The sequence below is a fragment of the Pseudoalteromonas sp. SR44-2 genome, assembly GCF_014163745.1.
Classification (GTDB): Bacteria; Pseudomonadota; Gammaproteobacteria; order Enterobacterales; family Alteromonadaceae; genus Pseudoalteromonas; species Pseudoalteromonas distincta.
The window spans coordinates 1-48,008 of the sequence record NZ_JACJDW010000029.1 but is presented as its reverse complement, the minus strand read 5'-3'; the positions used below and the strand labels follow the sequence as shown (position 1 = coordinate 48,008).

Below are 48,008 nucleotides of genomic sequence, written 5' to 3'. Positions count from 1 at the left end.
CAAAAATCCAAAAATATTCAGTACTTATAAAGATTCGATTTGCTAGCATAAATTTAATCATCCAACTTTATTAGGAGGATTTATGGCAAGTGGATGGGCACGAGACGGTGCAATTCAAGATCAAATTGATGCAAGTGTTAACGACGCCGTACAGTATGCAAGAAGCAATTTAATATCTGGTGCAAGTGCTGAGTTATGTGACGAGTGCGATGAAAAAATCCCACAAGCACGAAGGCTCGCGCTACCAGGAGTTCGCTACTGTGTTGCATGCCAAGCTGCAATAGAAGGTAATGGTGCTGGCGCTAAATCGTTTAATAGGCGTGGTAGTAAAGATAGTCAGTTGCGTTAAAAAAGGGTGCTCAAAGCACCTTTTATTTAATACCAATCTGCATAACCATATTGAACAATATATAAAATTAAACCCCTCCATAGTTATACCAACCAGCATAAATCGTTGATCAATTTAACTAATTAAATTGCACTATAACGTCGTTAAAAATTTTTTATTTAGAGCAACTAGATACAAAAATTTTTGCCTAGTTCTAGCGTAATTTTCTTAACGTTAAATAGAACCTAAATAAGCAGATTGGCATTAAGCATATTGTAATAACTTGAATTAGTTGTTAAGTAATTTAAAATTTACTCATGTCTTCTTTTTTCTGAATTAACTCAATTGCATAGCCATCAGGGTCTTTTACAAAAGCAATTTCAGTAGTACCGCCTTTTACAGGCCCTGGTTCACGGCTTACATTGCCACCGGCAGCTTTAATATCTGCACATGCTTTGTAAATATCATCAAACTCAATAGCAATATGACCATATCCATTACCTAGGTCGTAGCTATCTTCGTCCCAATTATAAGTTAGCTCCAATACTGTGTTATCTGCTTCGTCGCCATATCCAACAAAGGCAAGAGTGTATCTGTATTCACTGTTATCAGCTCTGCGTAATTCTTTCATACCTAATATTTCAGTATAAAAAGCAATTGATTTATCCAAATTGGCTACACGCAGCATAGTATGTAATAAACGCATTTTTAGTTCCTTTAGTTATTTATTCAAAGTTAAGGGTATTTTTAACTAAGCGCTATTATTGAGCGCATTTTAGGGGTTTTATATGTATTAGCCATATATGTAGGCACTACATATAAATCACAACCTTAATATGAGAGTGGGTTTAAAACAGTTTGAGTACGACCTTTATAAATTGACAATCAATGAATCATTTTATCAAATTTTGCATATTTAAATAACCAGTACTCAATTATTGGTCAACCTATTAGTATAAAAATAGTTACTGATTGTTCAACAAAAGTTAACCTTTGCTTAATTGTGTCATTGCTATATAACAATATGTTTTTGTTAGTTTTTAAGCTGCTTGCTGTGTAATTTGTAAAAATATGGCATTTGCTTGGTTAACTTATTGGTTGACAAAAAAGGCGTATGGTAATACAGTTTTTACATACCAATTGGTAAGTTGCTTGGTTTGAGTGAATACAATGTATTGGTAATTAATCAGAGTCACGTTTTGCATAGGTTAATTTATAAATAACTCAAGCTTAAAGTTACTCTACAAATTGAAACAAAAGACACAGCGTATTTATAGAGTAAATTTTACTTGTTCTTATAAAAGTATGCGCCACATATTTAGGAGTTATTCATGTCAAAACCAGTCATCGGTTTCATCGGCTTAGGCTTAATGGGCGGCAACATGGCCGAAAATTTACAAAACAAAGGCTATGAGCTAATTGTTATGGACCTTAGCAAAGATGCGGTTGCAGCATGTGTTGCTAGAGGCGCAAAAACAGCAAGCACTGCAAAAGAGCTAGCTGAAGGTTCAGATATTGTTATGTTTTGTCTTACAACGTCTGCCGTTGTAGAAAAAATTGTTTACGCAGAAGACGGTATCCTAGCGGGTATTAAAGAAGGTGCAGTATTAGTTGATTTTGGTACTTCTATTCCATCATCTACGAAAAAAATTGGTGCTGATTTAGCAGCTAAAGGCGCAGGCATGATCGACGCGCCACTAGGTCGTACACCAGCACATGCTAAAGATGGTCTATTAAACATTATGGCTTCAGGCGATATTGATACATTCAATAAAGTTAAACCAGTACTGGAAGATCAAGGCGAAAACGTTTTCCATCTTGGCGAGCTAGGTGCAGGTCATACAACTAAGCTTATCAACAACTTCATGGGCATGACGACAGTATGTGCTATGTCACAAGCATTTGCAGTGGCAGAGCTTGCTGGTGTTGACCGTCAACAACTTTTCGACATTATGTCGACTGGTCCATCTAACTCACCGTTTATGCAATTTTGTAAAAACTATGCAGTTGATAATGTTAGCGACCTTGGTTTTTCGATTGCTAATGCAAACAAAGATTTAGGCTACTTCCTACAAATGGTAGAAGACCTAGGTACTGAATCAAAAATCGCTGAAGGTTCATCAGCTAACCTACAAGCAGCGTTTGACGCTGGTATGGGTCAAGGTAACGTTCCTGAAATTTTTGATTACTTCAAAAAGTTAGAAAAGTAACACTTCTCGACCTTATTGAGCGCTTTGAGCTTTAACTTAAAGCGCTTTAACACACATGACACCAATTGACTAAAGTCTTTGTGCAATGTCAGCTTTTTTTAATTCTGATGAAGCACTACTTTCAGTCACAACGAAAAAGAGTTAACTATGCGTTTGATTAATACAATAAAGCTTAGTCTAGTTCTCATCGGTTGCATATCCACACAAGTAGCGGCCAAAGATTATTTTATAGAAAGTAAACAAGCTTTTAATGATATCGCAGCTAATCTAGTTGCTGGCGACAAAGTAGTACTTAAAAATGGTACTTGGTCTGACTTCGAAATTCTACTTGAAGGCCAAGGTACAAAAAACTCTCCTATTATATTAACCGCTGAAACTAACGGAAAAGTAATTCTATCAGGTCAATCTAACCTAAGACTTGCAGGTAAATACCTCGAAGTTTCCGGTTTAGTATTTAAAGACGGCTACACACCGAGCTCAGCTGTAATAGAATTTCGTAAAAATAAAAATGAATTAGCCTACAATTCACGAGTTACTCAAACAGTAATCGATAATTACAGTAATCCAGACAAACGAGAGTCTGATTATTGGATTGCCTTATATGGACAACATAACCGCTTTGATCATAGCCATTTAGTTGGCAAACGAAATAAAGGTGTGACAGTTGCTGTTCGTTTGAACACTAAAGCAAGCCAAGAAAACTATCATCGTATAGATAACAACTATTTTGGCTACCGTCCTACTTTTGGTTCTAACGGTGGTGAAACCCTGCGTATTGGCACAAGCCATTACTCACTAACTGATTCACATACATTGGTTGAAAATAATTACTTTGAACGTACCAATGGTGAAGTAGAAATTGTTTCGGTTAAATCAGGTAAAAACATCCTTCGTAATAACGTATTTTATGAAGCGCGCGGTACATTAACGCTGCGCCATGGTAATGGCAATCTTATAGAAGAAAATATCTTCATTGGTAATGGTGTTGATCACACAGGTGGTATCCGCGTTATCAATAAAGATCAAATTGTAAGAAATAACTACCTACAAGGCCTAACAGGCTATCGTTTTGGCAGTGGTTTTACTGTGATGAACGGCGTACCAAATTCATCTATTAATCGTTATCACCAAGTAGAAAATGCGACGATTGAAAACAACACATTTATAAATGTGCGTCATATTCAACTTGCTGCAGGTAGCGATGCTGAGCGTAGCGCAGCCCCAAAAAATAGCGTAATGAAAAACAACTTAATCATAAACCAAAATGGTGAACAGCCATTTACAACATTCGACGATGTAAGTGGGTTAGTATTAAGTAACAACATTGCAGATACAAAAGTGCTTTCTGAGCTAACGTACGGTGTAAAAAAAGATAAAATCACGCTGGAAAAAGCAAGTAATGGTCTACTTTACCCAACATCTAAAAGTTTAAATGTAGGTGCAAAGCGCGATTTAAAAGTACTTAAAAAAGAAGATACCGGTGTTAGTTGGTATGCAAAAGTAGCTGCTTTAGTTGATTTTGATTCTGGTAAGACACATTCTGTTAAAGCTGATGTAAGTGCATTACTAGATGCTATTGATAATGCAGAGTCGGGCGATGTTCTAGAACTAGCGTCTGGCCAGTATGATGTGTCTAAACTGGTTAAAATTGATAAAACGTTGACAATTAAAGCAAAGCAGAGCGCAAAGGCTAAACTTACTTTTCAACGCTCTACCTTGTTTGAAATACATGATGGCGGCAGCTTAAAACTAGATGGTTTATCAATTTCAGGTGAAAACGCGCCAGATGCAATAGGTAACAGCATTGTTCGTACGCAAAAATGGGGTATGGTTGATAATTACCGCTTTGTAATGATCAACTCAGAGTTAAATGCTTTAGATATTAATCATTCATTCCATTTCTTTATCACTGGTAAAGGTGCAATGGCTGACGAAATTATTGTTACAGGTAATACCTTTAATACAGTAACAGGTGACATTTTACGTCTAAATACTGAAATTGAAGACTTAGGTGTTTATAACGCGGAATACGTTATTGTCAATAATAATACATTTAATGATGTAGAAGGCGGTGTACTTAAGCTTTACCGTGGTGGCACTGATGAAAGCACATTTGGTCCTCATTTTGAAATGACAAATAATACGCTTAATAACGTTGGCCTTGGTAAGCGTAACAAAGAGCAAGCGAGCATTTATGTTCACGGTGTTCAGGTTACTAATATTAAAGATAATAAATTTGTTAAATCTGCTGCTATTGTTGTAGAGCACACAGTAGGCGAGCCTAAAACTGAAATCTCAGACAATACATTTGATGCAACTAAAGCACCAAGTGTTAAAGAACTAAGAGTTAAAGGCCCACATACAGCAGTATTAAAAAATAACAACATTTTAAATAAGGCAGGGTAAATACTATGTACTTATTAAAATGCCAAACACGTTTTAAAATAGCTGCTGTAGCTGCAATTACATTACTTACATCACTGGGGGCGCATGCAGCGCACCCAAACTTAGTGATTACTACTGATGATGTTAAGCAAATGCGCCAAGCAATTAGTAGCAACGGTAGCACAAAGTTTGCTACTGCGTTTGAGCTATTAAAAGCGCAAGTAGATGAACAAATTGCACAGCCTATCACTGTACCCGTTCCAAAAGATGGCGGTGGTGGTTATACACATGAACGCCACAAAAAAAATTACCAACTTATGTACAACGCGGGCATTATTTATCAATTAAGCCAAGATGATAAATACGCAAACTATGTACGTGATATGTTGCTTGAGTACGCAAAATTATACCCAACGCTTGGTCTGCATCCAAAACGTAAAATGGACTCGCAAAACCCAGGGAAATTCTTTTGGCAAAGCCTAAATGAAGCAATGTGGCTTGTGTACACAATACAAGCTTATGATCTAATTTATGACTCGTTAAATGCCGATAATATTAAAACAATCGAGAATGACTTACTCCGTCCTGTTTCGTTGTTCACATCTGTAGGCCAACCGTCTACATTTAATAAAGTACATAACCATGGAACATGGGCAACAGCGGGTGTTGGCATGGCAGGGTATGTATTAGGCGAACCTGAGTGGGTAGAAAAATCATTATACGATTTAGAAAAGTCGGGTAAGGGTGGCTTTATTAAGCAGCTAGAGATGCTGTTTTCACCACAAGGTTACTATAACGAAGGTCCTTACTATCAACGCTTTGCACTATTACCATTTGTAACGTTTGCTAAAGCGATTGAAAACAACGAACCACAAAGAAAAATCTTTGAATATCGCGATGGCATATTATTAAAAGCGATTGATACGACGATTCAACTTAGCTACAACGGTTTGTTTTTCCCAATTAACGATGCAATAAAAAGTAAAGGCATCGATACCATTGAGTTAGTAAATGGAGTAACGGCAGCGTATGGCTTAACCAACGATGTAGGTTATTTAGATATTGCTAAGCAACAAGACCAAATAATTCTCTCTGGTGATGGGCTAAAAGTAGCTCAAGCACTTGATAACAACATGGTAAAACCTTATTCGTTTAAATCTGTTGCCTTCGGTGATGGTAATGACGGAAAGCAAGGCGCTTTAGTTGTAATGAGAACGCAGGTAGGTGGCGATCAAGCACTGCTTTTTAAACCTGCTGCACAAGGTTTAGGCCATGGTCATTTTGATAAATTAACATGGCAGTTTTACGACCACGGAAATGAAATTGTATCTGATTATGGCGCAGCTCGTTTCTTAAATGTAGAAGCTAAATACGGCGGTCGTTATTTACCTGAAAACGAAACTTACGCTAAACACACTGTTGCGCACAATACGGTAGTGGTTGACGAAACAACGCATTTTAATGCAAATGTTGAAGTGGGAAATAGTAATTACCCTACACTTAACTTTTTCGAAACGAATGAATACGGCACGGTTTCAAGCGGCGAAATAAGCACAGCTTATAAAGGCGTTGATCTTGAGCGCACGCTTGCACTTATTAATTTACCTGAACTACAAAGCACAGTTGCACTTGATATATTTGATGTTGTTGCAAATAAAGCGCACCAGCTTGACTTGCCTTTGCATTATAGAGGTCAGCTTATCGATACCAGCTTTGAGTTAAAAGCAAATGCAACACAGCTGTCTGCGCTAAGTACTAAAAATGGCTACCAACATTTATGGCTTAAAGCTCAAGCGCAACCTCAAAGTGGTTTAGCTAAAGTAACGTGGCTAAACGAAAATGGTCGTTTTTATACGCAAACGAGCTTGGTTAAAGGTGATGAGTCTTTCTTGTTTACTCAAATAGGCGCAAACGACCCTGATTTTAATTTACGCAACGAAAACGGTTTTATTCGTCGCGTTGAGGGTCAAAAGCAGCATAAATTTATATCAGTATTAGAGCCACATGGTGAGTACAACCCAAGTAAAGAATATACCTTAGAAGCTGTAAGTCGAGTGACAAAGCTTGAATATAGTCAGCAGGGCGATTTAACACTTGTTGAACTTGATATTAAAGGCAACTCATATTTAGTGGCAATTAATAAAGCACCAACATCAGCTAAAAACACATTCAATTATCAAAATAAAGAGTTCACTTTAAATGGCCGATTAGGCGTTTATATGATGAACAATAATCAGGAGTAAATAGGATGCAAAAGCAAAGCGCAAACTTTTCATTTGGTAACGAGACCGAAATTGAAGATTTAGGAAATGGTCTAAAACGTCAAATGCTAGGTTATAACGAAGAGCTAATGGCTGTTAAAATTTGGTTTGAGAAAGGGGCTATTGGTTATAACCATGCTCACAGACATTCTCAAGTAACGTATGTTGTTGAAGGTGAATTTCACTTTAACATTGATGGCGTAACTAAAATCTTAAAACCGGGTGACAGCTGCTTAATCCCACCATTTGCTGATCATGGAGCTACCTGCCCGACAGGCGGAATCCTGATTGATACTTTTAGCCCAGCGCGTGAAGACTTTCTTGAGGATTAATTATGCAACTTAAAGGCTTACGTTGGTGGGTTATAGCGCTAATAGCGCTAGCTACCATTATTAACTATATCGACCGCCAAGCACTTAGTGTGCTTTGGCCGGACATTGTTGAAGATTTATTTCCTGATGAATCAGCGCTAGAACGCAAACAAATATACGCTAATATTTCTATTGTGTTTGTATTTGCTTATGCATTTGGTCAGGCAATCTTTGGTAAAATATTTGACTGGGTGGGCACACGCTTCGGTTTTGTACTATCAATAGGTGTTTGGTCTATTGCAACCGTTGCGCATGCATTTGCACAAGGTGTACTTAGTCTTAGTATTTTTCGCGCAATCTTAGGTGTAGCAGAAGCCGGTAACTGGCCTGGTGCAGCTAAAGGTAACGCAGAATGGTTCCCTACTAAAGAACGTGCTTTAGCACAGGGTATTTTTAACTCTGGCGCCGCAATTGGTGGCATTATTGCTATTCCTTTAATTGCTTATTTAACTATCTACTTTAGCTGGCAAATGGTGTTTGTTTTTGTTGGTGCATTAGGTTTCCTTTGGTTAGTTCCATGGTTAATTTTAGTTAAAGCACCGCCTAGCTCACATCCTTGGCTGACTGCCGAAGAACGTGAATATATCTTAACGGGTCAAAGACGTGTTGATGACAACGGTGATGTAACTGGTGAAGACGAAGAGGAATATAACCCTACAACTGCTGAGTTACTTTCTCGTAAGCAAAGCTGGGGTGTAATCATTGCCTCTGCCGCAATTGACCCAATTTGGTGGTTATTTGTATTTTGGATCCCTATTTACCTAAATGAAGTATACGGTATGGATGTTAAATCTATTGGTATATACGGTTGGGTACCTTATGTTGGCGCTATGTTTGGTGCTTGGTTTGGTGGCTTATTGGCTCAAAACCGACTCAAAGCAGGTTGGAATACAGATAAAACACGTAAGCTTACTATTACGCTGGGTTGTTTAATTATGTTACCAGCGCTACTTGCAATGGCAAATCCAGGCGGACCAACAACAGCGGTACTAATTATGGCTGTTATCTTATTTGGTTTTCAAACTGCAATTGGTAACGTGCAAACACTACCAAGTGATTTGTTAGGTAAAAAAGCAGTGGGTACATTATCAGGTTTTTCTGGTATGGCGGCAAAGCTTGGTGCTGTAGGTCTTACATCGCTAGTACCTTTTCTTACTGCTGATGGTAACTACACACCAGCATTTGTAATTGGTGCTTCTTTAGCCATCATTGCAATGGCAGCTGTTTGGATTTTAATTCCAAAAATAGAACCTCTTAAAAAGCCTCAATAATCTAGATAATAACTGCTATGCCAACATATTTTGTATATGTGCATAGCAGTTAACTACATAGGGTAACTTCCAAGATGAAAAATATTTACTTTATCGGTGAATGCATGGTCGAGCTTAGAGCTATGAGCGCGGCAACACTGCACCAATCATTTGCAGGCGATGTTTATAATTCTGCAGTGTATTTAAAACGTTGCTTCCCGCAGGTTACTACTTCGGTTGTTACGGCTTTAGGTCAAGATAATTTAAGTAAAAAAATGCTAGAACGCTTTGAGAGTGAACAAATAAATACGCAACTTGTATTTGCTCACGACACCAAAGTACCTGGTATGTACTACATAGAAACTGATGAGCATGGTGAGCGTAGCTTTATTTATTGGCGCAATGATTCTGCAGCTAAAAAGGTTGTTGATTTTTTAGATGCTGATGCACTCGAGCAGCTTAGCCAAGGTGATATGTTTTTCTTTTCAGGAATTTCATTAGCAATAATTGAAGAAAGTGCACGTGAAGACTTTTGGAAAGTTGTAAAGCAGCTTAAAGATGCTGGGGTTAAAATCGTTTTTGATCCTAACTACAGAGCACGTTTGTGGAATAGTGTAGAGGAAACAAAAGAGCAGTATCATTTAGCCTTTACGTTTGCAGATATTACCCTACCAGGCGTTGAAGATTTAACAACACTTTATGACGTTCATAGCGTAGAAGCAGTTGTTGAATATTTAAAGCCTTACCAAATTGAAGAAATTGTTGTTAAAAATGGCCCTGAATCGGTAGTGACAAAAGAGGGCGATACGCTTCAAAGCCACACCATAATACCGGTAACAAATGTTGTAGATACGACATCCGCAGGCGATGCCTTTAACGGTGTTTACTTAGGTGCACGTTTATCTGATAAATCAATTTCAAGTGCTGTACAACTTGCTGCAAAAGCGGCAGGGACTGTTATACAGCAACCAGGTGCTATTGCTCCAAAAGATATATTTCAGCTAGCAATGGCTGAAGCTGGGATTTGATACCAATTTTATTAAAAACATGATCACCTTAGCGTATTAAATAACTCACTAACTACGTTAAAAATTATTTATATAGAGCAACTATTTATCATAATTTTAGCCTTGTTATTGAGCTATTTTCTTGTCGCTATAATAGCTCATTAATTTAATGCAATTGGTATAACAAAATAATTAACCTGAACTCTGGTTAAGAGATTTACTAACATATTGAATCATGGTGATATTTAAAATTATTTTCTCTAGCTAGAGATTTTCAGTGAAAACAAGGCGGATTTACGCGTCAATAGCGGGCCTATTGCAAGTAAATTCAACACAGTTAGCGCTGAAAATAGCTGCTTGAGATAGATTTATTATCTAGAGTTCAGGTTAAACAAACATTAAAGGCCGCCATACCTCGGCCGCATTACTTTTTATAAAGGAACAACGTTATGACTCGCTTTTCTGAACTTATGTCAGGACAAACACTGCTACCTATAATTCAAGCAGATACACCAGAGCAAGGTGTTCAAATAGCGAAAGCTATGGCCAATGCTGGGCTTACTTTAGTTGAAGTAGTGCTAAGAACAGAGGCATCAATAGAGGCATTAAAAGCTATTAAAGCACAGGTGCCAGAACTAAAAGTAGGTGCAGGGACAGTCATCAATACTGATATTTTGGAGCAAGCACTTGAAGCGGGTTCTGATTTTATTGTAACCCCAGCGGTGTCTCCTACGTTACTTGAAGCACTTGCTAAATGTAATGTGCCGGTACTTCCTGGTGTATCAAACACCGGTGATATTTTAATGGCGCTTGAATATGGCTTTGAAGAGCAAAAATTATTCCCAGCATCGCTTGCTGGTGGCGCTCCTTTTGTGTCAGCTGTGTCGTCAGTATTTAGAGCAGTCAGCTTTTGTCCTACAGGTGGCGTTAGCGAAAGTAACAAAATGGACTATCTTTCTTTAAATAATGTATTCGCCGTTGGCGGTACTTGGATAGCGAAAAAAGAATGGGTTGAACAAGAAAATTGGCAAGCAATTACTGATTCTTGTATCCAGGCTTTAAAATAGAAAGGATTTCATAAATGAATTATTTAGCCCCAACAATACTACCAGGCGTAATCGTTGGCGACGAAGTAAGTACTGTGTACGAGCATGCACGTACACATCAATATGCGTTGCCAGCGGTAAATGTTGTTAGTACAACATCTATTAATGCGACGCTAGAAGCTGCTAAAAAGAAAAACTCGCCCGTTATTATTCAGCTTTCTAATGGTGGAGCACAATTTTTTTGTGGTAAAAGCTTATCTTTACCAGAGCAACAATCAGCTGTGCTTGGGGCGGTAAGTGCTGCAAGATATGTACATTCAGTGGCAGCACATTATGAAGTAGCAGTGATGCTTCACACTGATCACGCAGCTAAAAAGCTACTACCTTGGATTGATGGTTTGCTTGATGAAGGTGAAAGACACTTTGAACTGACTGGCAAGCCATTGTTTAGCTCACATATGATTGATCTGTCAGAAGAGCCTTTAGAAGAAAATATCGAAATTTGTGAACGTTACTTAACGCGTATGGCAAAAATAGGTATGACGCTTGAAATTGAGCTTGGTTGCACGGGTGGCGAAGAAGACGGTGTTGATAACTCACACTTAGATAGTTCTGCTTTATACACTCAACCTGAAGATGTTGCATTTGCTTACGAACGCTTAAGTCGTATTAGCCCTAACTTTATAATTGCAGCCTCTTTTGGCAATGTTCATGGTGTATATAAACCGGGTAACGTTGTTCTTACGCCAACTATTTTAAAAGATTCACAAGCTTACGTATCAGAAAAATTTAATCTACCAAGCAACTCAATTAACTTTGTTTTTCATGGTGGTAGTGGTTCTGAGTACAGTAAAATTGCAGAGTCTTTAACGTATGGCGTAGTGAAGATGAATATTGATACCGATACGCAGTGGGCGTGTTGGACAGGTATTTTAGATTACTACAAAGACAAGCAAGCATACCTACAGGGGCAAATTGGTAACCCTGAAGGGGATGATAAGCCAAACAAGAAATACTATGACCCTCGTGTATGGTTGCGTCATTCAGAGCAAAGTATGGTTGCAAGGCTAGAGCAATGCTTTGACGATCTAAATTGTGTAAACAGGTATAGCGCATGAAAAGATTAAATACAGTATTGAAAGAAGACGGTGTAGATACCGATCTTATTTTACTTATTCGCACAATTTTAGCGACCAGTAAAGAAATTGCTTTTCGAGTAAGCCAAGGTGAATTAGCCGGTGTTTTAGGCTCAACTTTGAATGAAAACGTTCAAGGTGAAGTTCAAAAAAAGCTTGATGTAATCGCAAACCAACTACTTAAAGACATCCTACTTGATGATAGCTGTGTACGATCTGTTGCATCAGAGGAAGAAGATCATGCGGTAGGTGGCCACCCTGAAGGTAAGTTTATTGTTGCTTTTGACCCGTTAGATGGCTCTTCTAATATTGATGTTAATGGGCAAATAGGCACTATATTTACTATTTACTTAGCCCGTGATGATGTTCCTTTTGATAGCGACGAGCAATTTAGTCAGCCCGGTGTAAATCAAGTATGTGCAGGCTATGTGTTATACGGCCCTTCATCATTACTTGTAATGAGTACTGGCGGTCCTACGCGTTGTTATACGTTAGACTCAACACATGGCGGTTACTTACTGACAAATAAGCAGTTAAGTGTGCCAGAACAAAGTCGTGAATTTGCCGTTAATATGGCTAACTACCGTTACTGGGACGAACCAACACAAGTGTATTTTGATAAATTGCTATACACCTGTGAAAGCTTTGAAAAAAGCTCAATGCGTTGGAATGCAGCGATGGTAGGCGACGTTCATCGTATTTTATGCCGAGGCGGGTTATTTTTGTATCCACAAGATAAACGCAGTGGTAACGATAACGGAAAGATAAGACTGCTTTATGAAGCAAACCCGTTAGCACTTTTAGTTGAAAACGCAGGTGGTAAAGCAACCTCTAGAGGAACGCGAATTTTAGATATTGCGCCAACTAGCTTGCACCAGCGTGTGCCTGTTGCTTTGGGTTCAAATGAGCCTGTAGAGTTTTATAATAACGCCATGTTATAAAACAGCACTCAAAAAAAGGGGTAAGAAAATTGCCCCTTGTTTTACCCTTAATTTTAATTCTCTTTGTAAATCATCCTCTTTATACAAACTCACTTCTTTTCTTATTGTCTTCAAATAAGAATACTTCACATATATTTAATAATATTACTTACTAAACCCTATATAAAACTAAGTTTTTACTATAACGCTATGTATCTTCAACGTTATTTTTCACAATTGAATTCAATTTTCAACCAAAAATAAAAGCCCAAGGTTAACTTGGTGTTTGTTTATTGTTATTTAATTAGGTGGGGATAGTGGAAAAACTTATTTTATTGTGGTTATATTACCAAGTTGGTTAACAATTTACTTGCAATTTAAATAAATTTGGTAATAAACACATGATTTATTTGGTAACACACACAATAGATGGCCAAATATTAAAACTATAAATTTGGAGAATAGAGCCACCATGAAATTCAAACATTTTGCGCTATGCGCTATTGCAGCTGCAATCGTTGGTTGTGACACAAACTCAAACAACAATGACAACAACTTGGGCTCTATTGCTCTTAGTGGAACTGTTACAAGCGGACAAACATTAACAGCTGAAGTTAGTGACCCTGATGGTATCTCAGGTGACGTGACTTACTACTGGTATGCAGATGGTGAGGCAATTGCTGGTGCAAATAGCGCTTCATTTACATTGACTGACGATCAGATAGGGTTACCAATTACAGTTCAAGGGCTTTATACCGATGATGGCGGTATTAATGAATCGCATATTACAGAACCAACCGCAGATGTTGCCGCAATCGCATTTCCTGCAAGTTTAACTATTACAGGTGACGCACTAGTTGGTTCGCAACTAACTGCTAATGTAGCTGACGACAATGGCTTTGATGGCGATACAGTAACTTATAAATGGTTTGCAGATGACGTAGAAATTGCTGATGAAGCACTTTCAACGCTCACGTTAACAGACGCACAGTTTGGTACAGTTATTACAGTTAGTGCATCTTTTGAAGATAGCCGTGGGTTTAACGAGTCTGTAACTTCAGCCGGTACAGAGGTTGTCGCACGAACAAACTCAGAAGGTGAAGTTACAATTAGCGGCACGCCAACTGTTGGAAATACATTAACAGCAGAAATTAATGATACCGATGGGGCGACAGGAGATATTACTTATCAATGGCTTGCTGACGCACAAGAGATAGATGGCGCAATAGAGAGCACCTTTACAGTTGATGCATCACTTTTAGGTCAAAAGATAAGTGTTCAGGTTGCTTATACAGATGATAATGGGTTTATCGAGGATAATACATCAGAGGAAACAATTGCTGTTTCTGCTGTTGCGGTTGATGAAGCCGGTAGCGTAGCCATTATGGGTGTAGTGCCTTATTTAACAAATGGCGAGTTAACCGCTGAGATAACTGATAACAACGGCGTTGAAGAGGCTAACGTTACTTATACTTGGTCTGCTGATGGTGTTGAAATAGCAGGGAGCAATAGTAAAACATTTACGCCTTCTGATTACGCTGGCTCAATAATGTCAGTAAAAGCCACGTATACAGATAATGATGGCTTTGCGAGTGAGGTTACAAACTCACTTGATACACTGGTTTACACTCAATTAGTTAGTAACCCTGAAGCACTCCTTGGTGCTATAAGTGGCGGTTTAGCTGACGGTGATGTTATTGGTTTAAACACCGGTGTTTATGCTGATATGGACGCAATTGTATTAACCAGTGCAGTAACGCTTCGCGCTGTAGAAGGTCAAACTCCTGTACTTAGTGGTGAAGTATGTGTGCATGTAGCTGCTGGAGTAGATGGCGCTGGGTTAACAGGGCTTACCTTTAAGAATATAGATACTAAAGCGGGTGCATTTTGTGAAACCGAAGAAGGTGCTGTTATTTACTCAGAAGGGGATAACTTTACTTTTTCGCAAAACACGATGGATGGAGAAGAAGCGACACTCAATAACTCTGAATACCATTGGCTGATGATAAAAGGTCAAAGTGCGTTGGTTGAGCGAAATACATTCTCTAATCGAAATGTAGCAGAAAAAGGGTCTGTGATAAAAATATCATCATCAAGCTCTGATCACGTTATTCAATATAATTTATTTAGTGACAGTGATAATCCAAACTTTGATCAATCAAGTCTATACTTAATCAATGCAGGTAGTACAACGGGTAGTGGTGCAGCTGATAACGCAAACTTTACTATTCAGTATAACCGCGTAGAAAACTTTGTAACGGGTCGTCGTTTAATGCGTGTACAAACTTCTGGCGCAACCATCAAAGGCAATACAATCGTAAATCCTAATGGTGGTATTTCATTAGAAGATGGTGGATTTAATAGTGTTACAGACAACATTATTATTCGTACTACAGATATTGCAAGCTCAAGCGACAGACCTGCTGGGGTATTGATCACACCACTTGGTCACACCGTTAGTAACAACTACATTGCAGGTATTCGTTCTGGTAATAAAGAAGCGGGCGGTATTGTATTTACAGCTAACCCATTTTCACAAGCTGATGGCGGTGTGCCAAACTCAGGTAACCAAGCTGTACTTGATAGCGCTGGCGACTTTACACTAAATGTAACAAACAATACGGTTTTGAACTCACAGCAACCTATTGTATTTAGTACGGAAATAGGCCCTAAAGCACCAACAAGTGATTGCGATGAGTTAACCGCAGCGAATGCACCGGTACTATACGGGCTGACCAAAAATGCGTTTGTTATAAACTTTAATGGAAATTTAATTGCAAACGGTTTAGGCGATCAAACAGACGCAGATACAATAAACAGCAGTGCCACAACTCAAGGCCTATTTTACCCAAATACACTTGAAAGTGACCATGCTTTTGAATATGACTGTGACTTAATTAATCATGATAGTTCGGTGCTAAGTAATAACTTTGGTTATATGGATAGTCGAGTATCAGGCGATGCAAGCGGTGACTGGGTTGAAATTAGAAAACTAAATGGTAATGGCGCATTCGATACTGATGGTGCAATTGACCAAGACCCAGCAACTAACGGTAAAGAAGTGCTTGAGTACGTTACAGCAGCAAGTACGTTATTAGAAACTGACCCTGCAGGCCTTCAGGCAGAGGCGGGTGCTAAAGGTCTTCATTATATTCAATCATCTGAAGTAGGTGTTGGATCTACATGGAAAATACAAAACGATTAAGTAACCAATTAATCAGTTAACTTTTAAAAGCCCCAAATTTGGGGCTTTTTTATTATTTATACTTTTCACCACGCTTTTTTAGCCTCCATAACTCATTTATGGACTAGTTTAGAGCTATTTATATTCTAGCAAAAACCTGCCTGACCTACTGGTAATGCCGTTAAGTTAAAATTGGTATACCTTATGGTAATATTAAAACGTCAAATTGGTTGATCATCATGCTGGGTTTAAGTATATTAATACCAAAGGTCACATAAAATATACATCAGCATAACAAGCTAACACACTAAAATCACACAACAACAACCAGCGGAGAATTCAAATGTCGTTGAAGTCACGAGATAACAATAATTCTACAACAGGGCAGTTTGCAATGCGCCCAGTTGCAAAATGGGTAAGAACAGCGGTCATCGCAGGTATGGCAAGTTCTTGCGTATTTACAGCAAGCGCACAGGAAGATCAGGGAAAAGCGACAGAAGTTGAAGAAGACGTTGAAATAATTAGTGTTACAGGTACACGTAGAACGATACAAGATCAAATAGCAATTAAACGTGAAGCAACAACGGTAGTTGATGGCCTGTCATCTGAAGATATTGGTGATTTACCAGCACTGTCTATCGGTGAAGCACTAGAATCAATTACAGGTGCTGCATCTCACCGTGAAAACGGTGGTGCTACAGAAATCACTATCCGTGGTCTTGGTCCATTTTTAAGTGCAACACACATTAATGGTCGTGAAGCGACAAATGGTAGTGGTGACCGCTCAGTTAACTTTTCGCAGTTTCCTTCTGAACTTGTAAAAAAAGTAGCGATATATAAAACGCAAGATGCCTCAATGATTGAAGGTGGTGTTGCAGGTGTTATTGCACTTGAAACTATAACTCCACTTGATTTTGGCAAACAGCGCGTATCAGCTGAGGTTAAATTAAACTATAACCCAGATGAAGGTAATGTAGATAACTCGCTGCAAAGTGACGCGGGTTACCGTGGCACGTTTAGTTATGTTGATCAGTTTGAATTTGATAACGGCCAAGCCGTTGGTGTGTCTTTTGGTGTGCAGCGCCAAGAAATTAGTCAACCAGAAGCTGAATACAGAAGCTCTAGCCCTTCAGGTTCTTCATTATGGGCGTGTTTAAACGATCCTAATAATACCAATGAAGGTTTTTATCGTAGCAGCGCAGGCGACTGTGAAGACCAAGTTAATGGCAGTAAAAACCAAGGCTACGATACAGAAATCGATCCAGAAACAGGTAAAGCAGTAAGTGATGGGACTCCTTATGCTTGGACTGGCAGTAGCCGAAGCTTTCGCCAAAATGAAACATCAGATGAACGTGATGCAGTATTTTTTGCACTGCAATACCAACCGTCAGCTGATTGGGATGTTAACTTTGATGCACAAATTTCAGATAGAACACAACAAGAAGCACGCCACGATTTAATTTTTTTACAAAAACGTGCTACACCAGGTGTAACCGGTCCAACACTTGTCACTAACGATGTAGGCGGTATTTTACATTGGGAAGGTGAAGAGCGCATTGAATCAGCGGGTGAGCAATTCTCTCGTGAAGAAAACTACCAAGGTTACGGCATAAATATAGAGCATACAGTTACCGATAGATTAACTGTTGATTTAGATTTAGCGTACTCAAAAACAGAACGCGAAGAACTTCAAATATCTAACCGTGGTAGAACCTCAAGCCAAACTTTCTTTTCTTGGGATATGGGCGATGAAATCCCTCATTTCACATTAACAGACTTTGACGTAACAGATATTTCAAACTTTACAGATAGCCTAAGAACACGACTTGACCGTGAAAATGTTCGTGAAAACGAAGTTATCTCAGCGCGACTAGATTTTGACTATGCGCTAGATGGCAATGTTTTTACCAGTGTCCAAGGTGGTATTAGAACATCTGAAATGACTTTCCTACAGTATGGTGGTGGCCAAGGTAACGGTTCAAGAAACGAATTTACACTAGACTCTGGTACTGAAGCGCTTGACGTATTACAAGGTTGTCAAATCGATTTCCCTGAATCAGGCTTTTTATCGAGTGTATCTGATGGCGATATTGTAACAAATGTTGATAGCGACGGTAACGTTGTAGCTAGCGGTACAGGTTCATCATGGGCTACATACGACAACGTATGTTTCTCACAAGCTGTAGCTGGTTCTAACGTTGATGGTGTGTTTGCTTACCCAGAAGTGGAATATGAAAATACGGGTACAATTGATGTAACAGAAAAAACAACATCAGTGTACTTAATGGCTAACTACGATACTGAAATGTTTGGCAAATTCATTCGCGGTAACTTTGGTCTTCGTATTGTAGACACAGAAGTAACTTCGATTGGTTTTAGAAATAGCTTTGACGTAGTAACAAGTGACACAGGTGTACTTTCTCTGCGTGAGTCTGATAACGGTTCACTGGATAAAATAAAAAGCGGTGGTGACTACACGAAGTACTTACCAAGCTTTAACCTAGTTATTGATTACAGCGAAGATATTTTATTCCGTGCAGGTATATACCGTGGTATGTCGCGTGCAGATCCATCTGATTTAGGATACAGCCGTACGTTCGAAGAAGATAAAGATGGTACAGCAACTTCAATCAGCGATTTATTAGTGGGTGTAAATGGTTCTGGTAACCCGGACACTCAACCGCTTATGTCGTGGAACTACGACGCTGCGTTTGAATGGTACCCTAACGAAGATTCAATCTTAGCGTTAAGCTTATACTACAAACAGTTCAACGGTGGTTTTCAACAACAAACAGTAATTGAAGATTTTACTGTTGCCGGTGAAACAGTTTCACTACCAATCACTAACTCTGTTACATCAGACGAGGACAGTGAAATACTAGGCCTTGAAGCTTCATTTTCTTACCGCTGGGATAATGGCATCGGTATGAAATTTGGTTACAACTATGCAGACACTGACTTTGAGTTCCAAGATAGCTTATACGGCGATACGTTTGAGACTGACGTAGATGGTAATACTACACAGTTAACTGACGGTATTATTGAGTCGGCTTCAGTACCTGGCTTTTCAAAGCATGTATTTAGCAGCCAGCTGTACTACCAAATTGGTGGGTTTGATACTGCCGTTATTTACAAATATCGTAGTGAGTATTTCCAACCATATACTACAAATGGTACTCGACTTCGTTATGTTGATGGCGTAGGCGTATGGGAAATGCGCGCATCATACAAAATTGATGAGCACTTTAGAGTTAAAGCAGAAGCAATTAACTTGTTCAGCGCACCTAAATCACAAGATTTCTTTGTTGAAGGAAACTTAGGTGAAGTGAATGACTACGGCCCACGCTTATTCTTAGGTTTAAGCTACAAGCTGTAATAATAGTTAAAATATTATAAACATTAAAAAGGCGGTTTTACCGCCTTTTTTCATGTTTATAATTCAAGTTAGATTAGTTATGTAGACTGGTATGTGCCAGTGTAGGACGGATAAGCGAAGCGGCATCCGACACAGTAAAATACCTTGCCAATTATCATCAACATTTTATGTTGTCGAGTGGCTGAACTCACAGCCCAAAGGAAACAAAAAATCTAGCCCGTTTGATCTTCAAACTCACACAAACCTTCAATGTTACTGCGGCAATGTCTTGCGACACTGCCACCAGCAATTATTATCGAGATAGTATTAAACCAATACCTTTATTTTTTAACCTTTCCCTTAAGAACATAAATTTCACCGTCAAAACTGCCTTGAATCGTCAGTCCTTGGCTTGCCAACTCTTGCAAATATTCAACATGATCATCAGTGATATGCTGGCCTGGGACTAAAAGCGGTATGCCCGGTGGATATGGAGTAACTAAACCTGCACAAATGCGGTTGTTACTTTTGCTAATAGGCACAGATTCGCGGTCGCCATAAAAAGCATCGCTTGGAAGACACGCCAAGTCTATGGCTGGTAAATTTTCAGGTAAGCGAGCTCTACGCGTCGATTTCGATAGTTTTACTTTACCGCTGTCTAGCTTTTTCAATGCATTGTACAAACGAATTATTTTTGAGCGCGTGCCGCCAAGCGTCAGTAAAACCAAAATGGTGCTGTGTGTGTATTTTTCTATCTCTAGCCCAATTTCATCCAGTAGATATTTATGAATATCTTTTAATGAGTAAGGTAGCTCACTAATATCAATAAGGATCTTTAATGGGTCGTGACCCATGTTATCACCACTAAAATGCGGGAATATTTCCATAAAGTCTTGCTTAGCTAATACTTTAATTTGCTTAAGCGAGGCCATCTGTTGTTTAAACTCCTCAACATGATTTAGCAGCGCATTGAGCAGCTTATAGCCTTCCATCTCTAATTGCTTTTGGCACACGTCAAGCGATGCAATAAGCTGATATTTTGGCGATGTACTAGCGTAGATACTATAAATCTCTCGAAAGAAATCGGCATCAAAATCGGGGTCGTTAATATGAATATAAGACGCTTGAGAAAACGCCGATACTACTTTATGCGCCGAATGCGTAATGTAGTCAGCCCCTGCATGTATCGCAGAATAATGACGAAAGCTAGGATGAAACAAAGAGTATGCAAACCAAGCTTCATCTATAAATACCTTGATACCATATTGATGAGCATAATCTACGACTTGTTTCAGGTCGCTAAGTAGGCCATCGTAAGTACAACCGGTAAGCACTAGTAATTTAGCATCAGTATTGTTTTCAATTGCTAACTTGATGTCGGCCAACGATGGTGGCGCGAAAATGCCATATTTTGGATTTAAAATACTCGCCAAATAAATAGGGTAACTGGCTGATTGCAAGATGCCATAGTGTACTGATTTATGGCAATTACGGTCGACAATTACTTTATCTCCCTTGCGCAGCAGTGTCTGCAAGATGATTTTATTTGAGGTAGATGAACCATTTGTAACAAAGTAGGTGTGTTTAACTTCAAACGTCGCCGCTGCTGATTCTTGGGCGCGACCAATAGTATTAGTGCTGTCTGATAATGAACCTAGCGAGTCTACCGAAACCGACAGGTCGCCAACAAATACATTGCGGCCATAAAACTGATAAAAATCTTTAATATAAGGAGAGTTTCTAAAGCTAGAGCCACCGCTATGACCCGGTGTGTGCCATGAATCGTTTGACTCGCCCACATAACGACGATACGCCGTCCAAAATGGCGTTTCCGAACGGTCGTCAAAATCGTTGATCATATAACCTAAAATAGCTTCTGGGTCAGAAATTACCTCATCTTTAAAAAAGAAGGATTCGATTTCTTCCGATTCGTTAACGATCTCTAGTCCTTTAGTGTCGTCGCCGATAACATAAACCGGCAACTCAAGACGAATTGCCTTTAAATCTTCAATAAAGCGGCTATACATCCGCTCACCCACTTTGTTGTGCATATCCCAGCTTAGAACCACGGCTTGAATATCACCATCTTCCTCTACACATTCCAGCGCGTGTTTAAGCTCGAGGCATTCAATAATATCGATATGAATATCGTCTCGCTCAAAGTTAGGAATGGTCTTTGACAGATTCGTTGAAAGCCCTTGTAAAGTGGCTGGGTCTTGCTCAATTATCAAGATACGAAGTAGAGGTAGCATAGAGGGTTTCGCAATATAATTTTATAATGCTCACTAGCATAACCAAAGGAGTGTAACTTGTGAAATTAATACTTTGATAATGTTCTAATAATTGTTCTATTTCATTGGCTACTACAAATAAGAGGCGCAATGAAATTCATGTGTTTTCTGTTTGCATCGTAAGCATAAAGATTTTGATCATTATCAACGACAATATACTTCCCTTAAAGTTTTATACCACTAAAGTATAAAAATCATACTTATTTGATGGGCAGTTTTGTGCCAGTGTAGGTCGAATAAGCGAAGCGCCATCCGACACAGTAAAATACCTTACCAATTATTATCAGCATTTTATGTTGTCGAGTGGCTGGAGAGTGCCATGAGCAGACGGTGGTAACGCCCCAAGCAGGGGATTTTAAGAGCGTTTTTCAGCGAGTAAAATTCCCGCTGACTTGGCTTGTTAGGTTGCAGGTCTACAACAAACACTATTGAGCCTCGACGCTGTGATAATCAGCTGATGTTTCATAACAATTGACACACACAACTGACATTTTATTAAAGGCCCGAAACTTCTCAGTCATACCATCTTCTTCATCAAACAAGGCTTCACATTTGGAACACCACGCTTGAAGGTCATTAGGTTCGCTAGAGTTTTCAATAAAGCCTACAGGTACACCTTCTGGTTTCAACAAATGGCAACAGACGACGGCTGCAACTCGCTTACCATGTTCGCCACAATCAACATACATTGGTTCAATCTCAGTGCTCATATGCAACCTAACAACTCTATCAGAGGACACTTTCCCTTTTTTAGCGCGAAAACGTCCTTATTGTATGAGTTTCTATTAATAGCAAATAGTGTAAGTTATTGCCAGCCCTCCAAAATGACTGGCTATCGCTCAAGGCTGCCTATAGTTACTCTGTTTTATCTTTAAACTCACACAAGTCTTCAATAATACAGCTGCCACACTTTGGTTTACGCGCTACGCAGGTGTAGCGCCCGTGTAGTATTAGCCAATGGTGAACGTCTACATTAAATTCTTTTGGTACAACCTTTTCAAGCTTTTGTTCTACAGCGACAACATCTTTACCCATGGCAAGCTTTGTACGGTTAGATACACGAAATATATGTGTATCTACGGCTATTACAGGCCAGCCGAAAGATAATTATGGTAGATATAAAGCATGTCTAATCGCACAAGGCTAGTTTGTGGCAGTAGCACATAGTCAGTAACGTGATGTATAAAGTTTAAGTTTGCTCAGTGTTAAATTAAGTGACGTAAGTTGGGTTGAGTATATCGAAACCCAACAAAACAATACCCAACCAATTAGCACCAATATTTAGCATTATCGGTTGTCTCAAATAAGCTCAGATCAGCTGGTCAGTAATATGGTGCCTGAAGACAATATTTGATCCCTTTGACTTTTGCTGTTACTGATTTAAATAATGTTTTCCTGGTAAATTGAACTAAATATCGTTTCAATTATTGAGAGTATGGTAGATTGAAATACCTTATTAAGAATACTTTTTAAGCTAGGGAAATGAATTTACCTACATTAGATTGAGAGTGAAAAATGCGTTTAAATAAAATTTATATTTCAGGCTTTAAGAGTATTTCAAATGCATCACCGCAAACGTTGATGTTGGATTCTTCGTTGACTACTCTCATTGGTCATAATGGCACAGGTAAAAGCACTGCATTAGAGGCTTTAAATAAATTATTTTCTACTGATTCTAACCTTAGAGGGCTATCTAAAAATGATTTTAATGTCCCCTCTGTTGAACAAGCTGACACTTCTAAACATTTGGTGATTGAGGCTTGGTTTGATTTTCCTAAGCTCAATAAAGATAATGCAGAAATACCTTATTTATTAAATCAAATGGTGGCTACTGATGATTCTGGAAGCCTATTATTTAGAGTTAGACTTGAAGGTTCACTAACTTTTGATTACAACCCTACAGGTGAAGTTGAAGAAGATATCTGGACAGTTAGCAGTACAAAAAAAATACTTGATGACGAAGATAAAAATCGCTTATCTGGAGCAATTAGAAGTGCGATACAAGTTAATTATATCCCTGCCAACAGAGATCCTTTAATTCAATTGAAATATTCTTCAAAAGCAATTCTTGGGCGTTTATTAAAAGCGATACGTTGGACAGGCGTTGAAAAAGAAAGCTTTGAAAAAAAAGCTTCTGATTTAAATACCGTTGCTAAAAAATCACCTGCTTTGAAGCAACTCTCAGAAGCAATTGATACAAATTGGAAGTCGATATATAAGGGGCGGTATTTAAAAGATGCAGATTTGAATTTCCCTCTTAGCAATATTGATGAAGTGCTTAAGTTATTACAATTACATTTTAATTCTGATGAATCTGGAAATAAAATGGATACATCACTTTTAAGTGATGGTCAAAAATCACTTGCATATTTTGCACTAACCAAAGCCTTATTCGACATAGATAAATCAATTCAATCAGCTTCAATATCTGGTAAAGAAACTCATTTTGATGCGGAAAAAATGAAATTACCTATTTTCAGTTTAATATCTCTTGAAGAACCTGAGAATCATCTATCACCTCATTATTTAGGGCGCATTATAAAGTTAATTTTAGAATACACAGAAGATGGTAATTGTCAGGCAATAATATCAACACATTCGGCTTCAATAGTTGGTCGTATTGAACCATCACAGATAAGACATTTTAGTTTAAATTCGGAAACTAAAAGCACTGCAATAACTAAGTTAGAATTACCGAAGAAAGAAGATGAAAAATCAAAGTACATTAGTGAAGCTATAAAAGCATATCCAGAAATTTACTTTGCAAAATTAGTTATTTTAGGGGAAGGGGATAGTGAGCAAGTCGTTTTACCTAAAATACTTGAAGCTTTTTCAACAGAAATTGATACTCATTCGATTTCAATAGTTCCCCTAGGTGGAAGACATGTAAATCACTTTTGGCGTTTGTTAGAGTCTATAAATATTCCATATATTACATTGTTGGATTTAGATTTAGACCGGAATGGCGGTGGATTTGGGCGATTAAATTATGCGATAAAACAATTATATACCCATAAAAATGTGACTTACTTCCATGAAGAAATTTTGCCACTTTTACCTGAATGGAATGATGCATCTCATCCTAAAGATTTTAGTATTAACTATACGGACGTTGGGCTAATAAATATTATGGATGAGTTAGAAAAAAATAATGTGTTTTTTTCGAGTCCATTAGATATTGATTATTCGATGATAATGTCATTCCCAGATATATTTTGTTCTAAGGATGAAGTGCATGGTGAAAGAGGACCGAAAGGGGAAGCTGAAAATGAAAGTGAAAGTGCGGTAGATAAAGCTTCAAGAGAAAAATCCTTAATCAATGCTGTTCTTAAAGAAAGCAATGAAGGAGCTACCCATTACTCTGATGACTATCTAAATAATTTTTTGTGGTATAAATATAGATTTTTAGGTACTAAGAGTAAACCTGCTTCACATGTTCGCCTATTTTCAAAATTGGAAGACACGTATACCCCTGAAAAAATAAAAGAAATGTTACCGAAAGAATTAAAAAGACTTGCGTTGAAAACGCAAAAAATTCTTGAGGGTACTATCGAATGATTGTAGATAACTGGCTTCCAACTGAGGGTATTGAAGCAACACAGCAGTTGATGAATATTATTAAATTCGATGAATGCTCTTTGTCTATTTTAGCTGGTGCAGGATCAGGAAAAACAGAATTGTTAGCTCAGAAATCTAACTACCTTTTGGAGACTAATAAATGTAATTGGCCTAAACGCATATTATGTTTATCTTTTAAAACTGAGGCACAGGTAAATATTGGGAAAAGGGTAAAAAAGCGTTGTGGATCAAAAGCTGAGCGTTTCGATTCATTCACATTCCATGCCTTTAGTAAAAGTATTGTTGATCGGTTCAAGAATGTTTTGCCCGAAAATGAAAGACCTTCTGAACGTTATGACATAGTTATAAAAAATTATCAGTCCAATGGTAAAAATAAAATTTGGATTGGATCTTTAATTAAAATGGCTTTAAGAATCGTAACGCTTAATGCTGATGTTAAATCTCTTTTTAATTTATCCTACCCTTATGTTTTCATAGATGAATTTCAAGATACCAGTTACGAGCAGTACAATTTAATACGCTGTTTGTTCATGGGTACTGATACCAAATTACTTTGTGTAGGTGATTTAAATCAAAGCATTATGCTATTTGCAAATGCTAATCCAACAGTTTTTGATGAATTTCAAAATGATTTTTGTTATGCCAATATAAAGAGAATGTTGCTAACAAAAAATTATAGAGCAACTGAAGAAATTCAAGGCGTACTTAACAAGTTTTTAGAGTATGTAGAAGATGAAAATAATGTTCTTCAGCCTTTAACTAAGCCTTTATCTAACTGCAAAATTAAATATTTCCCTGATGAATTCAAAGAGTCCTCTTTTCTTGTGGAATATATTGCATCGCTAGTTGAGTCGGGAGTTAAAGAAGAGGAAATATGTGTTTTGACAAAGCAGCATTCTTCCAAGTATACGGCTGTATTGAGATCTGGACTTTCTAATAAAAGCATTAGAAATCTAGATATGACAGATTTACAAGACACTTTGAAAGAACCATTAGGTAGACTGTTCACTTTTATACTTAAAATATACACGTTGAAAGATGCTCAAAATTGGAGTGAATTTTGTGAGTTTTGTTTATCGCTGAATAATATAAGTAATGATGAAGAGGTGGAGTTCATTAATAAGCTAAGTCATCATGTTCACATCAATCAAAAATCATTTATTGGTACAGATCCAGTTAATTCTTTACTGAACCTAATTAAAGCAACATTTGAGTTTATTGGAATAAGCAAAATAAAAGCAAGATGGGCGCAGTACAAATCATTAGAGTATTTTGAGTTAATATGGAAGCATCTTGAGTTGCATTTAAGAGATACTATTAATGTTACTTCCACCTTAGAAGAAGCATCATTAATGTTTAATGCAGAAAATTCAGTTCAATTAATGAATGTTCATAAGTGTAAAGGACTTGAATATCAATGTGTTATATTTATGGGGATGGAAGATGAAGCATTTTGGAATCATACTGATAACAACTTTGAAAGTAAATGTTTGATGTTTGTAGCTCTTTCCAGAGCTAAAGAAAGTATTTTAGTTACATTAGCTGGCGACAGAGAGCATAGAGGAAATCAAGATCGGTACTCAAATTTCAATAAAGTGGATCTGTTGTTTCAAACTCTTACTGGAAAATGTGGATTTAATTATGAAATCTGTAGTTAACAAAAAGTGAATTATGAGTTCGTCTTGTTGCTTCTTATAGCAACAAGACTTACGCGCCTCTATAAATTGTCAAACTAGTTGTAGCGATCACTACGTTATTTACTTACGATTTCACGTTCACGATTTACGTACTTTTTCTGGTAAATCCCAATTGCGGATGTCACAACTCCAAAACTAAAGAGAAACCAAAGGGGTTAAACCTTAACCCCAGACATCATAATCATTAACTGTCCGCAATTTTATCAAAGTAGACTAAAGATTATTCAGTTTTATCTTTAAACTCACACAAGTCTTCAATAATACAGCTGCCACACTTAGGTTTACGTGCTACGCAGGTGTAACGCCCGTGCAGTATTAGCCAATGATGCACGTCCACTTTAAATTCTGCAGGTACTACTTTTTCAAGCTTTTGTTCAACAGCAACTACGTCTTTACCCATGGCAAGCTTGGTACGGTTAGATACACGAAATATGTGTGTATCTACGGCTATTACAGGCCAGCCAAAGGCTGTGTTGAGTACAACATTAGCGGTTTTACGGCCAACGCCTGGTAGGGCTTCGAGGGCTTCACGATTTTCTGGCACGATGCTGTCATGTTCATCCACCAAAATTTGGCACATTTTATAAACGTTGGCAGCTTTAGAATTAAATAAGCCGATGGTTTTTATATAATCACGCAGTGTATCGTGACCTAAATCTAAAATGGCTTGTGGTGTATTAGCAACAGGGAACAACTTTCGAGTGGCTTTATTAACGCCTACATCAGTTGCTTGTGCTGAAAGAGTTACTGCTACTAGTAACTCAAATGGGCTTGAATATTCAAGCTCTGTAACTGGGTGCGGGTTATCGTCGCGCAGGCGCGACAGTATTTGGTGACGTTTTTCTTTATTCATGCAACTTAAAACGTATTAGTGCAAATTGTTGCTCTAATACGTTTTCCCCTTAAGTTAAGCTAGTAACACGTGCTCGAGGGCCTTTTTCAGCCTCTGGCGGTGCAACTTGTTTTGATTTTATTTGTGCGTCAATTACGTTTTTTGCAGCAATAAGCAGCCCAAGCCCTAGAAAGGCACCCGGTGGTAAAATTGCCAGTAAAAATTGGTTATCAAAGTTAAATACTTCTATACGCAAGCTCTGTGCCCATGGGCCAAGTAATAAATCGGCTCCGTCAAACAGCGTACCTTGGCCAATTAATTCACGCATAGCCCCTAATACTAACAATACAGCCATAAAGCCTAAGCCCATCATTAAGCCGTCAAATGCTGATAAATGAACAGGATTTTTAGAGGCGTATGCTTCGGCGCGGCCAATAATGGCGCAGTTAGTTACAATCAACGGGATAAAAATTCCCAATGATTGATATAAACCAAAGGTATAAGCGTTCATAAGTAATTGAACTATTGTTACAAAGCCCGCGATGATCATTACAAATACAGGTATACGAATATCTTTTGGCACCCAGTTACGCACAATTGATACGGTAACATTTGAGCCTATTAGTACGAGTAAAGTTGCTAAGCCTAAACCTAAGGCATTTGTTACAGTTGAGGTAACGGCAAGCAGTGGACATAAACCTAAAAGCTGTACAAGGGCAGGGTTATTTACCCATACACCTTCTTTGTATAATGTTTTTAACTCACTCATTTAGCTACCTCCATACATTCGGCATTAGGTGCTGCAAAAATATCACCAAAATTAGTTTGTGCGAACAATACGGCATTTTTAACAGAGCCCACAACAGCACGTGGCGTTATGGTCGCGCCTGTAAATTGATCAAACTGGCCGCCATCTTTTTTAACAGCCCAGCGAGCGTCTTCTTCGCCTTCAACCGTTAAGCTTTTAAATGTTGTGATCCAAAGTGATTTTTTAACTTCTACTTTGTCGCCTAAACCAGGGGTTTCTTCGTGTTTAGTCGTACGCACGCCAGCAATAGTGCCATCGCTCAATACAGCTGTTAATAAGTTAATATCGCCACTGTAGCCGTTTGGCGTAACATGCCTAATAACAACAGCGACTGGTTTATTATTTTTACGAGCACGATAAATTACTTGATTTGCGTATGGGCCTAGTTTTTCGTCAGTAATAACTACGCAATCTTGTGATAATTGATTGTCGTACGATTTTGGGTCGAGCACTTCTTGTAGCTGCGCAATAAGTTGCAGTTGTTCTTGCTCTGCAATTTTATCGGCAGTAAGCGCGTTGATAGAGGCAACTAAGCCCGTTGTTGCTAACGCAAACGCAGTTAAAATAGCACCATTTTTAGCCATTGACGAAATGATCATTTTACTGCTCCATGGCCATAAGTACGTGGCTGTGTGTAGTAGTCTATTAGCGGGACTGCAATATTAATCAGTAATACGCTAAATGCGATAGCATCAGGAAAACCACCAAAGGTACGAATTAAATAAATTAGTAAGCCAATTAGTGCGCCATAAATTAAGCGCCCTTTGTTAGTTGTTGCTGCAGATACCGGATCGGTCGCTATAAAAAAGGCTCCCATCATAGTGGCACCACTTAATAAGTGAAATAGGGTGCCCGGCTCTGTACCAGGTGATGCGATATATCCAATAGCACTACATACAGCTAAAGTTGCGATAAAACTGACAGGAATATGCCAGTTAATTATTTTTGCTTTTAGTAAGTATAAACCACCCACTAAATAGCCTAAATTAACCCATGCCCAACCAAGGCCAGCCCATTCGTTAAATATTGGCTTTTGCATACTTTCGGTAACGGTTAAACCGTGGGCTATGTCTGTTTTAACAGTATCCAGCGGGGTTGCCATTGTTAGGCCATCAACCCCTGCGCGCACTTGATCTAGGCTAAACCCAGAGGCCGTAAAATCGGTAAATATTAGCCTTAGCTGATCTGCAAAGCCTATTGGCGTATTTATTAAATCAGTGACAGGCAACCATGCGGTCATTTGCACCGGAAACGAAACTAATAGCAGTACATAAGCCGCCATTGCTGGATTGAATAAGTTAAACCCAAGGCCGCCATAAAGCTGTTTAACTATAACGATAGAAAATAAACAGCCAATAACGATTATCCACCAAGGGGCAAGTGGAGGGATACTCAATGCCAATAACACGGCAGTAAGCCACGCACTGCCATCACTTAATGCAGGCCAAACAGGGCGCTTTCGTATTAGCATTATTGCAGCTTCAAATACGCTTACAGCAACAAGCGCTAGTACCAGTTGAATAAGGACACCTGTTCCAAAAAAGAAAACTTGAGCAATTAGCCCAGGAATACACGCAGCAATAACGCTAAGCATTAATCGCGTTAACGATTTATGGCTGTGATTATGCGGCGAACTGGCCATGGTTAATTTCATGACTGATTATTTCCTTCTTTTTGTAACTTTTTAGCTTTTGCTCTCGCAATTGCAGCAGCCACGGCGGCTTTTTTCTTATCGTCGGCTGATTTAGGTTTATCTACGTTAATAAGATCTGATGAGTCATCGGTGTTACTTTCTGCACTCTTAGGTGCTGCGCTATCAACTTGTAGCTGAGTTTGTTCGGTATCTTCTAGTGCTTTAGCTGATTTTTTAGCTTTAGCACGAGCTATGGCCGCCGCTACCGCTGCTTTTTTATCATCAACAGGGGCATCACTTTGTGGCTCTTCACTCACGGTTTGCTCAGCGTTTTCTAATGCTTTAGCTGCTTTTTTAGCTTTAGCACGAGCTATGGCTGCAGCTACTGCTGATTTTTTGTCATCAACGGGGGCCTTGCTTTGTGGCTCTTCACTCACTGTTTGCTCAGCTTCTTCTAATGCTTTAGCCGCTTTTTTAGCTTTAGCACGCGCAATAGCTGCAGCTACGGCTGCTTTTTTATCATCAACAGGGGCATCACTTTGTGGCTCTTCATTTGTTGCTTGTTCAGCGTTATCTAATGCTTGTGCTGCTTTTTTAGCTTTAGCGCGCGCAATGGCTGCAGCTACTGCTGATTTTTTATCATCAACGGTTGCCTCGCTTTGTGGCTCTTCACTTGTTGTTTGTTCAGCGTTATCTAATGCTTGTGCTGCTTTTTTAGCTTTAGCGCGAGCAATGGCTGCAGCGACTGCTGATTTTTTATCATCAACGGGTGCAGTCTCGGCCGATTCATCTGTTTGAGATTTTTGCTCTTTATATTTACGCGCTTGTTCTTTACGTAGTGCGCGTTCTTTTGCTACTTCGCTGTTATCTGGCTCTAGTTCTTCGCCTTGTTGCTTTTTAGCTTTAGCGCGTGCAATAGCGGCAGCAACAGCTGATTTTTCATCGCCGTTATCTGATTTATTTTTAACACGGGCTAGTGCCTCAGCTACTTTTTGCTTTTCGTCAGCAGATTTAGCCGCAGGTTTACGTTTATGGCGGTTTTGGCGTTCTTCTTGCTCACGCTCTAAACGTTCTTTTCGGGCATCAAAACGCTCTTTTGCTCTGTCGGCTTTAATTTTATCAGCTTGTTGTTCTTTAATTTCAACTTTGGCTATACGGTAGTACTGTACAAGAGGGATTTCGCTTGGGCACACATAGGCACAAGCACCACATTCAATACAATCAAATAAATTGTGCTCTTGTAGTTTGTCGTACTCTTTTGATTTAGCAAACCACTGCAATTGTTGTGGCAATAAAGAAGCAGGGCAGGCATCGGCACAGGCGCTACAACGTATACAGGCTTTTTCAGGGCCGGGTTCCGCTAGCTCTTTATGATCAGGCGCTAAAATACAGTTGGTTGTTTTAACTATGCCAATACGTACTGTGGGTAGCGTAAAGCCCATCATTGGGCCGCCCATCACAACACTTTGTTGAGGTACAGGCGAGAACCCTTGGCAATCTAGTAAATGCTTTATTTCAGTACCAAGCAGTGCCCATACATTTCCAGGTTTATGAATAGTGTTGCCTGTTACTGTAACTATACGCTCAATTAGCGGTTTGCCTTCATAAACGGCTTGTTGTACGGCAAACAAAGTACCCGTGTTATGCACTAAAATACCAATATCGGCAGGAATACCAATGCTAGGAACTTCACGGTTAGTAAGTAATTTAATTAATTGCTTTTCACCGCCAGATGGATAAATAGTTGGCACCGTTTGAATAATAATTTTTGAGTTATGCTCAGCTGCTTGCTTCATTGCTGCAATAGCTTCAGGCTTGTTATCTTCTATACCCACAATGCACAGCGTTGGATTTAAAAGTTGCTGCATTATTTCAATGCCTTGGATAACTTCTTTAGCGTGTTCGCGCATTAAAACGTCATCGGCAGTAATATAAGGTTCGCACTCAACAGCATTTACAATCAAAAATTCGATAGGTTGCTTGGTATCTGCTTTTACATATGTAGGAAAACCAGCACCACCCATACCGCTAATACCGGCTTGGTGAATAATATTTATAAGCTCATCATGGCTAAGCTCAACAGGATTTTTATTTTTATTTAGAGCTACCCATTCGTCTTTGCCGTCTGGTTCAATAATAACACTTAGTTCTGGCAGGGCCGATGGATGTGCTGATGGCATAGGTGCAATATCAGTAACCACACCAGAGCTTGGCGCATGCACAGGTACCGACCAGTTAGCAGCAGGCTCTGTTAGTGGTTGGCCTTTTAAGACGTGTTGGCCTTTTTCTACAAGTAACTTACCGTTTGCGCCTATGTGTTGCTTAAGCGCAATAATGAGTTTATCGGGCAAAGGTAGGCGAGTGATACTCGCACTATTAGAGAGTGATTTTTGTTGTGGTGGGTGAATGCCGCCAGGAAATGCCCACACGGTGCCTTTTTTTATTTGTTCAAGTAACTTGTCCACTCAAACCTCTAATCTATTTGTGTAACAGGAATAGCGTCTAGCTGCCATTTCCAGTTTTGTTTAGTTTCGGCTACAGGTAGCATATCAATGCAATCCACAGGGCAAGGCTCAACACATAAATCACAGCCAGTACATTCATCAATTAACACGGTATGCATTTGACGAGTTGCGCCTAAAATAGCGTCAACTGGGCAGGCTTGAATACATTTGGTACAGCCAATACATTCATCTTCACGAATATAAGCCACTGTTTTTACAGGTTCTGCTTGCTCGCCACCGGCAAGTGGTTTTTCATCAACCCCCATTAAGCCGGCAAGCTTTTTCATGGTTGATTCGCCGCCTGGTGGGCATTTATTTATTTCATCGCCATTAGCTATGGCTTCGGCGTAAGGGCGACAACCCGGGTAGCCACATTGTCCGCATTGAGTTTGCGGCAAAATAGTATCAATTTGCTCAACAATAGGGTTACCTTCAACGCGAAAGCGAATTGCTGCAAACCCTAAAATAAGTCCAAAAATGAGTGCTAGCGAACCAATCGCTATCAAGGCATAAAACAAGGTCATATTAAAACTTCACTAATCCAGTAAAACCCATAAACGCCATCGACATTAAGCCTGCAGTGATCATTGCAATAGAGGCGCCTTTAAAAGGCGTAGGAACGTCAGCAGCTGCTAAACGCTCTCGTAGTGCTGCAAACAATACAAGCACTAAAGAAAAACCAACCGCAGCACCAAAACCATATACCGCAGATTGTAAAAACGAATGATCTTCTTTGATATTTAATAAAGCCACACCTAATACCGCACAGTTAGTGGTGATCAGCGGTAAAAATATGCCTAATAAACGATATAGAGTAGGGCTGGTTTTACGCACAACCATTTCGGTAAATTGCACTACAACGGCAATCACTAAAATAAAGCTCATGGTGCGTAAAAAGGCGATATCCAGAGGGATTAAAATATATTGATTAACTAAATAGCTAGTTACAGAGGCAAGGGTAAGCACAAACGTGGTTGCCAAAGACATACCAATCGCCGTATCAAGCTTACCTGATACGCCCATAAACGGACATAAGCCTAAAAATTGTACTAATACAAAGTTATTAACCAGAACGGTTCCAATCAATAACAAGACATATTCTGTCATGTGTGCCTCACGCTATAATAAACGTGGGTATTATCCTTTTTTCTTTATCGATTAACAACACATGAGAAGCAAATAAACGGCTCAATCAGTAATGATATTAAAGCGACTTAAGATTTCAGGTGTAATTAGAATAGGATCAATATTATACGGCTTTAAAATATCTTTAAATTGATCGTGTTCTTGGTATAAATCTAATAGTGCTTTATTAAATAGGGCAATTTGTTCAGAAGATAATTGAATTTTATTAAACCCAATAAAATAGGGGGATTCGCTTTGTAAAAAGGCCAAATTAACATGATGTAAGTTAAATTGTTTTAGCCTAGCGCGTGCTTGTAAAGTATTTGCGAAATATCCATCTATACGGTTGTTTTCTATCATTTTTACACCCGTACCATTGGCATCAGTGAGTAAAACAATATCAAATTCTCTCAATCCGTCTTTAATCATTTGTTGCTGTATTTTGATTAGTTGAAAAGATGCATTTGAAGGGCCAAAAACAGCAATTTGCATTTTTTGTAGATCATTGAGGCTTTTAATGGTTTTTTTAGCACCTTCAGGTTGAAAAAAACCATATTGCATTTTCATAAGCGGAATCGAAAAGTAAAGCCATTCGTTGCGGTCAATATTCCAGCCCATAGGAAAGTTTCCTTGAGCTTGCAGGTTTTTTAACATCAGCTTAGAGCGACGATTTGGTACGCTAATAAACTCACATTTATAATTGAGGCGTTTACACGCTAAGGTAAGTATATCAACAAAGGGGCCAGTGGCATTATTGCTTTCATCAACAAATGAAAATGGAGGATAGTTGTGAGTGCTAAAAACTAATTCTTTTTGCGGGGCGCTTGCGTACAAACTCAAAGGCATAATAAAAAGTATAATAAAGGTAACCACTCTTTTCATGATGCCTCCAATAGACTATATGTCTTTAGGTTTTTCTATGTAATAACCCTGAACGCCATCTAAACACAACGTTTCTATAATGTGTTTCTCTTCTTGGCTCTCAACGCCTTCAGCAAATACGCTAACACCAATGCGGTGGGCTAAATCGACCATTAAGCGCATAAAGTACTGATTATTTTTATCATCTTCTAGGCCGCGAGTATAACTTGCATCCATTTTAATAAAATCAGGTTTTAAATCGCGGAAAAACTTAAATGAAGTTAAGCCAACACCAAAACGTTCAACAGTTACGCGTGCGCCAACACGGTGAACCATGTCGATAAAGCGCTTACTAGCCTTGATGTTTTGCTGTAAACCAAACTCGCTTACCTCAAATACTAGTTTAGATGCAATATGCGTATCTTTCAATAATCGGCGCTCTAGCCAAATTACAAACTGATCGTTGTGTGCACTAGAAGCTGTTACGTTTAAACCAAAAAACTTTTCAGATAAATTACGGCTTTTAACCTTTTCAAGAGAAGAGTCGATGATTAAGCGATCAATTTCTATTGCCATATCAAGTTTTTCGGCCATTGCTAAAAAAGAAGCGGTAGGCAGTACTTGATTGTCTTCTGTTTTAAATCGAACTTGTACTTCAGCGTAGGCTTTTATGCTTTTACCAAGCGGCATAATGTTTTGCATCACTAAATGCACACGCTTAGATTCAATAACTTCCTTAATAACCTTACGCCAGTTTTGATTACCAAACCCCGCACTTACGTTATTAACTAAATCGGTTTCGCGTTGTACATGCCATGCATTCACTTGTTTTGACTGCGCCATGCTCATCGCGTTATCAACAACAGAAAGCAGTTCGCCTAACGGTTTACCTTTTTCGTAACCCACAATACCCGTATTAGCTACCGAGCTTAACTCTTGGTTTTGTTGGTACTGCGTGAAGCGCGATTGCAGGTTTTCACCAAAGCGCTCAGCTTCTTTTAAAGGAATGTGGGGGAGTACTACCGCAAAATCAGAGCTGTTTAATCTAAATACTTGGCTACCCGTGTAAGTGCCACTTATGTGCTTAATAATATCGGCAACGCCTTTAACGTACTCGTCACCTTTTTGATAACCACGGCTTTGGTTTATAGCTTGTAGTTCGCTACAACGAACCATAGCTAAAGAGCCAAATGTACTTTGCTCAGTGTTTTCAATATTTTTTTCGTAGTACTCAACAAACATATTACGATTACCAAGCGAGGTAATTACATCTTTGTACGCTTCATGCTTGATAGTCATAGCAGCGCTTTGTATGTTTTCGTTTTTGTTTTTTAAAAAATGTGATAACCGATTAAAACTAGGTACTAAATCTTTTCCCATTTTTTTCAATCGAGTGCCATCTAATGCTGTTTCTAAATCATTATCAACTTGGTTTTGATTGATATAAATATCGATAATGTCAGCAACTGTTGTACTTATATTTTTATTTAAATGATAAAAAATAGATTTCATTAGAATTATTGGAATAATAACTAAAATGGCAGAAATCAAAATAACAATAAAAAGGGAAGTTTGTAGCTGCGATGCTAAATGCTCAATGTTAAGTACAAATTCAACTTTTATATCTGCGGCATCGTTTACAGCAAACTGTGGGCGTACAGAGTTAAAGTTAGAGAGTACAAAATCAGCAAACATTGGTAATTGAGTAGGGGGGTTAATGCTAAATACTTCAGCACCTTGGTAATCTCTTAGAGTAAAGCTTGAAAACGTATTACCATCTGCAATTGATTGTTTTAAATTTTGAGCAGAAATATCGTCTAAAGAAAGGTCATTAATATACTTAGTAACAGTTGTTTGTGCATTTTTTTGTGCATCACTTACCGCAGTATCAAAGCTTATAGATATGAAGTAGCTTCCTGCTGCAACACACAATAACCAAGAGATAATTTGTATAAAAATAAGTTTTTTAAATCCAGCCATGTTTTCAGTCTTTTAATAATCAAAAGGGAAGGAATCAAGTCCTTGATTAATAAACTAAGTACAGCGCATTAAAGAATTAAACTAATGCTTTAGTTATATAAGGAAGAGTAGTGGAAATAGCTTGGAATGTCTATGAAATTCTTAGAATTGGCTCCCCCTCCCCGACTCGAACGGGGGACCTGCGGATTAACAGTCCGTCGCTCTAACCAACTGAGCTAAGGGGGAACTAAAGTACTGATATTATTATGATGATTTGGCTCCCCCTCCCCGACTCGAACGGGGGACCTGCGGATTAACAGTCCGTCGCTCTAACCAACTGAGCTAAGGGGGAACTACATCATAAACATAAACTTGGCTCCCCCTCCCCGACTCGAACGGGGGACCTGCGGATTAACAGTCCGTCGCTCTAACCAACTGAGCTAAGGGGGAAACGTTTATGGTTGAAAAACTTGGCTCCCCCTCCCCGACTCGAACGGGGGACCTGCGGATTAACAGTCCGTCGCTCTAACCAACTGAGCTAAGGGGGAAGCGTCTTGCCTTTCAACGGGGCGAAATATTAATGATGGAGCCGCAAAGTGTCAACATATAAAAGTCATAAATTGAAAAAAGAGGTTTATTCGTTGTTTTTGTGTTCGATCTGCGTGATTTATAGCTCTATTAAAGCTGTTTTTTTAAGAATTTAAGAATACTAATGCGAGTTTTATTATTGTTGAGTCTTTAAATTGGTTAAATTAAACACGCCATTAAAGCCACTTGTAATTAAAAAACAACTCAAAAACATAAAATTTCATTTTTTACTTTCGGGTATTCTTCGTATTTATTTACTTTTTTATTTTAATTTTCTAAAAATATACCTACACGAATAGTCATAAAAGTATTTTCCCTCTTAATAGTGATCCAATTTTGATCTATAAATTGAGCAATTATTATCTTCGCTCAAAAATAGAACAATCAATAACTTAACTTTGTATTAAACGTTTTTTATTTATTAACGTATAACTATGTTAAGAAGAAAAATTGGCAAGCTTGCGTTTTTAGTGTGAGTTTATAAAAATGCCACAATTAGCAAATCAACAATTGGTTGGACCTCAGTGAAAATTGCGAGTCTCTCAAGGCCTTTATAAATGCGGCTTTGAATGAGTTATCCACGGTTTCTGTGGATAACTCTGTTTATGAAACTTTAAGAACATCATCGGCACCAATGTTTTAGGGTGCTACAACGATTTCAAGCTTTTAAATCACTATTTTTTATTCATTGTAAAACAGTAGGTTATGTTTTGGTGGCTGATAGATGCAACTCCATGAATGAATTTTTTCGTAACGATAAACCAAGTAGTTGCTTTGTGTAAAAAAGCATCAGATAACACAAGGTGTTTGTAATAAAAGTTATAAAAATGTGTTTTAATTGTTTTTTGGCGTGTTTAGGCTCTATTTTAACAAAAAGATGTAAAAATCAAGTTTTACTATTTTTAGAATATTTACTTCCGTAATTACATCAATTGTAGTGATAAATCCGTGGCTTGAACTGCCTCGATGCTTTAAAATGATTCGTTCAGTAAAAAGAGGCCTATTTATTTCATGCGCGCAATTTCAAAATCTCAGACTCGCCCAGATTTACTAAACGATCCTATCTTGCCTACATTAAAGACGATGACCATACCGATGATATTCGGCATGATCACACTAATGATGTTCAATATTGTAGACACCTTTTTTATAAGCTTACTTGGCACCGAACCACTAGCTGCCGTGAGCTTTACATTTCCGGTTACTTTTACCGTTATCAGCTTAGCAATAGGGCTGGGGATCGGTACATCAGCAGTAATAGCGAAAGCGCTCGGCAGTAATAAAATTGATGAAGCACGTTTTGATGCCAGTATTTCTTTAATGGTTGGTGTGGTTTTGGTTATTGTGTTGTCATCTGTTGGATATTTACTGATTGACCCCATATTTACTTTGCTAGGAGCGGGCGCGCAAGTATTGCCGTTAATACACGAATACATGAATGTATGGTTTATCGGTAGCGTATTTTTAATAACCCCAATGATTGGTAATTCGGTACTGCGTGCCAGCGGTGATACCAAAACGCCAAGTATAGTAATGGGCGGAGCCGGGCTGATAAACGCCGTACTTGACCCAATACTTATATTTGGCTTTGGGCCGGTACCCGCGTTAGGAATTCAAGGCGCTGCCATAGCAAGTGTTGTTGCATGGTCGGTCGCTGTGGTTATTATTTTATATATATTAGCGGTTAAAAAACGTTTGTTGAGTCTCAAAGCGGGCAAGCAAACTGTAACTGGCGCTATTCGTAAAATATTAAAAATTGGTTTACCTGCTGCAGGTGCAAACATGCTTACACCCGTTGCAATGGCCGTAATGACCGCCTTAGTAGCGCATCATGGGCCAGAAGCCGTGGCCGCATTTGGAGTAGGAAGCCGGATAGAATCTATTGCAAGTATAATAGTGCTTGCGCTATCGATGACATTACCGCCATTTGTGAGTCAAAACTTTGGGGCTGGCAAATTATGCCGTGTTAAAGAAGCGTATACCGGCACACTAAAATTTGTGATGGTATGGCAATTTGCCATCTACGTATTACTAATTGCATTTTCAGGTGTTATAAGTCAATTATTTGGTAAAGAACAAGCCGTAATAGATGTAATTAAGCTCTTTATTTATACCATCCCACTAAGCTATGGCTTACAAGGGGTGATCATATTATCAAACTCATCGTTTAATGCTTTACACAAACCAATGAACGCATTGGTACTAAGCGTTATTCGTTTATTCATATTTTATGTACCATTTGCTTATATCGGCAACGAAATAGCCGGATTATTAGGGTTATTTATAGGCGCTGCCATAGGTAATTTATTTACAGCAATAGTGGCATATAAATGGTTTATGAAAAAACTAGAAGCGCTGAGCGGCGAATCGTTACAGGAGTGCAATAATTGAGCGACCATTTTCAGTTAAAATCACATTTCAAACCAGCAGGCGATCAGCCTACCGCCATTAAACAGCTATGCGAAGGGTTAGAAGCAGGGCTTGCACACCAAACGTTATTAGGTGCCACCGGTACAGGTAAAACCTTTACTATGGCCAATATTATTAGCGATTTAAACCGTCCAACAATAATAATGGCGCACAATAAAACATTGGCTGCGCAGCTATACGGCGAGATGAAAGAGTTTTTTCCTAAAAACGCGGTTGAATACTTTGTATCGTATTACGATTACTACCAGCCAGAAGCCTATGTTGTATCTAGCGACACATTTATTGAAAAAGATGCTTCGATAAATGAGCACATAGAGCAAATGCGTTTAAGTGCGACCAAAGCATTGCTTGAGCGTCGCGACACCATTATTGTGGCATCGGTATCCGCTATTTATGGTTTGGGTGACCCTAAATCGTACATGAAAATGATGCTGCTTTTAAAAGTGGGCGAAAAAGTAGATCAACGCGACATGCTACGCCGCCTTGCTGAAATACAATATACCCGCAATGATATAGATTTTAGCCGAGGTACATACCGCGTACGTGGCGAAGTAGTTGACATATTCCCAGCTGAGTCAGACACTTTTGCTGTACGTGTAGAAATGTTTGATGATGAAATAGAACGCCTAAGTATTTTTGACCCGCTTACCGGTGCAATTGAAAAGCACATAGTGCGCGCTACTATTTATCCTAAAACGCACTATGTTACCCCGCGTGAAAAAATACTTGGCGCTATCGAAAAAATAAAAGAAGAACTAAAAGAGCGACGCGCCCAGTTACTCAGTGCAAACAAATTAGTAGAAGAGCAACGTGTAGCACAGCGAACGCAATACGATATAGAAATGATGACCGAGCTAGGTTATTGCTCGGGTATAGAAAACTACAGCCGTTATTTATCTGGGCGTACGCCAGGCGATCCGCCGCCAACATTGCTTGATTACCTACCTGATGACGCATTAATGATTATTGATGAATCGCACGTAACCGTATCGCAAATTGGCGCCATGTATAAAGGCGACAGAAGCCGTAAAGAAAACCTTGTTGAGTATGGTTTTAGAATGCCCTCAGCAATGGATAATAGGCCACTGCGTTTTGAAGAGTTTGAAGCCATAGCACCTCAAACTATTTATGTATCAGCAACGCCTGGCGACTTTGAGTTAGAGCGCTGCGCGGGTGAAATAGCAGAGCAAGTAATTCGCCCAACAGGGCTGCTCGACCCACTTATAGAAGTACGTCCTGTGGGCGATCAGGTTGATGATTTACTCTCAGAAATATACAAAAGTGTGGAGAAGGGCGAACGCGTACTGGTAACTACACTTACTAAACGTATGTCTGAGGATTTAACAGACTACCTAAGCGAGCATAATGTAAAAGTACGTTACTTACATTCAGACATTGATACCGTTGAGCGCGTAGAAATAATTCGTGACTTACGAGCAGGCGTGTTTGATGTGTTAGTGGGCATTAACTTACTGCGAGAAGGCCTTGATATGCCAGAGGTGGCACTTGTTGCCATACTTGATGCTGACAAAGAGGGCTTTTTACGCTCGGCTCGCTCGCTGATACAAACTATTGGCCGTGCTGCTCGTCACTTAGATGGCCGCGCTATTTTATATGGCGACAGAATTACAAAATCAATGGCAAAAGCCATGGACGAAACAGCACGCAGGCGCGAAATTCAGCATGCATACAACGTTGAGCACGGCATAGAGCCTCATGCTCTGGCTAAAAAAATACTTGATGTAATGGATGTAGGCGAGGAAGCGGCTCCTAAAGACAACCTTAAACTTATTCGTAAAGAGTCTAAAAAGGTTCTTAGTGCGAAAGAAATTGCCGTGCAAATTAAGCAGCTTGAAACCAAAATGCATGCATACGCAAGCGACCTAGAATTTGAAAAAGCGGGCTCTGTTCGCGATGAAATACATGAACTACAACAACAGTTGATTAATTAAAAATGACAGCAAACTTTACACCTCTTATTACTGCGCTTGAAAATGCGCCAATTTTAAAAAATGAACTGTGTCGTGTTTTTCATGGCCGAGGCCATAGCGTCGAAGCATTAAGCCATATTAATTTAGACTTTTACCCGCCCAGTTTATTTTTGGTTTCGTACGATGAAATTGACGAGCAAACACTAAGCGAGCTCACCAATGTTGTGTGGCAGTGGGCACAAAAAAATCAGCCAGAGCTTATTACGTCACTTGTGTACCAGCAACGTGCTGGCGTACAAAGCCAAAACACCGTGGTTTATGGGCAATTACCTAACCCACATGTTGTAACCGAAAATGGCATTCGTTTTTTGGTTGATTTACAGAGCCGTCAAAATACCGGAATATTTCCCGATATGCGTAGCGGCCGTGAATTTGTAATGGCTAACAGCAAGCATGGTAAAGTGCTTAATTTGTTTTCGTATACATGTGGGTTTTCGCTTGCCGCCATGCAAGGCGGTGCAGATCATGTGATGAACATGGATATGAGCAAAGGCGTGCTTAAAGTCGGCAAGCAAAACCATCAACTAAATGGTTTTGAGCGCGGCGTCAGTTTTTTACCTCACGATATTTTAAAATCGTTTGGAAAACTAAAAAAAGCAGCCCCGTTTGATTTAATAATAGTTGATCCGCCAAGCTTTCAAAAAGGCAGCTTTATATTAACTAAAGACTATCAAAAAGTGCTGCGCAGGTTGCCAGAGCTACTTTGCGATACCACACAATTACTATTGTGTGCTAATAGCCCAGAGCTTAGCGAAGATGCATTTAAAGCATTAATAAACGAGAACACCCAAGGCGCAATTGAATTTGTTGAGCGCCTAGCCCCCACCGAGCGTTTTATTGAAGTAGACAGCGACAAAAGTTTAAAAGCGCTTGTCTATAAAACGTCACAAATACCTGCTTAAATGAAGCTCAGTAAACGCCTAACTGCCATTGATAAATTAATTTCGCAGCATCACGATATTATTTGGGATTGTTGCTGCGACCATGGTTATTTAGGTATGGCGCTATTAAAACGCGCAGCTGCAAACCACGTTATTTTTGTAGATATAGTCGCCACTTTAATGAACGATCTAGAAGCGCAATTATCATCTATTAATAAATTACAAAAAACCTGTGATAAAAACCCGCAGTGGCAGGTCTTATGTCAGGATGTAGGCAAAATAGAAATTGCTCAAAGTAAAAGCCAAGTAGTTGTAATAGCAGGTGTTGGCGGTGAGCTGTTATTAAGTTTAGTACAACAAATCATTGCTAATAACGCAGTTGAGCATTTAAATAATGTTCGGCTTATTTTATGCCCAGTGCATCACACTTATAAGTTGCGAGTGGGTTTAAAACAACTCGGTTTAGGGCTTATAAGTGAACAAATAGTTTACGACAACAAACGTTTTTATGAAGTGATTGAAGTGAGCTTTAGTGCCAATAATGAGATTAGCCATACCGGCAACAAAATGTGGGACTTTGCTAGTACAGAGCACGCTATGTACCAACGACAACTCATAAATCATTATAATAAAATGCTCAATAAAGATAAGCCATACTATCAAAAAGTTATAACAGACTATCAAGAACTCACCGATAGTTAAAAAAGCCCAAAAGTAGGGCGTACATGTGATCTAATTACGACATTGATGACGTAATGTGTTCATAGTTTATATCGCACAACGCGAGTTTATTTGGTTTATTTATGTCAGATAACAAGAGTCACATTAATCATTTGCTTAGCAATGAGCAAAAATGGCAACACAGTTACGAGCAACCTATTTCTTATGCACCCCTTGTGCAACTGGCTAATAGTAATTGGGTGGTGCCACAGCATTTTTTACGTTACAAGCACACGCTTCAAAGCGTAAACGAAGTACTTGAGAGTATTGAGTTTTCGGCTCACTTTAGGGTGCTTGCTGCACAAAAAGGTGAAGAAATTTACCTGCAAGTAGCAGTGCTGAGCCCTGATAACTACCAAAAAAGCGCATCTACTAATGAAGCCAAAGCTAAAAAACTATTATTTGGCAGACGCTGGATAGTAGAGGAAAACTTACCTACTTCAGAGCTTATTCAAACCGCATTTTTAGCGTTAAAAGTTGCGCGTGAACATGAAGTAAGAGAGCTTTTTCAGTTAATGCAAAGCGGCGCAACAAGCACGCCATTTAATAACCATCACGACTTACCGGTAATGGCGCAAAACCCTGAACTTGTTAAAAGCGAAGCGGTTACAAGTAACGTTGATGAAGTGCTTAAACGCATTGTATTTGCAGGAAAAAGCATTGAGCTTAAAAGTCAGCAGCAAGTAGCCGAGCAACATTTATATACTGTTGAACTGTTGTGTGAGGATTGCCAGCTTAGCGAGTTTAATAAAAAAACAATTGCGTTTTTAACAGCAGACTCATCCGCTAATAGCTTTTTACACGGCTTAATTGCGGCATTGGTGGCCATAAGTAATGACTACGTAAACGAGCAGTTTAAATACAAAGGTTTTGCCCGTTTTAGTAAGCACGTTGCAGTTGAACAAATAGGTAACCTAAGTATCGCTATGCGCTCGCCAAGTACCGTAGGGCTTTGCTCTATGGGTAAGCAACATGCTAATCAGTTAAATTTTGAGATAGACAGTGGGCGAGCACCACAGGGCTGCGGGCAAGCTATTGGTGGGTTTTTAGCTGCTCACGGCATTGAGCAGCCAGAAAATGCGCATTTATATACAAATTACTTATAACAACTTAAAGTTTATTAATTTCATCTTTAACGTTAAAGCTTGAATCAGTAACAATAGCCTCAAGTGTTTGTACACGCTCTTTTAATGCAAGCACTTGTGCGTTTGTTTCAGCTAGTTGTTTATGGGCATCGCTGTTGTTGTTTTGCATTTTATGCTTAAACTCAAGATGCTTTTTATACATATCGTAAACTACTCCTGAGCCAACCGAAATTAGCACAATAAGTACAATCATCGTAGTTCCAGACATAACCTCATTCCTTATCATTTTATTATTCGTTTATGGTTAAAGTATAACCTTTAAGCGCTTTTGATAAAGCTGACAATTGTAACTTAATTTGTATACTTTATTTAAGTTCAGCTTTGAGCGTGTTCATCATTTATACACTTAAGATATTGTTTAATAGCTACTTAAATAAACATAATTAGTCAATACAGTGAGTTGCCATGTTAAATAATAAAATTCCACCGGTTATCGTTGTGCTGTTTTTTGCAGGCATAATGGCGCTTATTGCGCATTACAGTGTTATTGATTTCACCGCCTTTATTACCTACTTAGCAGCAAGTTTGGTCATTATTGGGTGTGTTTTTTGTATTGCAGGGGTAGCGAGCTTTAAAATAGCAAACACCACAGTAAACCCAAATAAACCAGAGCAAGCGTCGAAACTTATTACGAGCGGCATTTATAAAATTTCGCGTAACCCAATGTATGTGGGTTTTGCATTTATTTTAGCAGGGTGGGGTGTTTGGTTAAGTTCCTTGTGGGCGCTTTTATGTATTATCGGGTTTATTGCGTATTTAACATTTTTTCAAATAATACCCGAGGAGCGTGCGCTCACTAAATTATTTGGCGAAGAGTTTACCGCTTACAAAGCGCGCGTAAAACGCTGGCTTTAATCAATACCATTGACTTAAAACCTGACAAACAAAAAAGGCTATCGATGACAGCCTTTTTTTGTATGCAGCAATTGTATTACTAATTAATTGCGGCTTATTCGTATTCTAACGGGTCTGTAATGTTATTTAGTGCAAATGCTTCAAGGCGCTCTTGGCACGCGCCACATTTACCACAGGCCTTTTCACGGCCGTTATAACAGGTCCACGTTTGGCTGTAATCTAAACCCATTTCAATACCGTCGGTCAAAATACCAATTTTAGTATTATTTAAATACGGGCTAAAAATTTCTACCGCGTCGTAGTTCGCAATACGACACACATCATCCATTTTTTGCACAAATTCAGGACGGCAATCAGGGTAAATAGCATGATCCCCAGAGTGAGCGCCGTAATAAACTTGGCTAGCTTTAAGTGATACCGCATAGCCAACAGCAAGCGAGAGCAAAATCATATTACGATTAGGTACAATCGTACTTTTCATGCTTTCTTCTTCGTAATGGCCTTCAGGTACATCAATATCATCAGTAAGTGATGAGCCACCAATAAGTTGGTTAATCGCCGAAATATCAACAATTTTATGTGGAACGTTTAATTTTTCACACACACTTGCCGCTACTTTAAGCTCTTTTACATGACGCTGACCATAGTCAAATGAAAGGGCATATACATCATGGCCTTGTTGCAGGGCTTTATTTAATACGGTAAATGAGTCCATACCGCCGGAATAAATAACAACTACTTTTTGCGTCATATCTGTTTTGCTCTTAGTTTTAATAGAGGTTTATATCAGGGCGCGATATACTACACGGCCACAGCTTAAATAACAATTTTTGCACAGCGCTTTTTGGTTTTTTAATAGTAGCAATTTGGCTGCTAGGTAGTAAGTGAGATCTCTTTTGTACAAAATTAATGAAGTGTTTGAAACCATTCAAGGTGAAGCTAGCTTTACTGGCACACCCTCAATATTTTTACGTCTGCAAGGCTGCCCAGTAGGTTGCTCTTGGTGCGACACTAAGCAAACGTGGGATGTTGATAATGTATATAAAGTATCGCTGGACGAAACCGTAGAAAAAAAAGCCGACTCAGATCATTGGGCTAACGCCAGTGCAGAGCAAATTTTAGCGTTGTTTCAATCACGTGGTTATACCGCAAAGCACGTAGTTATTACTGGCGGCGAGCCATGTATGTTTGATTTAAATCCAGTATGTAACTTATTACACGAACACGGCTTTAGTACACAAATAGAAACCAGCGGCACGTTCGAAATACTCGCCCCAGAGCAAACATGGGTAACGGTATCACCAAAAATCAATATGCGCGGTGGTTATGAAGTACTTACCAGCACCATGAAGCGTGCCAACGAAATTAAACACCCCGTTGCCATGCAAAAGCATGTAGAAGAGTTAGAAGAATTATTTGCTAAAACAGGTGTTAACCCTAAGCTTGTTTATTTACAGCCAATTAGCCAAAAAGTATCAGCAACTAAACTCGCAATCGACACCTGTATTGCCAAAAACTGGCGCCTATCAATACAAGTACATAAGTATTTAGGAATTAGTTAAAGAGTTATATTGCGTATGTTGGGTAGAGCGAAGCTAAACCCAACAAATCTCCACTTCCGCACCATTTTCTAATAACGTTTCATAATATTTAAATACGTAGGTCGGATAAGCGAAGCGCCACCCGACAACCCTAAAGCTCATATCTTCTTCGCTAATAGCCATAACTAGTTTACTATGCGCGACTTAAAAATATTCTACTACTTACCACTAGGCTTATATGTCCGCAAATGCGCTTTACACCGACCTTTCTGATTACTACGACTTAATGTGTGCAGATATTAATTATCAAGCCCAAAGCAATTCTATTCACAGGCTGCACCAAATTTTTGGGAATGGCGCAAATACCCATCTCGATTTAGCATGTGGCACCGGCCCGCATGTACGCCACTTTATTGATAACGGTTATAAAAGTAGTGGGCTTGATTTAAACCAGCCAATGCTAGATAAAGCAAAAACGCGCTGCCCAGAAGCGCAGTTTTCGTTGCAAAATATGAGTGAATTTAAGGTAACTGAGCAATTGGATTTAATTACCTGCTTTTTGTATTCAATCCACTACTGCGACGGCATTAATAAGTTAAAAGAATGCCTTGCTAGCGTACACAATGCATTAAATGTAGGTGGAATGTTTTGTTTTAACACGGTTGATAAAAATAAAATCGACAGCGATTCATTTGTAGAGCACACAGCAACAAGCGAAAATAACTTCTTCACATTTCGCTCTGGCTGGCACTACAGTGGCACTGGCAGCAAACAATTATTAAAACTCAGCATCGAAAAAACCACCGCAGATAAAACACTCGTATGGCACGACGAGCACCCAATGGTTGCTTTTAGTTATACCGAGCTCAAAGAAGCCTTAAAACCGTACTTTGAGATTCACATATTTGAACATGACTACGACAAAATAACCCCATGGGCAGAGCGCTCAGGCAACGCCATTTTTGTCTGCGTAAAAATTTAAGGCAAACGCGTAGATACCATCTCTTCTAATCAGCCTCAAGCTTTCTTTAAATTGCTTGGGGCTGATATTCAGTTTGATTCTTCACAACACCAAAACAGATATGTGTCAGCTTTCTCATTGCAGCACCAATTGC

At 38.9% G+C, this 48,008-nt stretch carries 36 protein-coding genes, 4 tRNA genes and 1 pseudogene; 22 read left to right on the top strand and 19 right to left on the bottom strand.

All coding sequences use genetic code 11. The features are described 5' to 3' along the window. Positions 1-82: 82 nt before the first annotated feature. The gene (locus tag H5115_RS15905; RefSeq protein ID WP_149594744.1) at positions 83-349 is read left to right on the top strand and encodes a DksA/TraR family C4-type zinc finger protein; all 267 of its coding nucleotides are present in this window, start codon (positions 83-85) and stop codon (positions 347-349) included. Between the two features lie 283 nt (positions 350-632). Here the strand turns inward: H5115_RS15905 and gloA are convergent, their stop codons facing one another. Beyond that, on the bottom strand, positions 633-1,034 hold the full coding sequence (gloA, locus tag H5115_RS15900) for a lactoylglutathione lyase (protein ID WP_149594745.1): 402 nt from the start codon (positions 1,032-1,034) through the stop codon (positions 633-635). Positions 1,035-1,659: 625 nt separating this feature from the next. On the opposite strand from gloA, the gene H5115_RS15895 reads away from it, so the two are divergent. The 11 genes from H5115_RS15895 (at position 1,660) to H5115_RS15845 (ending at position 19,474) form a co-directional block, all read left to right on the top strand. Then, a complete protein-coding gene (locus tag H5115_RS15895; RefSeq protein WP_149594746.1) occupies positions 1,660-2,538 on the top strand; it encodes an NAD(P)-dependent oxidoreductase in 879 nt (292 codons plus the stop codon). Positions 2,539-2,685: 147 nt separating this feature from the next. Then, positions 2,686-4,944, top strand: a complete 2,259-nt coding sequence (locus H5115_RS15890) for a polysaccharide lyase 6 family protein (RefSeq protein ID WP_182756266.1) — start codon at positions 2,686-2,688, stop codon at positions 4,942-4,944. A 5-nt stretch (positions 4,945-4,949) separates the two neighbouring features. Then, complete coding sequence (locus H5115_RS15885) at positions 4,950-7,166, top strand: heparinase II/III family protein (protein ID WP_182756264.1); 2,217 nt, start codon at positions 4,950-4,952, stop codon at positions 7,164-7,166. A 5-nt stretch (positions 7,167-7,171) separates the two neighbouring features. Next, on the top strand, positions 7,172-7,516 hold the full coding sequence (locus H5115_RS15880) for a cupin domain-containing protein (protein WP_002962963.1): 345 nt from the start codon (positions 7,172-7,174) through the stop codon (positions 7,514-7,516). 2 nt (positions 7,517-7,518) lie between these two features. Beyond that, positions 7,519-8,826: an MFS transporter gene (locus H5115_RS15875; RefSeq protein ID WP_002962964.1), complete on the top strand. Its 1,308-nt coding sequence runs from the start codon at positions 7,519-7,521 to the stop codon at positions 8,824-8,826. A 74-nt stretch (positions 8,827-8,900) separates the two neighbouring features. Next, positions 8,901-9,833, top strand: a complete 933-nt coding sequence (locus H5115_RS15870) for a sugar kinase (protein WP_039489409.1) — start codon at positions 8,901-8,903, stop codon at positions 9,831-9,833. A gap of 428 nt (positions 9,834-10,261) precedes the next feature. After that, positions 10,262-10,879 (top strand): bifunctional 4-hydroxy-2-oxoglutarate aldolase/2-dehydro-3-deoxy-phosphogluconate aldolase, encoded by a 618-nt coding sequence (eda, locus tag H5115_RS15865; RefSeq protein ID WP_182756262.1) that lies wholly within the window; start codon positions 10,262-10,264, stop codon positions 10,877-10,879. Between the two features lie 14 nt (positions 10,880-10,893). Then, positions 10,894-11,976 carry a class II fructose-bisphosphate aldolase gene (gene fbaA, locus H5115_RS15860; RefSeq protein WP_182756260.1) on the top strand — a complete coding sequence of 361 codons (1,083 nt, stop codon included), beginning with the start codon at positions 10,894-10,896 and terminating at the stop codon, positions 11,974-11,976. Then, positions 11,973-12,935, top strand: coding sequence for a class 1 fructose-bisphosphatase (locus H5115_RS15855; protein ID WP_182756257.1), 963 nt, complete (start codon positions 11,973-11,975; stop codon positions 12,933-12,935). The genes fbaA and H5115_RS15855 overlap by 4 nt, the downstream gene beginning before the upstream one ends. A 451-nt stretch (positions 12,936-13,386) precedes the next feature. Beyond that, a complete protein-coding gene (locus tag H5115_RS15850) occupies positions 13,387-16,119 on the top strand; it encodes a poly(beta-D-mannuronate) lyase (protein WP_182756256.1) in 2,733 nt (910 codons plus the stop codon). Between the two features lie 322 nt (positions 16,120-16,441). Further along, on the top strand, positions 16,442-19,474 hold the full coding sequence (locus H5115_RS15845) for a TonB-dependent receptor (protein ID WP_182756254.1): 3,033 nt from the start codon (positions 16,442-16,444) through the stop codon (positions 19,472-19,474). A gap of 320 nt (positions 19,475-19,794) precedes the next feature. Here the strand turns inward: H5115_RS15845 and H5115_RS15840 are convergent, their stop codons facing one another. The 3 genes and pseudogenes from H5115_RS15840 to H5115_RS15830 form a co-directional block, all read right to left on the bottom strand. After that, the gene (locus H5115_RS15840; RefSeq protein ID WP_182756252.1) at positions 19,795-21,705 is read right to left on the bottom strand and encodes an aminotransferase class V-fold PLP-dependent enzyme; all 1,911 of its coding nucleotides are present in this window, start codon (positions 21,703-21,705) and stop codon (positions 19,795-19,797) included. Positions 21,706-22,169: 464 nt separating this feature from the next. Then, positions 22,170-22,454, bottom strand: coding sequence for a hypothetical protein (locus H5115_RS15835; protein ID WP_007587265.1), 285 nt, complete (start codon positions 22,452-22,454; stop codon positions 22,170-22,172). 145 nt (positions 22,455-22,599) lie between these two features. Next, positions 22,600-22,848, bottom strand: a pseudogene (locus tag H5115_RS15830) (endonuclease III); the annotation flags it as partial. A 411-nt stretch (positions 22,849-23,259) separates the two neighbouring features. On the opposite strand from H5115_RS15830, the gene H5115_RS15825 reads away from it, so the two are divergent. Both H5115_RS15825 and H5115_RS15820 read left to right on the top strand, forming a co-directional pair. Then, complete coding sequence (locus H5115_RS15825; RefSeq protein ID WP_182756250.1) at positions 23,260-25,302, top strand: ATP-dependent endonuclease; 2,043 nt, start codon at positions 23,260-23,262, stop codon at positions 25,300-25,302. Beyond that, the gene (locus H5115_RS15820) at positions 25,299-26,981 is read left to right on the top strand and encodes a UvrD-helicase domain-containing protein (RefSeq protein ID WP_182756248.1); all 1,683 of its coding nucleotides are present in this window, start codon (positions 25,299-25,301) and stop codon (positions 26,979-26,981) included. The genes H5115_RS15825 and H5115_RS15820 overlap by 4 nt, the downstream gene beginning before the upstream one ends. Positions 26,982-27,240: 259 nt before the next feature. Here H5115_RS15820 and nth read toward each other — a convergent pair whose 3' ends face one another. The 13 genes from nth to H5115_RS15755 form a co-directional block, all read right to left on the bottom strand. After that, on the bottom strand, positions 27,241-27,873 hold the full coding sequence (gene nth / locus H5115_RS15815; protein WP_182756246.1) for an endonuclease III: 633 nt from the start codon (positions 27,871-27,873) through the stop codon (positions 27,241-27,243). A 49-nt stretch (positions 27,874-27,922) separates the two neighbouring features. Continuing rightward, positions 27,923-28,621, bottom strand: a complete 699-nt coding sequence (locus H5115_RS15810; RefSeq protein ID WP_039487268.1) for an electron transport complex subunit E — start codon at positions 28,619-28,621, stop codon at positions 27,923-27,925. Further along, positions 28,618-29,259, bottom strand: coding sequence for an electron transport complex subunit RsxG (gene rsxG, locus H5115_RS15805; RefSeq protein ID WP_182756244.1), 642 nt, complete (start codon positions 29,257-29,259; stop codon positions 28,618-28,620). Before rsxG ends, H5115_RS15810 begins: the two co-directional genes overlap by 4 nt. Continuing rightward, on the bottom strand, positions 29,256-30,314 hold the full coding sequence (gene rsxD / locus H5115_RS15800; protein ID WP_182756242.1) for an electron transport complex subunit RsxD: 1,059 nt from the start codon (positions 30,312-30,314) through the stop codon (positions 29,256-29,258). The genes rsxG and rsxD overlap by 4 nt, the downstream gene beginning before the upstream one ends. Next, on the bottom strand, positions 30,311-32,758 hold the full coding sequence (gene rsxC, locus H5115_RS15795; RefSeq protein ID WP_182756241.1) for an electron transport complex subunit RsxC: 2,448 nt from the start codon (positions 32,756-32,758) through the stop codon (positions 30,311-30,313). Before rsxC ends, rsxD begins: the two co-directional genes overlap by 4 nt. A gap of 8 nt (positions 32,759-32,766) precedes the next feature. Continuing rightward, positions 32,767-33,321, bottom strand: a complete 555-nt coding sequence (rsxB, locus tag H5115_RS15790; protein ID WP_154903411.1) for an electron transport complex subunit RsxB — start codon at positions 33,319-33,321, stop codon at positions 32,767-32,769. Position 33,322: 1 nt separating this feature from the next. Next, positions 33,323-33,904: an electron transport complex subunit RsxA gene (rsxA, locus tag H5115_RS15785; RefSeq protein WP_008172491.1), complete on the bottom strand. Its 582-nt coding sequence runs from the start codon at positions 33,902-33,904 to the stop codon at positions 33,323-33,325. 81 nt (positions 33,905-33,985) lie between these two features. Further along, complete coding sequence (locus tag H5115_RS15780) at positions 33,986-34,804, bottom strand: ABC transporter substrate-binding protein (protein ID WP_182756239.1); 819 nt, start codon at positions 34,802-34,804, stop codon at positions 33,986-33,988. Between the two features lie 15 nt (positions 34,805-34,819). Beyond that, a complete protein-coding gene (locus H5115_RS15775; protein WP_182756238.1) occupies positions 34,820-36,763 on the bottom strand; it encodes an EAL domain-containing protein in 1,944 nt (647 codons plus the stop codon). 148 nt (positions 36,764-36,911) lie between these two features. Next, a tRNA-Asn gene (locus H5115_RS15770) sits at positions 36,912-36,988 on the bottom strand. A 29-nt stretch (positions 36,989-37,017) separates the two neighbouring features. After that, positions 37,018-37,094 (bottom strand) — tRNA-Asn (locus H5115_RS15765). 21 nt (positions 37,095-37,115) lie between these two features. Continuing rightward, a tRNA-Asn gene (locus H5115_RS15760) sits at positions 37,116-37,192 on the bottom strand. Positions 37,193-37,213: 21 nt separating this feature from the next. Further along, positions 37,214-37,290: transfer RNA gene (locus H5115_RS15755), tRNA-Asn, on the bottom strand. Between the two features lie 1,051 nt (positions 37,291-38,341). Here H5115_RS15755 and H5115_RS15750 point away from each other — a divergent pair. The 5 genes from H5115_RS15750 to H5115_RS15730 all read left to right on the top strand — a co-directional run bounded on the left by H5115_RS15750 (position 38,342) and on the right by H5115_RS15730 (position 44,458). After that, positions 38,342-39,721: an MATE family efflux transporter gene (locus H5115_RS15750; protein WP_182756237.1), complete on the top strand. Its 1,380-nt coding sequence runs from the start codon at positions 38,342-38,344 to the stop codon at positions 39,719-39,721. Next, positions 39,718-41,712, top strand: coding sequence for an excinuclease ABC subunit UvrB (uvrB, locus tag H5115_RS15745; protein WP_039487290.1), 1,995 nt, complete (start codon positions 39,718-39,720; stop codon positions 41,710-41,712). Before H5115_RS15750 ends, uvrB begins: the two co-directional genes overlap by 4 nt. Positions 41,713-41,714: 2 nt before the next feature. Next, on the top strand, positions 41,715-42,653 hold the full coding sequence (locus H5115_RS15740) for a class I SAM-dependent methyltransferase (protein WP_182682114.1): 939 nt from the start codon (positions 41,715-41,717) through the stop codon (positions 42,651-42,653). Then, on the top strand, positions 42,654-43,334 hold the full coding sequence (locus tag H5115_RS15735) for a tRNA (adenine(22)-N(1))-methyltransferase TrmK (protein WP_182756236.1): 681 nt from the start codon (positions 42,654-42,656) through the stop codon (positions 43,332-43,334). Between the two features lie 101 nt (positions 43,335-43,435). Further along, complete coding sequence (locus tag H5115_RS15730) at positions 43,436-44,458, top strand: hypothetical protein (protein ID WP_182756235.1); 1,023 nt, start codon at positions 43,436-43,438, stop codon at positions 44,456-44,458. A gap of 4 nt (positions 44,459-44,462) precedes the next feature. Here the strand turns inward: H5115_RS15730 and H5115_RS15725 are convergent, their stop codons facing one another. Continuing rightward, positions 44,463-44,705 (bottom strand): hypothetical protein, encoded by a 243-nt coding sequence (locus H5115_RS15725; RefSeq protein ID WP_010553668.1) that lies wholly within the window; start codon positions 44,703-44,705, stop codon positions 44,463-44,465. 197 nt (positions 44,706-44,902) lie between these two features. Between H5115_RS15725 and H5115_RS15720 the strand changes: the two genes are divergently transcribed. Further along, positions 44,903-45,352, top strand: coding sequence for an isoprenylcysteine carboxylmethyltransferase family protein (locus H5115_RS15720; RefSeq protein WP_007378935.1), 450 nt, complete (start codon positions 44,903-44,905; stop codon positions 45,350-45,352). Positions 45,353-45,446: 94 nt separating this feature from the next. On the opposite strand, the gene queC is transcribed toward H5115_RS15720, so the two are convergent. Further along, on the bottom strand, positions 45,447-46,103 hold the full coding sequence (queC, locus tag H5115_RS15715) for a 7-cyano-7-deazaguanine synthase QueC (protein WP_002960416.1): 657 nt from the start codon (positions 46,101-46,103) through the stop codon (positions 45,447-45,449). A gap of 145 nt (positions 46,104-46,248) precedes the next feature. Between queC and queE the strand changes: the two genes are divergently transcribed. Together queE and H5115_RS15705 are read left to right on the top strand one after the other, a co-directional pair. After that, positions 46,249-46,914 carry a 7-carboxy-7-deazaguanine synthase QueE gene (gene queE, locus H5115_RS15710; RefSeq protein WP_002960417.1) on the top strand — a complete coding sequence of 222 codons (666 nt, stop codon included), beginning with the start codon at positions 46,249-46,251 and terminating at the stop codon, positions 46,912-46,914. A gap of 217 nt (positions 46,915-47,131) precedes the next feature. Then, positions 47,132-47,875, top strand: a complete 744-nt coding sequence (locus H5115_RS15705) for a class I SAM-dependent methyltransferase (protein ID WP_182756234.1) — start codon at positions 47,132-47,134, stop codon at positions 47,873-47,875. Positions 47,876-48,008: the final 133 nt, after the last annotated feature.

Bases quoted from the DNA above. Each gene is read 5' to 3' on its own strand.
- H5115_RS15820 (WP_182756248.1), top strand. From the start codon at position 25,299: ATGATTGTAGATAACTGGCTTCCAACTGAGGGTATTGAAGCAACACAG.
- H5115_RS15730 (WP_182756235.1), top strand. From the start codon at position 43,436: ATGTCAGATAACAAGAGTCACATTAATCATTTGCTTAGCAATGAGCAA.
- H5115_RS15725 (WP_010553668.1), bottom strand. From the start codon at position 44,705: ATGTCTGGAACTACGATGATTGTACTTATTGTGCTAATTTCGGTTGGC.
- H5115_RS15705 (WP_182756234.1), top strand. From the start codon at position 47,132: ATGTCCGCAAATGCGCTTTACACCGACCTTTCTGATTACTACGACTTA.
- eda (WP_182756262.1), top strand. From the start codon at position 10,262: ATGACTCGCTTTTCTGAACTTATGTCAGGACAAACACTGCTACCTATA.
- nth (WP_182756246.1), bottom strand. From the start codon at position 27,873: ATGAATAAAGAAAAACGTCACCAAATACTGTCGCGCCTGCGCGACGAT.
- H5115_RS15825 (WP_182756250.1), top strand. From the start codon at position 23,260: ATGCGTTTAAATAAAATTTATATTTCAGGCTTTAAGAGTATTTCAAAT.
- H5115_RS15740 (WP_182682114.1), top strand. From the start codon at position 41,715: ATGACAGCAAACTTTACACCTCTTATTACTGCGCTTGAAAATGCGCCA.
- rsxD (WP_182756242.1), bottom strand. From the start codon at position 30,314: ATGAAATTAACCATGGCCAGTTCGCCGCATAATCACAGCCATAAATCG.
- H5115_RS15775 (WP_182756238.1), bottom strand. From the start codon at position 36,763: ATGGCTGGATTTAAAAAACTTATTTTTATACAAATTATCTCTTGGTTA.
- H5115_RS15810 (WP_039487268.1), bottom strand. From the start codon at position 28,621: ATGAGTGAGTTAAAAACATTATACAAAGAAGGTGTATGGGTAAATAAC.
- rsxB (WP_154903411.1), bottom strand. From the start codon at position 33,321: ATGACCTTGTTTTATGCCTTGATAGCGATTGGTTCGCTAGCACTCATT.
- H5115_RS15870 (WP_039489409.1), top strand. From the start codon at position 8,901: ATGAAAAATATTTACTTTATCGGTGAATGCATGGTCGAGCTTAGAGCT.
- fbaA (WP_182756260.1), top strand. From the start codon at position 10,894: ATGAATTATTTAGCCCCAACAATACTACCAGGCGTAATCGTTGGCGAC.
- H5115_RS15855 (WP_182756257.1), top strand. From the start codon at position 11,973: ATGAAAAGATTAAATACAGTATTGAAAGAAGACGGTGTAGATACCGAT.
- gloA (WP_149594745.1), bottom strand. From the start codon at position 1,034: ATGCGTTTATTACATACTATGCTGCGTGTAGCCAATTTGGATAAATCA.
- rsxG (WP_182756244.1), bottom strand. From the start codon at position 29,259: ATGATCATTTCGTCAATGGCTAAAAATGGTGCTATTTTAACTGCGTTT.
- H5115_RS15875 (WP_002962964.1), top strand. From the start codon at position 7,519: ATGCAACTTAAAGGCTTACGTTGGTGGGTTATAGCGCTAATAGCGCTA.
- rsxA (WP_008172491.1), bottom strand. From the start codon at position 33,904: ATGACAGAATATGTCTTGTTATTGATTGGAACCGTTCTGGTTAATAAC.
- H5115_RS15735 (WP_182756236.1), top strand. From the start codon at position 42,654: ATGAAGCTCAGTAAACGCCTAACTGCCATTGATAAATTAATTTCGCAG.
- H5115_RS15895 (WP_149594746.1), top strand. From the start codon at position 1,660: ATGTCAAAACCAGTCATCGGTTTCATCGGCTTAGGCTTAATGGGCGGC.
- H5115_RS15780 (WP_182756239.1), bottom strand. From the start codon at position 34,804: ATGAAAAGAGTGGTTACCTTTATTATACTTTTTATTATGCCTTTGAGT.
- H5115_RS15750 (WP_182756237.1), top strand. From the start codon at position 38,342: ATGCGCGCAATTTCAAAATCTCAGACTCGCCCAGATTTACTAAACGAT.
- H5115_RS15905 (WP_149594744.1), top strand. From the start codon at position 83: ATGGCAAGTGGATGGGCACGAGACGGTGCAATTCAAGATCAAATTGAT.
- H5115_RS15720 (WP_007378935.1), top strand. From the start codon at position 44,903: ATGTTAAATAATAAAATTCCACCGGTTATCGTTGTGCTGTTTTTTGCA.
- H5115_RS15845 (WP_182756254.1), top strand. From the start codon at position 16,442: ATGTCGTTGAAGTCACGAGATAACAATAATTCTACAACAGGGCAGTTT.
- H5115_RS15885 (WP_182756264.1), top strand. From the start codon at position 4,950: ATGTACTTATTAAAATGCCAAACACGTTTTAAAATAGCTGCTGTAGCT.
- H5115_RS15850 (WP_182756256.1), top strand. From the start codon at position 13,387: ATGAAATTCAAACATTTTGCGCTATGCGCTATTGCAGCTGCAATCGTT.
- H5115_RS15835 (WP_007587265.1), bottom strand. From the start codon at position 22,454: ATGAGCACTGAGATTGAACCAATGTATGTTGATTGTGGCGAACATGGT.
- H5115_RS15880 (WP_002962963.1), top strand. From the start codon at position 7,172: ATGCAAAAGCAAAGCGCAAACTTTTCATTTGGTAACGAGACCGAAATT.
- queC (WP_002960416.1), bottom strand. From the start codon at position 46,103: ATGACGCAAAAAGTAGTTGTTATTTATTCCGGCGGTATGGACTCATTT.
- H5115_RS15890 (WP_182756266.1), top strand. From the start codon at position 2,686: ATGCGTTTGATTAATACAATAAAGCTTAGTCTAGTTCTCATCGGTTGC.
- H5115_RS15840 (WP_182756252.1), bottom strand. From the start codon at position 21,705: ATGCTACCTCTACTTCGTATCTTGATAATTGAGCAAGACCCAGCCACT.